A 44,052-nucleotide genomic window follows, 5' to 3' on the forward strand; every position below is an offset into this window, starting at 1 on the left:
GATGCATTCTTTATCGGCGCTTTGGTGGAAGGGGTGGGGCGATGTCTCCCACGGTCTGTACTGCTGCTAACAGTCAGAATCGGGCATTTAGTCCCACCACCCCTTCAAGTCTAACCATACAAGCGGGTTTACCCGCGAGAGGGCCGTTACAGGCAGTACATTAATGAGGAGCGTTGAATGAAACTGCTGGTGGTCGAGGACGAAGCCCTGCTGCGGCACCACCTCCATACACGTCTGGGTGAAAGCGGCCATGTGGTCGAAGCCGTGGCCAATGCCGAAGAGGCGCTGTACCAGGCCGAACACTTTCACTTCGACCTGGCCATCGTCGACCTTGGCCTGCCGGGCATCAGCGGGCTTGAGCTGATCGGCCGCCTGCGCAGCCAGGGCAAGGCCTTCCCCATCCTTATTCTCACCGCCCGTGGCAACTGGCAGGACAAGGTCGAAGGCCTGGCTGCCGGTGCCGACGACTATCTGGTCAAGCCGTTCCAGTTCGAGGAACTCGAGGCACGCCTGAACGCCTTGCTGCGCCGTTCCAGCGGGTTCACCCAATCGACCATCGCCGACGGCCCCCTGGTGCTTGACCTCAACCGCAAGCAGGCGACCCTGGATGAACAGCCGCTGGCACTGACGGCCTATGAGTACCGCATCCTCGAGTACCTCATGCGTCATCACCAGCAGGTGGTGGCCAAGGAGCGCCTGATGGAGCAGCTCTATCCCGGCGACGAGGAGCGCGACCCCAACGTCATCGAGGTGCTGGTCGGCCGCCTGCGCCGCAAGCTCGAGGGCGAGAACGGTTTCAAGCCAATCGACACGGTGCGCGGCCTGGGTTACCTGTTCACCGAGCGCTGCCGATGATCCGCTCGCTGCGGGTACGCCTGATGCTGGCGGCCGCGGTGCTGGCGCTGCTGTTCATGCTGGCCTTGTTGCCCGCCTTGCAGAAGGCTTTCAGCCTGGCCCTGCAGGAGTCGATCGAGCAGCGCCTGGCTTCGGACGTGACCACGCTGATTTCCGCAGCGCGCATCGAGCATGGCCAGTTACAGATGCCCGACTTGCTCCCGGATGAGCGCTACAACCTGCCCTATACCGGCCTGCTCGGCTACATCTTCGACCGTGACGGCAACCTGGTCTGGCGCTCGCGTGCCACCAGCGACCGGCATATCAACTACCGCCCGCGCTACGACGGGCGCGGCAACGAGTTTGCCCGCATCCACCAGGACGATGGCGAAGAGTTCTTCGTCTATGACGTCGAGATCAAGCTGCTCGGCGGCCAGAGCGCGGCATACAGCATCGTGGCGCTGCAACCGGTGAGTGAATACAGGGCCACGCTCGATGGCCTGCGCAAAAAGCTCTACCTGGGCTTTGGCGCGGCCTTGCTGGTCTTGCTGGCGCTGCTCTGGGCCGGCCTGACCTGGGGGTTGCGTTCGTTGCGCCGGTTGAGTATCGAGCTTGATGAGGTGGAGTCTGGCGCACGTGATGGCCTCAGTGGCGAGCACCCACGTGAACTGCTGCGCCTGACCCGCTCGCTGAACCGCTTGCTGAGCAGCGAACGCGAGCAGCGCACCCGTTACCGCGATTCATTGGGCGATCTGGCCCACAGCCTGAAGACCCCGCTGGCAGTGTTGCAGGGTGTGGGCGAGAGCATGCAGCAGCGTGCCGGCGAGCGCGAGCAGGCGCGGGTGCTGCAGAGCCAGATCGAGCGCATGAGCCAGCAGATCGATTACCAGCTGCAGCGCGCCAGCCTGCGCAAGAGCGGCCTGGTGCGCCACAACGTGCTGTTGCGGCCGGTGCTGGAGAGCTTGTGCAGCACCTTGGCCAAGGTCTATCGCGACAAGCGCGTCGAGGTCGAGCTGGATGTACCGGCACAGTCGCACGTGCCGATGGAGCAGGGGGCCTTGCTGGAACTGCTGGGCAATCTGCTGGAGAACGCCTACCGGCTCAGCCTGGGGCACGTGCGGGTGAGCCTGCAGGAAGCACCTGGCACGCTGAGGTTGTGCATCGAGGACGATGGCCCCGGGGTGCCGGCCGACCAGCGTGAGAGGATTCTCGAGCGCGGTGAACGGCTGGACCGGCAGCACCCGGGGCAGGGTATTGGTCTGGCGGTGGTCAAGGACATCGTCGACAGCTATGGCGCCGGGCTGACCCTGGATGAATCCGCGCTGGGCGGGGCCGCCTTCTGCATCACCTTGCACCTTGATTGATGGGTTGCTGTGCCGGCCCTTTCGCGGCTGAAGCCGCTCGCACAGGGACCGCGCCGCATTTGAGGCTGGTGCTGTTGCTGTGGGAGCGGCTTTAGCCGCGAAAGGGCCAGCACAGGCATTACCCGTTCGGGCGGATTCCCGCCATATACCCTGTACATTTCCCGCCATCGGGCGGAAATCCGCCACCATTGCTCAGAAAAATCGCCCCGTCGTTGGGCGTTTACAGCCCGTAAACAGTAGCGCTGCACCCAAGATGGGCATTTTGGCATCGCCCTTGCTATCTCACTTGGCAGAGGCCTGCCCAGGCAGCTCGAACACAACGACAAATCCCTCCAGGTGCAGGAGGGTTAGCGATTCAGGTGCCCGAACACCCTGGGAAGGGTGAAGCCGGCACACTTGAGGAAAAATGAGCCATGACGACACGTCAGCCGCTGTACAAATCCCTGTATGTCCAGGTGTTGGTCGCCATCACCATCGGCATCCTGCTCGGCCACTTCTACCCCGAAACCGGCGTCGCCCTGAAGCCTTTGGGCGATGGTTTCGTCAAACTGATCAAGATGGTCATCGCGCCCATCATCTTCTGTACCGTGGTCAGCGGCATCGCCGGCATGCAGAGCATGAAGTCGGTCGGCAAGACCGGCGGCTACGCGCTGCTGTACTTTGAGATCGTCTCCACCATCGCCCTGATCATCGGCCTCGTGGTCGTCAACGTGGTCCAGCCGGGCGCTGGCATGCACATCGACGTCAGCACCCTGAACGCCAGCAGCGTGGCCGCCTACGCCGCCGCCGGCGCGCAGCAGACCACTGTCGGCTTCCTGCTCAACATCATCCCCAGCACCGTAGTGGGCGCCTTCGCCAACGGCGACATCCTGCAGGTGCTGATGTTCTCGGTGATCTTCGGCTTCGCCCTGCACCGCCTGGGCAGCTACGGCAAGCCGGTGCTGGACCTGATCGACCGCTTCGCCCACGTGATGTTCAACATCATCAACATGATCATGAAGCTGGCCCCGGTCGGTGCCTTCGGCGCCATGGCCTTCACCATCGGCCAGTACGGCGTGGGCTCGCTGGTGCAGCTGGGCTACCTGATGGCGTGCTTCTACATCACCTGCCTGCTGTTCGTGCTGGTGGTGCTGGGTGGTATCTGCCGCGCCCACGGCTTCAGTGTCCTCAAGCTGATCCGCTACATCCGTGAAGAGCTGATGATCGTGCTGGGCACATCCTCCTCGGAATCGGCCCTGCCACGCATGCTGGCCAAGATGGAGCGCCTGGGTGCCAAGAAATCGGTCGTCGGCCTGGTGATCCCGACTGGCTACTCGTTCAACCTCGACGGTACCTCGATCTACCTGACCATGGCTGCGGTGTTCATCGCCCAGGCCACCGACACCCACATGGACATCACCCACCAGATCACCCTGCTGCTGGTGCTGCTGGTCGCGTCCAAAGGTGCTGCCGGCGTGACCGGTTCGGGCTTCATCGTGCTGGCTGCCACCCTGTCGGCCGTCGGCCACCTGCCGGTTGCCGGCCTGGCGCTGATCCTCGGTATCGACCGCTTCATGTCCGAAGCCCGGGCGCTGACCAACCTGGTCGGCAACGCCGTGGCCACCGTGGTCGTGGCCAAGTGGGTGAAGGAGATGGACGACGACAAGCTGGCCTCCGAGCTGGCTTCCGGTGGCGCACCGCTGGAGTTGTCGGTACCTACCGATGACCTGGGCGTGGCAGAAACCCCGGTACGCTGATCCTCAGGCGGTAAAAAAGAAGGCGACCCTCGGGTCGCCTTTCTTGTGCCTGGCTATTCGAGGCGGGTTTCACCGCTGAACACCAGAGTCGCGCGGCAGCGCCGGCACAAGTAGCGGCGCCCTTGGCGCACCAGCTTGTGCCGCTGCGCGGTAAACGGGAAATCACTCTCCGGGCATGGGCAGCGGTAGATGTAGCGGGTTACCACGCGCCGCTGCACTGCATAATTGTGGCAACGGTTCGGCGGCAGTTCATACACCCCACGCATGATCAGCTGCCACTCTTCACCATGGGCCTGGATGCGGTCACCGAACAGCTGATGGGCCACCAGGTGCGCCACTTCATGAGCCACGGTCTGGCGCAGGAAGTCGTCCTGGTTCTCGCGATACAGTTGCAGGTTGAAGCGCAGCAGGTTCTCGTGCAGGTGAGCGACGCCGGCTTTCTGGCCGCGCAGCTTGAAGCTGACTTCCGGGCGCGGGAAGGGGCGTTTGAAGAAGGCTTCGGCTTGCTGGTAACAGGTTTCGACGCGTTGTTTGAGCAGCTCGGGCATGGCGGGGTGGTTCTCCTGACCGGGCATTATGCCGCATGCCAGTCGCGCTTGCCGAGCCACCGGTCAGCAAGCAGCCATAGGTACAAAGGCAAAGGCCGCCTTTGCGGCGGCCTCTGCTTGATGCCCTATGTTGGCTGGATCTGATCTAGTTGGTGTATACCGGCCCCACGCCCAAGCCCCAGATGATCACGGTTGCGGCCATGATCGCCACCAGCACCACAAGGCCCACGGCCAGCACTGAGCTTGAGAACAGGAAGCCTTCATCCGACGGTATGTTCATGAACGTCGGCAAGCCGACATACAGCAGGTACACGGTGTAGCAAATGGCAGCGGTCCCCACCAGCATGCCCAACCACAGGTGCGGATAGAGCGCCGCCAGGCCGCCGAGGAACAGCGGAGTGGCGGTGTAGGTGGCAAAGGCGATGCATTGCGCCATGGACGGGTTGGCGTCGTAGGTGCGGGCCATCCAGTGAATGAACGCCCCCATCACCGCAACCCCGGCGAGCATCGCCACGTATGACATGATGCTCATCCAGATCGCGCTATCCATGGTCAGCATCACCGCTGGCCGGCCACCGATCACCCAGCCCACCTGGGTTGTGCCGATAAAGGCGGAAATGGCGGGAATCGCCGCCAGGATGAGGGTATGGGTCAGGTACATGTGGCTGATGCTTTCTTCTTCGCCACGAATCTCCCGCCATTCCTGGTCGGGATGGGTAAACAGCCCCACAACGTGATGAATCATGCCGGTCACTCCTCTCAATGTTGCCAATCGCCCCCCACGTGGAGCGCAAGCGGCCCGAGGCCAAGGCACCGAAGCAGAACGGTAATGTGGCCTTATGTCGCAGTATAGGAAGTCAATCCCTGCTCAAACCCTGCTTTTTAGAGCAAATTGCGCTGTCGAGGCCGCTGTTGATTACATTGAAGTCTTTATCGGAATCCCTACAGGTGCGCGTGGTTTGTGCGTAAAATAGCCGGCTTTTGTCACACCTCGCGGATCCAAGCGCTATGGGCACCCTCTCGGTCAACCAGAACAAACTGCAAAAACGCCTGCGTCGCCTCGCCGGCGAAGCCATCACCGACTACAACATGATCGAAGATGGCGACAAGGTCATGGTCTGCCTGTCTGGCGGCAAGGACAGCTACACCATGCTCGACGTTCTGTTGCACCTGCAGAAGGTGGCACCGATCAAGTTCGAGATCGTCGCGGTGAACATGGACCAGAAGCAGCCAGGCTTCCCCGAGCATGTGCTGCCGGCGTACCTCAAGGAGTTGGGCGTCGAGTACCACATCGTCGAGAAGGACACCTACTCGGTGGTCAAGGAACTGGTCCCCGAGGGCAAGACCACCTGCTCGCTGTGCTCGCGCCTGCGCCGTGGCACGCTGTATACCTTCGCCGATGAGATCGGGGCGACCAAGATGGCCTTGGGGCACCACCGCGACGACATCGTCGAAACCTTCTTCCTCAATATGTTCTTCAACGGCGCGCTCAAGGGCATGCCGCCGAAGCTGCGTGCCGACGACGGCCGCAACGTGGTGATCCGCCCGCTGGCCTACTGCAGCGAGAAGGACATCCAGGCCTACTCCGACATGAAGCAATTCCCGATCATCCCGTGCAACCTCTGCGGCTCGCAAGAGAACCTGCAGCGTCAGGTGGTCAAGGACATGCTGGTGGAGTGGGAGCGCAAGCACCCGGGCCGGACCGAGAGCATCTTCCGCGCCCTGCAGAACGTGGCGCCGTCGCAGCTGGCCGACCGTAACCTGTTCGACTTCACCAGCCTGAAGATCGACGAGAACGCCACCCCGCGTTTCCTCGACGTGGTGAACATCTGAAGCCATGCGCGATTACCAGTGGCTGCACGAGTACTGCCTGAACCGCTTCGGCTCGGCCCAGGCGCTGGAGGCCTACCTGCCGCAGCCGCGCACGCCTGCGCAGTTGCGCGACATCGCTGACGACCGCTACCTGTCGACTCTGGCCCTGCGTGTGTTTCGCGCGGGGCTCAAGCACAGCCTGGTAGATGCCAAGTGGCCCGCGTTCGAACAGGTGTTCTTCGGCTTCGACCCGGAGAAGGTCGTGCTGATGGGGGCCGAACACCTGGAGCGCTTGATGCACGACGAACGCATCATCCGCCACCTGGGCAAGCTCAAGAGCGTGCCGCGCAATGCGCAGATGATCCTCGATGTGGCAAAGGAGAAGGGCAGCTTCGGCGCGTTCATCGCCGAATGGCCAGAGACCGACATCATCGGGCTGTGGAAGTACCTGGCCAGGCACGGTAACCAGTTGGGCGGGTTGTCGGCGCCGCGCTTCCTGCGCATGGTCGGCAAGGACACCTTCATTCCCACTGAAGACATGGCGGCGGCGTTGATTGCACAGAAGGTGATCGACAAGCAGCCGACCAGCCAGCGCGACCTGGCCGTGGTGCAGCAAGCGTTCAATCAATGGCACGCAGAGAGCGGGCGACCGCTGTGCCAGCTGTCGGTGATGCTGGCGCATACCGTCAACCATTGAGTTTTGTGTAGCCTTCTTCGCGGGCACGCCCGCTCCCACAAGGTCAGCGCGGTCCCTGTGGGAGCGGGCGTGCCCGCGAAGAAGCTAACGCCCTTCGCCCGCCAGGCGCCGTTCGAACTGAAACTTCCAGCGCACATACAAAAGCCCGGCCACGAACAGACTCAGACTTACCAGTACCTCGACCCAGCCAAACACCGCCCGCGCCGGGTCGAACGCTGCCAGCACGCCCTTGATGAAGTAGATATTCACCACGAAGCAGGTCCAGGCATGCGCCCGGGCACTGCCCATCAGCATGCCCGGCAGCAGCAGTAACAGCGGCACCAGTTCGATTGCCAGGATCACTTCGACCCGCGCCCCATGCAGGTTGGCGAACCACAAGTTGTTCACCACCAGCAGCGCCATCAGGCCGAAGAACGACGCGAGGCTCAACGCCCGCGTCAGGCGCAGGCGCGGCGCCAGCCACTCGAGCGGCGGCAACACCTTGGGCTTTCTAGCCACGCGCGGCCTCCAGGACCTTGGCCGTGGTCGCCAGGCGTTGGCCAAGGGCACGGCACAAGGCGATCTCGTGTGGGTCCAGTTCACGTTTGCCATCGGCGCCGGCGTGGTGGCTGGCCCCATAAGGCGTGCCGCCACCGCGGGTCTCCAGCAGCGCCGACTCGCTGTACGGCAGGCCCATCACCAGCATGCCGTGGTGCATCAGTGGCAGCATCATCGACAGCAAGGTGGTTTCCTGGCCGCCGTGCAAACTGGCGGTGGAGGTGAACACGCCGGCCGGCTTGCCGACCAGCTCGCCACCCAGCCACAGGCTGCTGGTGCCATCGAGGAAGTACTTCAGCGGTGCGGCCATGTTGCCGAAGCGGGTCGGGCTGCCCAGCACCAGGCCAGCGCAGCGGCGCAGGTCGTCGAGGGTGGCGTACAGCGCGCCGCTGGCAGGGATGTCCGGGGCTACCGCTTCGCATTCGGTGGAAATCGCCGGCACCGTGCGCAGGCGTGCTTCCATGCCGGCCAGCTCGATGCCGCGGGCGATGTGCCGGGCCATCTCACTGGTCGAGCCGTGGCGGCTGTAATACAGCACCAGGATGTACGGCGCACTCACGGCAGGATCTCCAGGACTTTCTCCGGCGGTCGGCCGATCACGGCCTTGTCACCGGCGACCAGGATCGGGCGTTCGATCAGCTTGGGGTGGTTGACCATGGCGTCGATCAGCTGCGCGTCGCTCATTGCCGGGTTTGCCAGGTCGAGGGATTTGTATTCGTCTTCACCGCTGCGCAGCAACTGACGTGGGGCGATGCCCAGCTTGCCGAGCAGGGCCTTGAGGGTGGCGGCATCGGGCGGGGTTTCCAGGTAGCGCACGATGGTCGGTGCCAGGCCGCGTTGTTCAAGCAGTTCCAGCGCGCCGCGGGATTTCGAGCAGCGCGGGTTATGATAGAGCGTCAAGTCAGTCATGTCGGGTCGCATCCAGCTGGGTGTGGCAGCTATTCTAACCGCAGCGACTGACCTATTTGCTTGAAACTTCGAGAAGGATTGACCCATGGCAAGGCGTCTGGCAGCAGTACTGGCCATCACCGCGAGCCTTTTGCTCGGTGGTTGCGGTGCCGATTATGGCGTGGACCAAGATGGCAAGACGGTAAAGGCGGAACAGATCGACGGGCACTGGGTAGTGCTCAATTACTGGGCCGAATGGTGTGGCCCGTGCCGAACCGAGGTACCTGAACTGAACCAGGCGGCCAAGCAGTGGGCTGCCGATGGCATCAAGGTGGTCGGGGTGAATTTCGATGGCCTGCAAGGGCCTGAGCTGAAGCAGGCAGCCGAGGCCTTGGGCATCGGCTTCACCGTGCTGGCCCAGGACCCGGCCGAGCGTTATGACCTGCCACGCAGCGAGGCGCTGCCGGTGACCTACATCATCGATGACAAGGGCAAGGTGCGTGAACAACTGATGGGCGAGCAGACCCTGGAAGGGCTGCAGGCCAAGATCAAGGCCCTGAAAGGCGCCTGATGCCCTGGGGCCGCTTTGCGGCCCTATCGCGACACAAGGCCGCTGCCACAGGCGGTCGCGTTACTTGTAGGAGCGGCCTTGTGTCGCGAAAGGGCTGCAAAGCAGCCCCGGCAATCTTCAGCCTTCCTCGGGCCAGAAGCGCAGGGGTTTGCCTTCTTCAGGCCAGAAGCGCAACTGCTCGATAGGCGACACATCCCAGCGCTGTACCGTCTCCAGCGCCTGCAGGAAGCGCTTTTCCTGCTCCATCAACGCCGGGGCACACAGTTTGCGGGTCTTGCCGACCTTGCCGAAGCTCAGGTGCTCACCGTCCAGCGTATACGGCGCAAACCAGTGGTTGCAGCCGGCATTGCCGTAGGCGCGGCCATCGCTGGCCAGGGTCAGGGTCAGGTGGCTGTAGTCGATCAGCGGACGTTCGCCGATCCACTCCAGCACGTAGCTGCGCTCCTGCTGCAGCTTCGAAGGTTCGGCAGCACAGCCGAGCAGGCCGGTGGCAATCAGCACGCCGGTCAGCAGATTCTTCACTCGGCGCTCTCCTGGCAACGCGGGCACAGGTGCTTGTCGCCACGGCTGGCCCAGCCCAGCTCGGCAACACGGGCGCTGGCAGCCGGCTGACGGGCCGCCTTGCCGAGTTTGGCGTCGACGGCGAACTCGAAGTCCAGCACCGCGTCGCAGCTGTCGCACTCGACCTTCCAGGTGAGGATTTCCAGCTCGTTGAACACCGGGCCGCTGGCCACGGCTACCCATTGGCCACGTGGGTTGATCAGGTGGCGCACGCTCTCGACGGTCAGGCGCATGGCCAGGTCCTTGCTGCCCTTGAGGGTCACGATCAGGACGTCGCCTTTGTGCATCGAGCCACCGTTGCCGGTCACCTGATAGCGGCCCGGAACCAGGGCGCGGCACTCGATCAGGGTGTGTTGCGGGTTGAAAAGGGTATAGCGGAAATCGTGCTCGACCATGGGTCCTCCAGAAATGCCGCGTATCCTAGCATCAACCGCTGACCAGATTCTGCGGATTACCCGCCGCCCAGCGGATGATGTTGTCCAGGGTGGTGGCGGCGATCGCGTCCAGGGCCTCGCGGGTCAGGAATGCCTGGTGCGCGGTGATGATCACGTTGGGGAAGGTCAGCAGCCGTGCCAGCACATCATCCTGCAGCGGCAGGTCGGAGCGGTCCTCGAAGAACAGCTGGGCTTCCTCTTCGTAGACGTCCAGGCCCAGGTAGCCGAGCTGGCCGCTTTTCAGGGCGTCGATCAGTGCCGGTGTGTCGACCAGCGCGCCACGCCCGGTGTTGATCAGCATGGCGCCCGGCTGCAACTGGCCCAGGCTTTGCGCATTGATCAGGTGCCGGGTGTGCTCGGTCAGCGGGCAGTGCAGGCTGATGACCTGCGCCTCGCGCAGCAGGTCGGGCAATGCCATGTAGCGCGCGCCAAGGGCCAGCAGTTCCGGGTTGGGGTAGGGGTCATACGCCAGTAACTGGCAGCCGAAACCGGCCATGATGCGGGCAAAGGCGCTGCCGATCTGGCCAGTGCCGACAACACCGACGGTCTTGCCATGCAGGTCGAAGCCGGTCAGCCCGTGCAGGGTGAAGTCACCTTCGCGGGTGCGGTTGTAGGCCCGGTGCAGGCGGCGGTTGAGCGCCAGGATCAAGGCCACGGCATGCTCGGCCACGGCATGTGGCGAATAGGCCGGCACGCGCACCACGGCCAGGCCAAGGCGCTGCGCCGCGGCCAGGTCGACGTGGTTGTAGCCGGCCGAGCGCAGGGCGATCAGCCGCGTACCACCCGCGGCCAGGCGCTGCAGCACCTGGGCGTCGAGCTCGTCGTTGATGAAGGCGCAGACGACCTCGTAGCCCTGGGCCAGCGGGGCGGTGTCGAGGGTCAGGCGGGTGGGCTGGAAGTGCAGGTCCAGGGCGCTGTCACGGGCGGCCTGGGTGAAGCTTTCCTGGTCGTAGTGCTGGCTGCTGAACAACAGAACGCGCATGGTATGGGTCCTTTGCAGTGTATGTCTTGGGTTTTGTGGCGCCTGGGAGACCGAGCGCCGACTCTATCCAGTCAGGCACTAAGGCGCGCCTGCGCCACCAACCGATTGATCGCCGCGTCCAGCTCATCCAGCGCCTGCTGGGCCTGCGGGCTGTCCTGCTTGAGCAGTGTCTCGCTGCGCTGACACGCCGCCCGCAACTGCGGCACACCGCAGTAACGCGAGGCACCATTGAGCCGGTGCACCTGCTCGATCAGCGTCGTGCTGTCAGCTGCCTCGCGAGCGGAGCGAATCGCCTGGCGGTCGGTTTCCAGCGACGCCAGCAGCATGGCCAGCATGTCGGCTGCCAGGTCTGGCTTGCCGGCAGCCAGGCGCAAGCCTTCGTCCGGGTCCAGCACAGGTAGCTCATGGCCGTCACCCAGTGGCTCGCTGGCATGCTCCAGTGGCGACGCACCGAGGCTCAGCCCGGTCCACTTCAGCACTACCTGGGCCAACTGCCGCTCGCTGATCGGCTTGGTCAGGTAATCGTCCATGCCGCTGTGCAACAGAGCGCGTTTCTCGTTGGCCATGGCATGCGCGGTCAGGGCGACGATCGGCAGCGGGTTGCCGCTCTGGGTCTTTTCCCACAGACGGATCTGCTCGGTGCAGGCGCGGCCGTCCATGCCGGGCATCTGCACGTCCATCAGCACCAGGTCGAAAGGCTCAGCCTGGACCGCCTGCACGGCGGCAAGGCCGTTGTCTACCGCCAGCACTTCGGCGCCCAGGTCCTCGAGCAGCGTCTGTACCAGCAACAGATTGGCGGCATTGTCGTCGACGCACAGAATCTTCGCCCGGCGCTGGCCGCTGCCGGGCAACCCCGGTTCGGCCTGCAGCCGTCGCGGTTGTACCAATTCCAGCAACAGGCGGCGTAACTTGCGCGTGCAGGTCGGCTTGGACAGCAGTTGGCCATGGCCGTTGGGCAGGAAGGGGTGATACAGCGCTTGCTCGGTGGTCGGGCACAGCACCACGCACTGGCAGCGCAGGCGCTCCAGTTGCTGGTTGTACTGGCCGAGCTGTTCCGGTGAAAGCGTACCGAGGTTGGCACCGAGCACCGCGAACTCGAAGGGCATGCCGGCCTGGAAGCCGGCCTTCACGCCTTGCAGCAGCTGGTCGTAGGACGCGAACAGGCTGACGCTCAGGCCGCAATCCTCGAGCTGGTGCTCCAGGGCCTGGCGCGCCAGCTCATGGCCGTCGACGATGGCCACTCTGCGTCCCAGCAGCGGTTGCAGCGGCTGCTCCTCGATGTCGTCGTGTGCCTTGGGCAGGCTCAGGCTGATCCAGAACTGCGAACCCTCGCCCGGCGTGCTGTCGACACCGATTTCGCCGCCCATCTGCTCGATCAGGCGCTTGGAAATCACCAGCCCCAGGCCGGTACCGCCGGGTTGACGAGCCAGTGAATTGTCGGCCTGGCTGAAGGCCTGGAACAGCGTGCGCACGTCCTGTGGTGACAGGCCGATGCCGGTGTCCTGCACGCTGATGCGCAGCTGGGCGCTGTCTTCGTGTTCGTCGTCGAGCATCGCCCGGACGACGATGGTGCCTTCGCGGGTGAACTTGATCGCGTTGCTCACCAGGTTGGTAAGGATCTGTTTCAGCCGCAAGGGGTCGCCGATCAGCGAAATCGGCGTATCGCGGTAGATCAGGCTGAGCAGTTCGAGCTGCTTGGCGTGGGCGGCAGGGGCGAGGATCGTCAAGGTGTCCTGGACCAGGTCGCGCAGGTTGAACGGGATGCTGTCGAGCACCAGCTTGCCCGCTTCGATCTTGGAGAAGTCGAGGATCTCGTTGATGATCCCCAGCAGGTTGTCGGCGGACTTTTCGATGGTGTTCAGGTAGTCCAGCTGCCGCGGGGTCATCTCACTCTTCTGCAGCAGGTGGGTGAAGCCCAGGATGCCATTGAGCGGGGTGCGGATTTCATGGCTCATGTTGGCCAGGAATTCCGATTTGATGCGGCTGGCCTCCAGGGCCTCCTTGCGCGCCATGTCCAGCTCGATGTTCTGGATCTCGATGGTTTCCAGGTTCTGGCGTACGTCCTCGGTCGCTTGGTCGATGCTGTGCTGCAGCTCTTCGTGGGCGCCGTGCAAGGTCTCGGCCATGCGGTTGATGCCGCGGGCCAGTTCGTCCAGCTCATGGCTGCCCATGGCCGGCAGGCGTTCGTCGAGGTGGCCGTCCTTGAGCAGGTTGACCGTCTGCTTGATGCGTGCGATCGGGTCATTGATGGTACGGCTCATGCGCATCGCCAGCAGGCCACTGAGGGCCAGGCAGGCGAGGATCAGCAGCACACTGGTGAACAGGTTGCGGTAGCCACGCAGCAGCGTGCCGTCGTGGGACAGCTCGATCTCGACCCAGCCGAGCAGGCGCTCGGCTTCGGCCGGTACGGCATCGGTGGCCAGATCGCGGTGGTGGCCGAACACCGGCATCAGGTAACGGGTGGCGTCGTTGCCGGTACGCTGCAGCAACTGCGTGCCGGTACCGCCGCTGGGCGCCTGGTTGATCATGCTCGGGCCGGCATGGGCCAGGCGGCTGCGGTCGGGGGCGAGGAAGGCCACGGCACGTACGTCGGCCTGCTCCAGGGTCTGCGCGGCAATGCGCTCCAGCTGGGCAGGCGCCTGGCGTGCCAGGGCCGGTGCGGCCAGCGGGGCCAGTTGCTCGGCGAGCATCTTGCCGCGCTGCAGCAACTGGGTGCGCAACTGGTCTTGCTGCAGCCAGGTGAAATAGCTGCCCAGCACCAGTGCCATCAGGCTGGCAGGCAGCAATGCCAGCAGCAGCACCCGGCTTCTGATTCCCAAACGATCGAGCACACTCGCCTCCTGTGATGTGCCTGGATGCCGTCGTCGCTGCGACGGCACAAAGCGGAAAGTTACTCCGCTGGCTGCGCTATTGCACTCTTTGAATGTCATTTCGTGGCGGGCCAAGGCACTGGTCGCAGGCAGTTGCCTGAAAGGAGAGCATGCACAATAATCGCGCAATTGAGAATGTATGGCAGTTGCCAATGAATCCTGTAACTAGTTGCGCCTCGCGCATCCTGGCGATCGAGGACGATCCTGTGCTGGGGGCGTACCTGCACGAAGAACTGCAGCGTGGCGGCTTCCAGGTCACCTGGTGCCGCAATGGCCTGGATGGCCTGGAAGCAGCCGACCGCCAAGCGTTCGACGTGGTCCTGCTGGACATCCTGCTGCCCGGCCTCAATGGCCTGGATGCCCTTGCCCGGCTGCGCCAGCGCAGCGCCACGCCGGTGATCCTGATGTCGGCACTGGGCGCCGAGGCCGACCGCATCAGCGGTTTCCAGCGCGGCGCCGACGACTACTTGCCCAAGCCCTTCAGCATCGCCGAACTGCAGGTGCGGATCGAGGCGATCCTGCGCCGGGTCGCTCTTGAGCGGCGTCATCAGCCGCAGCAGGCGGTGGCCGCAAGCGAGTTGTACTTCGACGAAAGCCGGTGTGATGTCAGCCTGAATGGCCAGCACGCCGGCATGACGCCGAGCGAATACCGCCTGCTCGATATCCTTCATCGCAATGTCGATGAAGTACTGAGCAAGCCCTTCCTTTACCAGCAGGTGCTCCAGCGCGGCTACTCGCGGCACGACCGTAGCCTCGACATGCATATCAGCCAGATCCGCCGCAAACTCAAGGGTATCGATTACCACGCCTGGCAGATCCGCACGGTGTGGGGCAAGGGCTACGTGCTCAGTGCCGGCGAAGCGGACTAAGTCATGCTTGATCGCCATTCACTGTTCTGGAAGCTGGCCACCCTGCTGGTGGGTTTCTGCCTGTTGATGATCGGCCTCAGCTACACCTGGGGCCGTCATATGGAAACCCGCAACGCCTTTCTCGACCCGCCGGCCCGCCAGGTGCTGCGCGACTATGCCAGCGACGCCGAAAGGGCCTGGCGCACCGGGGGACGCGAAGGGCTGGACCGCTGGGTGGCGGCGATGCACCAGCGTGAGCATGGCTGGATCGGTGTGCTCGACCTGAACCTGCGTCCCCTGGACAGCGCCATTCCTGGCCCTGAGATCATGCAGCGGCTGACCCGCCTGCGTGGGGTCGACTGGCCCATGAGCCGGCGCAGCGTCGACCAACCCTGGTTGCGCATTCCGTTCCCCGGTGCGCCGCAGCAGGGCATGCTGGTGATCGAGCTGCCGCAACGTTTCAACCCCGGCCAGTACCGCGTGTTCTGGCAGGTCGTCACCAACGGCATCATCCCTGGCCTGTTCACCTTGCTGCTGTGTGTCGGCTTGTACCGCATGCTGATCGTCCCGCTCAACCAGTTGCGCGAGCAGGCCAATGCCTGGCGTGCCGACCAGCTTTCGGCACGGCTGGATTCACGCACCACGGCCCGCCACGACGAACTGGGTGAACTGGCCCGAGCCTTTGATCAGATGGCCGAGCGCCTGCAAGGTACCGTGGCGATGCAGCAGCAACTGCTGCGCGACCTTTCCCACGAAATGCGCACCCCGCTGAGCCGCCTGCGCGTCGCCTGCGATGGCGAGACTGACTTCGCGCGCCTGCGTGAGCGCCTGGGCCGTGAAGTCGACTGCATGCAGCAGTTGGTCGAGAACACGCTGCAACTGGCCTGGCAGGATGCCGAACGTGCGCCGATGAACCTTGAGCCGATCCAGGTCCAGGCGCTCTGGGAGCTGCTGGCCGAGGACGCCAGCTACGAAAGCGGCTGGTCGCCCGGGCGCTTGCGCTGTGAACTGCCGGGCAATTGCTGGGTGCAGGGTAACCTCAACCACTTGGCCCAGGCCTTGGAGAACATGCTGCGCAATGCCATCCGCCATTCGCCGGAAAACGGCTTGGTACGGTTGGGCGGGCAGCGCGAAGGTGGCTACTGGCGTCTGTGGCTGGAAGATGAAGGCGGCGGTGTCGCCGATGAGGATCTGGAGCGCATCTTTGCGCCGTTTTCCCGGCTCGATGGTTCGCGGCCTGGGGACGGCGGTTTCGGCCTGGGGTTGAGCATTGCCCGCAGTGCCATTCAGCGCCAGGGTGGGACCTTGTGGGCCGAAAATGGCACGTCAGGGCTCCGGCTGTGCATGCGGCTGCCGTTTCATGTGCCGGCCTCTTCGGTGGCGCCGTTATAGCTGGTAGCTATAGCGTCCACAGATTGCGTGATATGGCCGGGAAAGGTTTGCCGGTATGATAGGCACCCCTGCCGTCCGGATTGTGAAATACACCATGACCTTGCAGTACCCAACCATCGCCGATTGCGTCGGCAATACGCCCCTGGTTCGCCTGCAGCGTATCGCTGGCGAAACCAGCAATACCCTCCTGCTCAAGCTCGAAGGTAACAATCCCGCCGGCTCGGTGAAGGACCGCCCGGCACTGTCGATGATCACCCGCGCCGAACTGCGCGGCCAGATCAAGCCAGGCGACACCCTGATCGAAGCCACCTCCGGCAATACCGGCATCGCCCTGGCGATGGCGGCGGCGATCAAGGGTTACAAGATGATCCTGATCATGCCCGACAATTCCACCGCCGAACGCAAGGCCGCCATGACCGCTTACGGCGCCGAGCTGATCCTGGTGACCAAGGAAGAGGGCATGGAAGGCGCCCGCGACCTCGCCGAGAAGTTGCAGGCCGAAGGCCGCGGCCTGGTCCTCGACCAGTTTGCCAACGGCGACAACCCGATCGCCCATTACACCAGCACCGGCCCGGAGATCTGGCAGCAGACCCAGGGCAGCATCACCCATTTCGTCAGCTCCATGGGTACCACCGGTACCATCATGGGATGCTCTCAGTACCTCAAGGAACAGAACCCCAGCGTGCAGATCGTCGGCTTGCAGCCGATGGAAGGCTCGGCCATTCCGGGTATCCGCCGCTGGCCCGAGGAGTACCTGCCGAAGATTTTCGATGCCACCCGCGTCGACCGCGTGATGGATATGTCCCAGCAGGAGGCCGAGGACACCACTCGCCGCCTCGCGCGCGAAGAGGGCATTTTCTGCGGCGTGTCTTCCGGTGGTGCGGTGGCAGCCATGCTGCGCCTGTCCCGCGAAGTGGAAAACGCCGTGATGGTCGCGATCATCTGTGACCGCGGCGACCGTTACCTGTCCACCGGCCTGTTCGACCCGAGCTAAATGTCCAAGAAAAAAAGCAACAGCGGCCTGCGCTTCCAGCCAGCCGGCGGCAACCGCACGCCCCAGGTCCCCGTGGGCAAGAAGCAGCGCCTGGCTATCGAGCGCCTGGCCGGTGACGGCCGCGGCATCGCCTTCCTGGAAGGGCGTACCTGGTTCGTCAGCGGCGCACTGGCCGGTGAAGCGGTCGAAGCGCGGGTGCTCAACGCCCGCGGCAAGGTCGTCGAGGCGCGCCTGGAGCGTGTGCTGCAAGCCAGCCCTGGACGCCGCCAGGCGCCCTGCCGCCACTACCAGCGTTGCGGCGGTTGCAACCTGCAACATCTGCCCCACGATGCACAGCTGGTGCTCAAGCAGCGCACCTTGGCCGAACAACTGCAACGGGTGGCCGGCGTGCAGCCCGAAGAATGGGCCGCGCCCCTGAGCGGGCCGGAACTCGGCTACCGCCGCCGCGCGCGAGTAGCCGTGCGCTGGGACGTGAAGGCCAAGCACCTGGATGTCGGTTTCCGCGCCGAGGCCAGCCAGGAAATTGTCTCCATCGATGACTGCGCCGTGCTGGTACAGCCTTTGCAATCTATTCTTCGCCACTTGCCGACCGTATTGCGCTCGCTGGGCAAGCCGCAGGCGATCGGCCATGTGGAACTGTTCAGCGGTACCGCCGAGGCCGTGCTGGTGCGTCACGTGGCGCCGTTGCCTGCGGACGACCTGGCGCGCCTGCAGGCATTCTGTGATGAGGCCAAGGCGCAGCTGTGGCTGCAGGGTGAAGGCGAGCCGGCAGCGGTGGATGCCGAGGCGAAACTGGGCTTTGCCCTGGAGCCCTGGCAGCTGGAACTGGCCTGGCGCCCGGGCGATTTTGTCCAGGTCAACGCCCAGGTCAACACGGCGATGATCGAGCAGGCCATGGCCTGGCTCGCTCCGCAGGCTGACGAGCGTGTGCTGGACCTGTTCTGCGGCCTCGGCAACTTTGCCCTGCCGCTGGCGCGCCAGGCACGTGAAGTGGTGGCAGTTGAAGGTGTACAGGCCATGGTCGATCGGGCCGCGGCCAATGCCCGGAACAACGATGTGCATAACGCCGCGTTTTTTCAGGCCGATTTATCGCAGCCTTTGGCAGGCGCCGAATGGGCCGCCGAGGGCTTTTCTGCGGTACTCTTGGATCCACCGCGCGACGGTGCATACGAGGTGGTGCAAGACATCGCCCGCCTCAAGGCCAAGCGCTTGGTGTATGTATCGTGCAACCCGGCCACGCTGGCGAGAGACGCCCAGGTGCTGGTCGGCCAGGGGTACCGGTTAAAAAGGGCCGGGATTATCGACATGTTTCCTCAGACGGCGCATGTCGAAGCCATGGCGTTATTCGAAGCGGGCTAGCGAGCTGGCCCCTTGGTGCGGCTTCCACGGAAGCGAAGCTGCACGGTGATAGCCAGTGCACCCGTGTGGTGCGCTGTATGGAAAGGTAAAACAAAGATGGTACAGGTGAGAGTGCACCAGCCGGTCAACACAGACGGCAGTATCAATCTCGAAGCATGGCTGGATCATGTGGTTAGCGTCGATTCGGCTCTGGATCGCGTGGCGCTTAAAGAAGCCTGCGAGTTCGCCCAGGAAATCGAAAAGAAGGGCAACCCGGCCAAGCATTCGTGGGCCGATGGTACGTCCAGTTATCAGGCTGGCCTGGAAATCGCTGAAATCCTTGCCGACCTCAAACTCGATCAGGATTCGTTGGTCGCGGCGGTGATCTATCGCTCGGTTCGTGAAGGCAAGGTGACCTTGGCCGAAGTCGGCCAGCGCTTTGGCCCGGTGGTGTCCAAGCTGATCGACGGCGTGCTGCGCATGGCCGCCATCAGTGCCAGCCTCAGCCCGCGCCAGTCGCTGGTGCTGGGGTCGCAGGCGCAGGTCGAGAACCTGCGCAAGATGCTCGTGGCCATGGTCGACGACGTGCGCGTGGCGCTGATCAAGCTGGCCGAGCGTACCTGCGCGATCCGTGCGGTGAAGTCCGCCGATGACGAAAAACGCCTGCGCGTGGCGCGCGAGGTGTTCGACATCTATGCGCCACTGGCCCACCGCCTGGGCATCGGCCACATCAAATGGGAGCTGGAAGACCTGTCCTTCCGCTACCTGGAGCCCGACCAGTACAAGCAGATCGCCAAGCTGTTGCACGAGCGCCGGCTGGACCGGGAGCGCTTCATCAGCGATGTGATGAACCAGCTGCAGAACGAGCTGTTGGCGACAGGTGTCAAGGCTGACATCAGCGGCCGGGCAAAACACATCTATTCGATCTGGCGCAAGATGCAGCGCAAGGGCCTCGAGTTCAGCCAGATCTACGACGTGCGTGCGGTCCGCGTGCTGGTGCCGGAGGTGCGCGATTGCTACACCGCGTTGGGCATCGTGCACACCCTGTGGCGGCATATTCCCAAGGAATTCGACGACTACATCGCCAACCCCAAGGAAAACGGCTATCGCTCGCTGCACACTGCGGTGATCGGCCCCGAGGGCAAGGTGCTGGAAGTGCAGATCCGTACCCACGGCATGCACGAAGAAGCCGAACTCGGCGTCTGCGCCCACTGGCGCTACAAGGGCACCGACGTCAAGCCGAGCTCCAACCACTACGAAGAGAAGATTTCCTGGCTGCGCCAGGTGCTCGAATGGCATGAAGAGCTGGGCGATATCGGTGGCCTGGCCGAGCAGCTGCGGGTCGATATCGAGCCTGACCGGGTCTACGTGTTCACCCCGGATGGCCACGCCATCGACCTGCCGAAGGGGGCCACCCCGCTGGACTTCGCCTACCGGGTGCACACCGAGATCGGCCACAACTGCCGTGGCGCCAAGATCAACGGGCGCATCGTGCCGCTCAACTACAGCCTGCAGACCGGCGAGCAGGTGGAGATCATCACCAGCAAGCACGGCAACCCGAGCCGCGACTGGCTGAACTCCAACCTGGGCTACGTCACCACCTCGCGGGCGCGGGCCAAGATCGTCCACTGGTTCAAGCTGCAGGCGCGTGACCAGAACGTCGCTGCCGGCAAGACCTTGCTCGAACGCGAGCTCAGCCGCCTGGGCCTGCCGCAGGTGGACTTCGAGCGCCTGGCCGAGAAGACCAACGTCAAGACCGCCGAAGACATGTTCGCCTCGCTGGGGGCCGGCGACCTGCGCCTGGCGCACCTGGTCAACGCCGCCCAGCAATTGCTCGAGCCCGAGCGCATCGAGCAGATCGAGCTGGTGCCGCGCAAGCCCACCGGGCCGCGTACCGGCAAGCGTGGCGATATCCAGATCCAGGGCGTCGGCAACTTGCTCACGCAGATGGCCGGCTGCTGCCAGCCGCTGCCGGGCGACGCCATCGTCGGTTATATCACCCAGGGCCGCGGCGTCAGCATCCACCGCCAGGACTGCGCCTCGGCGCTGCAACTGGCCGGGCGCGAGCCGGAGCGGATGATCCAGGTAAGCTGGGGGCCGATCCCGGTGCAGACCTATCCGGTCGACATCGTCATCCGCGCCTATGACCGCCCAGGCTTGTTGCGCGACGTGTCGCAGGTACTGCTGAACGAGAAGATCAACGTGCTGGCGGTAAACACCCGCTCGAACAAGGAAGACAACACCGCGCTGATGTCGCTGACCATCGAGATTCCGGGCCTGGATGCGCTTGGGCGCCTCCTGGGCAGGATTTCGCAGTTGCCGAACATCATCGAGACGCGGCGTAATCGTACCCCTTGAGACCGCGGCGCCTGCTTCGCGGGCACGCCCGCTCCCACAGGTAGGGTGCACATCTTGGAAATTGCACAATACCCTGTGGGAGCGGGCTTGCCCGCGAAGAAGTTGCCACTGAAGGACCTGCTTGAATGACCTACACCCTCGAAGACCTGCTGCACCTCATGGCCCGCCTGCGCGACCCGCAGTACGGCTGCCCATGGGACCTGAAGCAGAACTATGCGAGCATCGTGCAGCACACCATCGAAGAGGCCTACGAAGTCGCCGACACCATCGAGCGCGGCGATTTCGAACACCTGCAGGGCGAGCTCGGCGACCTGTTGTTCCAAGTGGTGTACTACAGCCAGCTGGCCCGGGAGGAGGGGCGTTTCGAGTTCGATGGCGTGGTCGATAGCATCACCCGCAAGCTGATCCGTCGTCACCCGCACGTCTTCCCGACCGGCGAACTGTACGCACCGCTCGACACCCCCAGCCTTGACGAGGCCCAGGTCAAGTCACGCTGGGAAGAGATCAAGGCCGAGGAACGCGCCGAGAAAAGCACCCCTGAACAACTGTCGCTGCTCGATGACGTACCAACGGCATTGCCGGCGCTGTCGCGGGCGGCCAAACTGCAGAAACGCGCTGCCACTGTCGGTTTCGACTGGCCAGCGGCATTGCCGGTGCTGGACAAGGTGCGCGAGGAGCTCGATGAAGTGTTGCAGGCCATGGCCGACAGCGACGCCGATGCCCTCGAGGATGAGGTCGGCGACCTGCTGTTTGCCGCCGTGAACCTGGCCCGGCACCTCAAGCAAGACCCGGAAAACGCCCTGCGCCGCGCCAACCGCAAGTTCGAGCGGCGTTTCCGCTTTATCGAACAGGCATTGCGCGACAGCGGTCGGCCGATTGAACATTGTAACCTTGACGAGCTGGATGCCCTCTGGGGTGAAGCCAAACGTCAGGAAAAGAACCTGCCCAGCTGCGGCTGAGCTGTTGCATAAGTGAGTGAACATTCATGAGCCTTTCCCTTCGCGACCAATTGCTCAAAGCCGGTCTGGTCAACCAGAAACAGGTCTCACAGACCAACAAAGCCGAAAAGAAACAGAAGCGCATGGAGCACAAGGGCCAGGTCGAAGTCGACGACAGCCAGCAGCGTATGGCCAGGGAAGCCATGGCCGAGAAGGCCAGGCGTGACCAGGAACTCAATCGCCAGCAACAGGAAAAAGCCGAGCAGAAGGCCCGTGTGGCGCAGATCAAGCAATTGATCGAAGCCACCCGCCTGCCCAAGCTGACCACCGAGGACTACTACAACTTCGTCGACGACAAGAAGGTCAAGCGCATTGCCGTCAATGCCCTGATGCGCACCCGCCTGAGTAACGGTGCCCTGGCCATCGTGTCGCATGCCGGTGGCTATGAAGTGATCCCGCGCGAGGCGGCGGTGAAGATTCAGGAGCGCGACGCGAGCCGCATCCTGCTGCTCAATACCCATGTCGAGGAGGCGGACGAAGACGATCCGTACGCGGCCTACAAGATCCCGGATGATCTGATGTGGTGATGCGAAAAACCCCGCCGCGGCGGGGTTTTTTATTGGAAGACCGGGTCATTGCGTGGTGCGCTGGTTTTCCAGGGCTTCGAGCTCGGCCCGATACTGGTGAGCTTCATGTTCCTGGTGGAACATGCCTACCAGCTGGCCTTGCTGGTGCACATCCCAGATCCGCACGCCAGCGGCCAGGCCTTCGTGGGACATTTTCGATTCGTCGCGTTCGGTTACTTGGACTGTCATCGGTAAACTCCACTGCTTGAGTTGGCTGCGACACTGTGTCGCACAACCCCTTTATAGAGTTTGTTAGCAGGCTAAGTAAATAAAACGGGCATGAAACAAGTTTCATGAAAGCCAGGCAAAAAGAAGCCCCGCACAAGGCGGGGCTCCGGATGCTGCGGGCTGTGGCGGATCAGTTACCCTTCACCGTCTTGCCATCGACCGTGCCATCCTGCAGCACGATCACGTACTCCTTGCCATCGGTCTCGACCTGGCGCAGTTGTACCAGCAGGTAATCCCAATCCTTGGCGAACCACAGCTCGGTGATGCGCTTGCTCTGGCTGGGGTCGCGCACGCGCTCGACTTTTACCGCCTCGACCTGGCCAGTCTTGGTGGTGACCTTCTCGGTGCCGAGTACGCGGAAGTCATAAGCGTCGATCTCGTCGCCATCGACCACCTGGTAGGTCATGCTCTTCTTGCCGGCAGCCACATCGTGCTGCAGGGCCAGTTGATAGGACGACTTGTCCAGCACGCCGCGGTTGAGCGGCAGGTTGATGGCGTCCTTGCGGTCGGTACCGGTGATTTTCTTGGCGTTCCAGTCGAAGGTCAGGTCGACGGTCTTGGCCTTGCCCAGGCCGCCGCGCTCGAAGTGGTACTTTTGCGGCAGCAGGGTGTCGTTGTCCAGGCGCAGGGTACTTTGCTCGGTCAGGCTGGCGATCATCATGGAGGCCTTGAAATCAAGGTCCCAGCTGCCGTCCTTGTTCTTGACCAGGCTGCGCTCGGCGGTGCCGCTCATGGGCAGTTGCTTCCAGTCGGCGGTGTAGCTTGCCGAGAACGGCTTCAGGTCAGCTGCCTGGAGGGGCAGGGCGAGCACGGCGAGAGCCAATAGCAGGGCGCGACGCATAAATTCTCCTAGGGTCGGATCAAGTGACCACTGGCCGGCAGCGGTTGGTCATCCAGTAAGGCACCCTGTTCACCCAGGCGCAAGCGCCCTTGGGCAAACCAGTGCACCGCCAGCGGGTAGATCTGGTGTTCCTGATGGTGAACCCTTTGGGCCAGGCTTTCCACCGTGTCATCAGGCAGCACCGGTACTACAGCCTGTACGACCAGAGGCCCGCCATCGAGTTCCTCGGTGACGAAGTGTACGCTGCAGCCATGTTCGGCGTCGCCTGCTTCCAGTGCCCGACGGTGAGTATGCAGGCCCTTGTAGCGAGGCAGCAGCGACGGGTGGATGTTGAGCAGGCGACCGTGGTAGTGGCGCACGAAGCCGCCACTGAGGATGCGCATGAAGCCAGCCAGCACCACCAGGTCCGGGGTGAAACCGTCGATGTGCGCCATCAGCGCGGCATCGAAGGCTTCACGGCCGTCGAACTGGGTGTGGTCGAGCACCACGGTGTCGATACCGACTGCCTGGGCCCGCTGCAAACCATAGGCATCGGCACGGTTGGAGACCACCGCGGCGATGCGTACCTGGCTGTCCTGCGCGCGGCAACTGTCGATCAAGGCTTGCAGGTTGCTGCCGGAACCCGACAGCAGTACCACTACATTGCAGGGCTTGCTCGGCATCAGTGTGCCTTGAGGTTCTGCAGTTCGACCTGAGCGGCGCCTTCGGTGGCCTCGGCGATATGGCCGATGACCCAAGGCTGTTCACCGGCGGCGCGCAGTTCGTTCAGGGCTGCGTCGACCTGATCCTGGGCCACGCAGATGACCATGCCGACGCCGCAGTTCAGGACGCGGTGCATTTCGTGCTCGTCGACGTTGCCTTTTTCCTGCAGGAAGTCGAACACTGCCGGGCGCTGCCAGCTGGCCACGTCAACCACGGCCTGGGCGTTCTTCGGCAGTACACGCGGGATGTTGTCGAGCAGGCCGCCACCGGTGATGTGGGCCATGGCCTTGACTGCGCCGGTGTTCTTGATCAGCTGCAGCAGTGGTTTGACGTAGATGCGGGTCGGCGCCATCAGCAGGTCGGTCAGCGGCTTGCCGTCGAGCTGGGTGTTTTCGATGTCGGTGCCGGACACTTCGAGGATCTTGCGGATCAACGAATAGCCGTTGGAGTGTGGGCCGGAGGACGGCAGGGCGATCAGCGCGTCGCCGGTGGCAACCTTGGAACCGTCGATGATCTCGGCCTTTTCCACCACGCCGACACAGAAGCCTGCCAGGTCGTAGTCTTCGCCTTCGTACATGCCCGGCATTTCGGCGGTTTCGCCGCCGACCAGCGAGCAGCCAGCCAGTTCACAGCCGGCGCCGATGCCGGTGACCACGGTGGCGGCCACGTCGACGTTCAGCTTGCCGGTGGCATAGTAGTCGAGGAAGAACAGCGGCTCGGCGCCGCAGACCACCAGGTCGTTGACGCACATGGCGACCAGGTCCTGGCCGATGCTGTCGTGCTTGTTCAGGTTCAGTGCCAGGCGCAGCTTGGTGCCGACGCCGTCGGTGCCGGAGACCAGCACCGGCTGCTTGTAGCCGGCCGGGATCTCGCAGAGGGCGCCGAAGCCGCCCAGGCCACCCATGACTTCAGGGCGTGCGGTGCGTTTTGCCACGCCCTTGATGCGTTCGACCAGTGCTTCGCCGGCGTCGATGTCTACACCGGCGTCCTTGTAGCTCAGGGAGGGTTGCTTGCTCATTGATCCAGGCCTTTAAGAGGGAGGGATTCGTAGAAACGACCATGACGGCCAAGGCCGGCTGGGAAGCGGCGGCTGCCTGAAACGTCTGTGGTCTGTGAAGGCGCGCGATTTTATCAGGGTTGCCGGGCAGCGGCCATCCTCAGGCCGACGGGCAGGGCGGTAAATTGCTGAAAAAGGTCTGCGGGTGGTTGATGAGCCACCTTCTGTATAAGCTGCAAGCCACAAGCTTCAAGCGCAATCGGACAGGAATCCCCCATGCGACTATTCAATTATCTGGCAGCAGGGTGCCTTGCACTGGCCTGCATCACTGCGCAGGCTGAAACTGTCTCCGGGCTCTATCAGGTGCGCGAGCCGCTCGAAGGGCAGGGCGCCGAAGCGCGCAGCGCCGCCACTGGCAAGGCCTTCGATACCTTGGTGCTGCGCCTGACCGGCGACGCCAAGGCGGTGCAGAGCCCGGCGCTGGCCGCGTTGCGCAAGGATCCGCAACAGATCATCAACCAGGTCGGTACCGAGGCCGGGCCGCCAGAATCGGTGTTGGTCGAGTTCGACCCCGGCAGCACCGAACGGGCCTTGCGCAAGGCCGGGCTGGCGCTGTGGGGCAGTAACCGGCCCTCCATCCTCGGCTGGTGGCTCAACGACAGTGCCGAAGGCAGCAACCTGGTCGGCGACGGCCAGGCCAGTGCCCAGCCGCTGCGCCGGGCAGCCCAGCACCGCGGCCTGCCGCTGCGGCTGCCGCTGGCCGATCTGCAAGAGCAGCTGGTGGCCAATGCCCAGCAGCTCGAAGGCACTGATCCGGCCCCGCTGCGACAAGCCTCCGAGCGCTACGGCGCCGATGCCATGTTGGCGGTGCATGCCCACGAGGCCGATGGCAAATGGCAAGGTAAATGGCAGCTGTGGCTGGGCGACCAGCGTGAGCAGGGCAATGTCGAGGGCGCTGACCAGGCGGCCCTGGCGGACGCTGTCATGCTGGCGGTGAGCAGCCACCTGGCGCCGCGCTATGTGGTCAAGCCCGGCGCCAGCAGCCAGTTGCAGCTGCAGGTGCAAGGTATGAACCTGCAACGCTATGCCGAGCTGAGCCGTGTCCTCGAGCCATATGGCCCGCGCCTTGAGCTGGCCGAAGGCGGTACCTTGACCTATGCGGTCAGCGGTAACCGTGAGCAGCTGCGTGCCCAGCTGGGCCTGGCCAGGTTGCAGGAGGTGCCACCCGAGCAGGCGCTGCCGACCCCGGTCACACCGGCGCCGACTCCGGGCGCGGCACCTGGCCAGCCAGGCACGCCCGCAGCCGTCCCTGCCAAGCCGTTCGACGGCCTGCGATTCCGTTGGTAAGGGGCGCTATCGATGACTGACGTGCGTCGCTGGATCGGTTGGGGTGCTGCGCTACTGATCGCCGTGCTTCTATATAGCCTGCACAACATTCTCACACCGTTCCTGGTTGGCATCTTGCTGGCCTACCTGGCCGATCCTCTGGTCGACCGCCTGGAGCGCGTGGGCCTGTCGCGTACCTGGGGGGTGGTGGTGGTGTTCGGCCTCTTCACCTTGCTGCTGATGGCCTTGCTGCTGGTGCTGGTGCCGCTGCTGGCCAAACAGCTGCTGCGCCTGTACGAGCTGGCGCCGCAGATGCTCGATTGGCTCGAACATGTGGCGCTGCCCTGGGTGCAGGGTCGCCTGGGCCTGGCCGACGGTTTCTGGAAGTTCGACAAGATCAAGGCCGCCATCGGCGCGCACATGGGCCAGACCACCGATATCGTCGGTATGCTGCTGTCCCATGCCACCGCGTCGAGCCTGGCGCTGATCGCCTGGTTGGCCAACATGGTGCTGATCCCGGTGGTGGGCTTCTACCTTTTGCGCGACTGGGACCTGATGATGGCCAAGCTGCGCGGCCTGCTGCCGCGTCAACGCGAGCCGCAGGTGGTCAGCCTGGCCGGTGAATGCCATGAGGTACTGGGTGCCTTCGTTCGTGGGCAGTTGATGGTGATGCTCGCGCTTGGCGTCATCTACTCGGCCGGCCTGATGCTGGTCGGGCTGGAACTGGGCCTGCTGATCGGCATGCTCGCGGGGCTGGCGGCCATCGTGCCTTACATGGGCTTCATCATTGGCATCGGCGCAGCGTTGGTGGCCGGTGTGTTCCAGTTTGGCGGTGACCTGTATCCGATGCTTGGCATCGTCGCCGTGTTCATGGTCGGGCAAGCCCTCGAAGGCATGGTACTCACGCCACTGCTGGTCGGTGACCGTATCGGCCTGCACCCGGTGGCGGTGATCTTCGCCATCCTTGCCGGTGGCGAACTGTTCGGTTTCACCGGCGTGTTGCTGGCGTTGCCAGTGGCGGCGGTGATCATGGTCCTGCTCCGCCATGTGCACGACTTGTACAAGGAATCTGACATGTACGCCGGCGATGTCGACCCGGATCTATGACCGCCAGCCTTGGTTGCGTCGCCCCGAAGTGGCGCAACTCGTTGATTTTGCTTGTGCAATCCGCCTGCACGATTGTGCGCTCTGCAATGCGGGTATAGACTTTGCAGATTGTTCACCAAAGGCCCCCCCGCGGTCCTGCCGACCGCCCGCGAGCATGAAACCACCGATCCAGTTGCCCCTGGGTGTGCGCCTGCGCGATGACGCCACCTTCATCAACTACTATCCGGGCGCCAATGCTGCGGCGTTAGGCTATGTCGAGCGGCTGTGCGAAGCCGACGCCGGCTGGACCGAAAGCCTCATCTACCTGTGGGGCAAGCAGGGCGTCGGGCGCAGCCACCTGTTGCAGGCAGCCACCCATCGCTTCCAGCAACGCGGCGAACCGGCGGTATACCTCCCACTGGCGCAATTGCTCGATCGCGGCGTTGAACTGCTCGATTACCTGGCCCAGTACGAACTGGTGTGCATCGACGACCTGCATGTGATCGCCGGCAAGGCGGACTGGGAAGAAGCGATGTTCCACCTGTTCAACCGCCTGCGTGACAGCGGCCGCCGCCTGCTGCTGGCGGCCTCGGCTTCGCCCCGTGAACTGCCGATCAAGCTGCCAGACCTCAAGTCTCGCCTGACCCTCGCGCTGGTCTTCCAGATGCGTGGCCTGTCCGATGAAGACAAACTGCGTGCCCTGCAATTGCGCGCCTCGCGCCGTGGTTTGCACCTGACCGACGAGGTCGGCCATTTCATTCTCACGCGCGGTACGCGCAGCATGAGCGCGCTGTTCGACCTGCTCGAACGTCTCGACCAGGCCTCCCTGCAGGCCCAGCGCAAGCTGACGATCCCTTTCCTGAAGGAAACCCTCGGCTGGTAACGCCCGTAAACACTGGGCTCCGAGGCGCAAAACGAAAAAGTCACATCTTTTTCGATAAAATTTGCAAATGGCCATGATAGAGGGCATAGTTTCACCCTTCTAAAGGATTACAGACACGGTCGTGCCCATGCTCAAGCGCTTCGCACCCCTCGTGCCACTCGCACTCGTGACCCTGTTGTTTGGCTGCGCGGCCCACGGCCCGGCTTCCCAGCCCCAGGATCACACCCCGATTGCCTCGCAATCGGTCAACAATGCCAAAGCTTCGCCTTCGTCCGTTTTCGGCGAAGAAGAGCAGGCCACTGAAGATGACCTGGAGGCCTTCTCCAGCAGCAAGCCCTATCAGCTCCCGGTGCTGGCCGACAGCATCCTCGAGCGCGGCATGTCGCTGATCGGCACCCGCTACCGTTTCGGCGGTACCTCGGAAGCCTCCGGTTTCGACTGCAGCGGCTTCATCGGCTACCTGTTCCGCGAAGAGGCCGGCATGAACCTGCCGCGCTCGACCCGCGAAATGATCAACGTCGATGCGCCAAAGGTGGCTCGCAACAAGCTCAAGCCAGGCGACCTGCTGTTCTTCAGCACCAATGGCCGTGGCCGTGTCAGCCATGCCGGCATCTACCTGGGTGACAACCAGTTCATCCACTCCAGCAGCCGCCGCAGCGGTGGTGTGCGCATCGATAGCCTCGGTGATCGCTACTGGAGCAAGACCTTCATCGAAGCCAAGCGTGCCTTGGCCATGGCGCCGACCACCAATATCGCGCGCAATTGATATCAAAATGATATATCCTGCCACGGCGGCGTAGCTTAAAAAGCTCGCCGCCGTGCGCATTTACAGAAAGCGTCTAATCTAATTTCTCAACTCTTTTCGGCTGCGGCCGTTCGGTTTCAGACAGGAAGTTCTGGCCATGGCGATGATGGCGCGCTTCGCACTCCTTTCCCTGGTGGCACTGCTGGCCGCCTGCTCCAGCCGTGCCCCGGCACCGGCCCCTGTGGTGCAGCCACAGATCACCTACAACCAGCCCGAAGCCTCGCCGCTCGCCGACGACGTGTTGATGCGTGCGATCGGCCTGGTGGGTACACCGTATCGGTGGGGCGGCAACACACCGGATTCCGGGTTCGACTGCAGCGGCCTGATCGGTTATGTGTACCGCGATGCGGCGGGCATCAGCCTGCCACGTTCGACGCGCGAAATGCTCGTCATGCGCGCGCCCACCGTGGATATCAACTCGCTGCAGTCTGGTGACCTGGTGTTCTTCGCCACCGGTGGTGGTTCGCAGGTCAGCCATGCGGGTATCTACGTGGGCGAGGGGCGCTTCGTGCACGCGCCTCGCACGGGCGGTACGGTACGCCTGGATTACCTGTCCAACAGCTACTGGTCGAAGGCTTATTTGCAGGCCAAGCGGGTCATTGCGCAAGGTAACCTGGCGCAAAACCGTTGAGGCGAGCCGGGCATCCCTGCACCGGCTGCACCATCAGGCTCAGGCTTGCTTGAGCAGCAAGGCCACCCCTGGGTAGTACTGGCCCAGTTCGTTGTGCAACTTGCGATAGGCATACGGGAAGTACCAGGCGATGGCGCAGGCCGTATGCTTTTGCAGGTCATCGACCAGGTCCTGCAGTTGCTCCGGGCTGGCGTGTTGGCCTGCCTTCCAGGGCGTGACGAACAGCGCCCCGGCTTTCAGTTGGCTGGGGTAGGCCACGTGGCGGGCGAGGCTGGCGGCTTGCTGCAGGGCCGCTGCCATGTCCAGCTGGGCGATGCTTGGCCAGCGCTGGCTCACGCTCAGGTAGAGCACCTCGTCGGCGCTGCAGATCGACAGGTCGCAGCGCCCTTCCTGTTCACCTTCGTCACGCTGTTTCTTGCTGGCAAACTGTGGCAGCGCTGCCAGTTCCGCCTGCCAGGCGGCTGCGGCAAGCATGCCGATATTGGCCTGCATACCATGCCAGTACGGCGCTTCGGCATCGCCGTTGAACTGGTTGAAGCGGTCGATGCAGTCGACCCAGCGTTCCAGAACCGGGCGGAGGAATTCCAGGCGCGGATTGTTGATGATCTGGCCTTGCATGCTGCGCACTCCTGTTGTCGTTGTAATGGCGTTCGGCGCGAAGTAGTGGCTATGTGATATCACCGCCTTCAGTGTGGCACAACCTGGCGGATCGGCCATTGACCCAGGCCAGTTAGCCAACGCCAATCGACGGCGTTCGATTGACGCTCCCAGTGCAACCCTCTAACCTTCGCGGCGTGTTTCAGGTGCCCTGCCAGCCTCGACTGGGCAGGGTGAAACTGGGAAGCCGGTGGTCGCCAGCATGGCGCGATTCCGGCGCTGCCCCCGCAACGGTAGGTGAGTAGCGGCCGCGCAGGGCCACTGGGTACGAACCCGGGAAGGCGCGCAGGCCAGGGCCGATTGCCCGCTCACGAGCCCGGAGACCGGCCTGAAACTGCCAACGGCATCACGGAGGGTGATGCGCGGTGCACCGTGGCTGCGGCCATGGCCCCTGCGCGTTCTCCGTTTGCCCGCCTATTACCTGTCGTCGCTTTCCTGCGGCGACAGCCTGCGGAGAACCCTTCATGAGCGAATCCACCGAACGCGACGAACGCCACCTGGCGCGCATGCAGCGCAAGAAGGCGGTCATCGACGAGCGTATTGCCAACTCCCCTAATGAATGCGGCCTGCTGCTGGTGCTCACCGGCAACGGCAAGGGCAAGAGCAGCTCGGCGTTCGGCATGCTCGCGCGCGCGCTGGGCCATGGCATGCAGTGCGGCGTGGTGCAGTTCATCAAGGGCCGCAACAGCACCGGTGAGGAACTGTTCTTCCGCCGCTTCCCCGAGCATGTGCGTTACCACGTGATGGGCGAGGGCTTCACCTGGGAGACCCAGGACCGCCAGCGCGACATCGCTGCTGCCGAAGCCGCGTGGGCGGTTTCGCGTCAACTGCTGCAAGACCCGGGTGTGCAGTTCGTGGTGCTCGATGAGCTGAACATCGCCCTCAAGCACGGCTACCTCGACCTCGACCAGGTGCTGAGTGACATTCAGGCTCGGCCGCCGATGCAGCATGTGATTGTCACCGGCCGTGCGGCCAAGCCCGAAATGATCGAACTGGCCGATACGGTTACCGAGATGGGCATGCTCAAGCATGCGTTCCAGGCCGGTATTCGCGCGCAGAAGGGCGTCGAACTGTGAGTGCAACGCGCAGCTGCCCGGCGGTGCTGATCGCAGCACCTGCCTCCGGTCAGGGCAAGACCACCGTGACGGCAGCCCTGGCCCGCCTGCACCGCAACCTTGGGCGAAAGGTCAGGGTGTTCAAGTGCGGCCCGGATTTCCTCGACCCGATGATCCTGGAGCGGGCCAGTGGCGCGCCGGTGTACCAGCTCGACCTGTGGATGATCGGTGCCGAAGAAAGCCGTCGCCTGTTGTGGCAAGCCGCAGAAGCGGCCGACCTGATTCTGATCGAAGGGGTGATGGGCCTGTTCGACGGCACGCCGTCAAGTGCCGATCTGGCTCGCCACTTTGGCGTGCCGGTACTGGCGGTGATCGACGGCACGGCCATGGCCCAGACGTTTGGCGCCCTGGCGCTGGGCCTGGCACGTTATCAGGCCGACCTGCCGTTCGCCGGTGTGCTGGCCAACCGGGTCGGTAGCTTGCGCCATGCGCAACTGCTCGAAGGCAGCCTGACCGAGGGCCTGCGCTGGTATGGCGGCCTGTCGCGGGAGCGCGGCATCGAGCTGCCCAGCCGCCACTTGGGACTGGTCCAGGCCAGCGAACTGAACGATTTGGATGCCCGCCTGGATGCGGCTGCCGAAGCGCTCGGCGCCAGCTGCGATGCTGCTTTGCCGCCGCCCGTGGTGTTTGCCGCGCCTGCATCGCAGCCGTGCGCCGGCTCGCTGAGTGGCGTGCGCATCGGCGTGGCGCGTGACGAAGCGTTCGCCTTCACCTATGGCGCCAACCTCGATCTGTTGCGCGACCTGGGCGCGCAGCTGTCGTTTTTCTCGCCCTTGCACGATCGTGAACTGCCGGCAGTGGACAGCCTGTACCTGCCCGGGGGGTATCCGGAGCTGCATCACCACGCGCTGGCCGCCAATGCGCCGATATGCGAGGCGATCCGTGCCCATCACGCCCAAGGCAAACCCTTGCTGGCCGAGTGTGGCGGCATGCTGTATCTGCTCGAGGCGCTGACCGATGTCGCTGGCGAGCGTGCCGAGCTGCTCGGCCTGCTGCCCGGCGAGGCGACCATGCAGAAGCGCTTGGCGGCCCTGGCCTTGCAGGCCGTGGAACTGCCGGAAGGCACCCTGCGCGGGCACACCTATCACCACTCGCTGACCAACACCGGGCTGGAGCCAATTGCCCGCGGCCTGAGCCCCAACGGCGGGCGCGGCAACGAAGCGGTGTATCGGCTGGGCCGGCTGACCGCCTCCTACGTGCACTTCTACTTCCCGTCCAACCCTGACGCGGCGGCGGCGCTGTTGCGACCATGACTGATCACGCCTACAGCGCCGCCGAGCGCGCCGCGATCTACCGGGCGATCGGTGAACGCCGCGACATGCGCCACTTTGCCGGTGGCTCGGTCGCGCCTGAGCTGCTCGGCCGTCTGCTGGCCGCTGCGCACCGGGCGCCCAGTGTCGGCCTGATGCAGCCTTGGCGGTTCATCCGCATCAGCCAACGCGAGCTGCGCGGGCGCATTCAGGGCCTGGTCGAAGAGGAGCGGGTGCGTACTGCCCAAGCCTTGGGCCAACGCTCCGATGATTTCATGAAGCTCAAGGTCGAGGGCATCAGCGACTGTGCCGAAGTGCTGGTGGCGGCCTTGATGGATAACCGTGAGCCGCACATTTTCGGCCGCCGTACCCTGCCGGAAATGGACCTGGCCTCACTGGCCTGCGCGATCCAGAACCTGTGGCTGGCCGCCCGCGCCGAGGGCCTGGGGTTGGGTTGGGTGTCCCTGTTCGACCCGCAAGCCCTGGCCGCACTGCTGGGCATGCCCGCAGGCGCCAAGCCGGTGGCCGTGTTGTGCCTGGGGCCGGTCAGCGAATTCTACGCACAGCCCATGTTGGTCCAGGAAAACTGGGCCGAGGAACGCCCTTTGAGTGAAATGCTGTTCGAGAACCAATGGGGAGAACGCCCATGAGCGTGGCCTTGCTGACGGTGGCCGCCGTGGCCCTCGATGCACTGCTGGGCGAGCCCAAGCGCCGGCACCCACTGGTGGGCTTCGGTAACCTGGCGTCGAGCCTGGAGCGCCGCCTGAATGCCGGCGGACGCGGCTGGCGCAGCCACGGCGTGAGTGCCTGGTTCTTGGCCGTGGTGCCCTTGACCCTGGTGGCGCTGATCCTGTCCTGGCTGCCCTGTATCGGTTGGCTGGTGGATGTGCTGGCGCTGTATTGCGCCCTCGGCTTGCGCAGCCTCGGCGAGCATGTATTGCCGGTGGCCAATGCCTTGCGCCAAGGTGATCTGGAAGAGGCGCGGCGTCGTGTCGGCTATCTGGTCAGTCGGGAAACCCGCGAGCTTGATGAGCCCGCCGTGGCGCGCGCGGCCACCGAGTCGGTGCTGGAAAACGGCAGCGATGCGGTGTTCGCCGCGCTGTTCTGGTTTGTCGTCGCCGGTGCGCCGGGGGTAGTGCTGTACCGCTTGAGCAATACCCTGGATGCGATGTGGGGGTACCGCAATGAGCGCTTCGAGCGTTTCGGCTGGTGCGCCGCGCGCATCGACGATGTGCTGAACTACATTCCCGCCAGGTTGGTGGCGCTGACCTACGCACTGCTGGGCAGGACGCGCCTGGCCCTGGCCTGCTGGCGCAAGCAGGCGCCGCTGTGGGACAGCCCCAATGCCGGGCCGGTGATGGCCTCGGGTGCCGGTGCGCTGGGTGTGGAACTGGGTGGCCCGGCGGTGTACCACGGCGAACTGCACGAGCGCCCGCGCCTGGGTGAAGGGCCCATGGCCGATGCCGATGCCATCGAGCGCGGCTGGAGCCTGGTGCAGCGTGGCGTCTGGTTGTGGGTACTGCTGATTTGCCTGGGAGCCTATCTGAATGCTTGAACACGGTGGCCGCCTGCTGCGGGCAGTGCGGCAATACGGGATTGCCCGCGAGGACTGGCTCGACCTGTCCAGCGGCATTGCCCCTTGGCCTTACCCGATTCCCGCCATTGCGCCAGAAGCCTGGGCACGCCTGCCGGAGACCGACGACGGTCTGGAGGATGCTGCGCGGCACTACTACGGTGTGCGGCAACTGCTGCCCGTGGCAGGCTCCCAGGCAGCAATCCAGGCCTTGCCCCTGCTGCGCCCGCTGGGGCGCGTTGGTGTGCTGACGCCGTGCTACGCCGAGCACCCGCATGCCTGGCAGCGAGCCGGGCATCAGCTGATCGAGCTGGAGGAAAGCCAGGTCGAGGCGCAACTCGATCAGCTCGACGTGCTGGTGCTGGTCAACCCGAACAACCCGACCGGGCGGCTCGTGCCGCGCGAACGGCTGCTGGCCTGGCATGCGCGTCTTGCTGAGCGCGGTGGCTGGCTGCTGGTGGACGAAGCGTTCATGGACAACTCACCGCCACACAGCGTGGCGGATTGCGCCGAGCGCCCGGGCCTGATCGTGCTGCGTTCGTTCGGCAAGTTCTTCGGCCTGGCCGGTGTGCGGCTGGGCTGTGTAGTGGCTGAACCCTCCTTGTTGCGGCGCCTTGACGAATGGCTCGGGCCGTGGACCGTCAGCGGCCCGACCCGGGTGCTGGCGCAAGCCTGCTTTGCCGACCACGCGGCGCATCGGGCCCAGCTCGAACGCTGTGCCCTGGCCAGCCAGCGCCTGGCTGCACTGCTGCAGGGCTGCGGCCTGGCGCCCAGCGGCGGCTGCGACCTGTTTCAGTACGTACGCAGCACGCGAGCAGCCCAGTTGCATGACTTTCTCGCCCGCCGCGGCATCCTCGTGCGCCTGTTCGAGCAGCCCGCTGCCGTACGCCTTGGCCTGCCGGCAACTGCCGCCGACGAGCAGCGCCTGGCCCAGGCCCTGACTGATTACCAGAAGGAAACGGCATGACCACCCTCATGGTGCAAGGCACCACTTCCGATGCCGGCAAGAGCACGCTGGTCACCGCCTTGTGCCGTTGGCTGTTGCGCCAGGGCGTCGGCGTGGTGCCGTTCAAGCCGCAGAACATGGCGCTCAACAGCGCGGTGACCGCCGACGGCGGCGAAATCGGCCGCGCCCAGGCGGTGCAGGCCCAGGCCTGCCGACTGGCACCGCACACCGACATGAACCCGGTGCTGCTCAAGCCCAACAGCGACACGGGCGCCCAGGTGATCATCCACGGGCGTGCAGTCACCAGCATGAATGCGGTGGCCTATCACGACTACAAAGCCATTGCCATGCAGGCGGTGATGGCCTCGCATCAGCGCCTCAGTGCCGCCTATCCGGTGGTGATGGTCGAGGGGGCTGGCTCGCCGGCCGAGATCAACCTGCGTGCTGGCGACATCGCCAACATGGGCTTTGCCGAAGCGGTCGACTGCCCGGTGATCCTGGTGGCCGACATCAACCGTGGCGGGGTGTTCGCCCACCTCGTCGGCACCCTCGAACTGCTGTCACCGAGTGAGCAGGCGCGGGTCAAGGGCTTTGTCATCAACCGCTTCCGTGGCGACATCGCGCTGCTGCAGCCGGGCCTGGACTGGCTGGAGCAACGCACCGGCAAACCGGTGCTGGGTGTGCTGCCCTACGTCACCGACCTGCACCTGGAAGCCGAGGATGGCATCGACATCCGTCAGGGCGCCAAGCAGGCGCGCGTGCTCAAGGTAATCGTCCCGGTGTTGCCGCGCATCAGCAACCACACCGACTTCGACCCGCTGCGCCTGCACCCGCAGGTCGACCTGCAGTTCATCGGCCCGGGCCAGCCGAACCCGGCCGCTGACCTGATCATCCTGCCCGGCTCGAAGAGCGTACGTGGCGACTTGGCGCAACTGCGCGAACGTGGGTGGGACAAGGCCATCGAGCGCCACCTGCGCTATGGCGGCAAGCTGATCGGGATCTGTGGTGGCCTGCAGATGCTTGGCCGCGAGGTACAGGACCCGCTCGGCCTTGAGGGCGCTGCCGGTTCGAGTCCCGGGCTCGGCCTGTTCGACTACGTGACGGTGCTTGAGGCCGACAAGCAACTGCGTAACGTTGCCGGGACCCTGAGCCTTGAAGATGCGCCGGTCGCCGGCTATGAAATTCATGCCGGGGTCACTGCCGGGCCTGCCTTGGAGCAGCCGGCGGTGCAGCTCGCCGATGGCCGTTGTGACGGTGCCGTGAGTGCCGATGGCCAGATCCTCGCCACCTACCTGCATGGCCTGTTCGAGGGCAGCCAGTCGTGTGCCGCGCTGCTGCGCTGGGCGGGGCTGGAGCATGTGCAGACCATCGACTACGAGGCCCTGCGCGAACGTGACATCGAGCGCCTGGCCGATCTGGTTGAACAGCACCTGGATACCGCTCACCTGCGAACGCTTTGTGGAGTCGCCTGACATGCGCAACCTGATTCTCGGCGGCGCCCGCTCGGGCAAGAGCCGCCTGGCCGAGCAACTGGCCAGCAACTGCGGCCTGCCGGTTACCTACATCGCCACCAGCGAGCCGCTCGATGGCGAAATGAACGAGCGCGTGCGCCTGCACCGCCAGCGCCGGCCTGATGACTGGGGGCTGATCGAAGAACCCTTGGCCCTGGCTGCCGTGCTGCGCGCAGAAGCCGCCGCAGGCCGATGCCTGCTGGTGGACTGCCTGACCTTGTGGCTGACCAACCTGCTGATGCTCGAAGATCCGCAGCGGCTGGCCGCGGAGCGCGATGCGCTGCTCGACTGCCTGGAGCAGTTGCCTGGCACAATCATTCTGGTCAGCAACGAAACCGGCCTGGGCGTGGTGCCCATGGGCGAGCTGACCCGCCGTTACGTCGACCTGGCCGGCTGGCTGCACCAGGCCGTTGCCGAACGCTGCCAACGCGTGGTGCTGACCGTGGCCGGCCTACCTCTCATGCTCAAAGGACCCGCTCTATGAACCAAGCCTGGTGGCGTGATGCCTGCCAACCTCTCGACAATGCCGCCATGGACCAGGCCCGCGCCCGCCAGCAGCAGCTGACCAAACCTGCCGGCTCGCTCGGCCAGCTGGAGGGCTTGGCCGTGCAATTGGCTGGCCTGCAAGGCTGCGAGCGGCCTGTCCTGGATCAGGTCGCCATCAGCCTCTTTGCGGGCGACCACGGCGTGGTCGAAGAGGGCATTTCGGCCTACCCACAGGCAGTCACCGGGCAGATGCTGCGCAACTTCGTGGAGGGGGGCGCGGCGATCAGCGTGCTGGCCCGCCAACTGCAGGCCAGCCTTGACGTGGTCGACCTGGGCACGATCGATCCTGAGCTGGAACTGCCAGGGGTGCTGCACCTGCGCCTGGGCGCCGGCACCGCCAACTTCGCCCGCCAGCCGGCGATGACCGATGCCCAGCTGCAGGCTGCTTTGCAGGCAGGTCGTGACAGCGCCTTGCGTGCAGCGGCCAAGGGCGCTCAGTTGTTCATCGGCGGCGAGATGGGCATTGGCAACACCTCTGCCGCAGCCGCCTTGGCCAGCACGTTGCTGGCCTGCCCGGCACATGAGTTGAGCGGGCCGGGTACCGGCCTGGACAGCGCTGGTGTTCGCCATAAGGCCGACGTAATCGAGCGCGCCTTGGCGCTGCACGGCCTGCGCGCCGACGAGCCGCTGCGGGCGCTGGCCTGTGTCGGTGGCTTCGAGATCGCTGCGCTGACCGGTGCCTACCTGGCCTGCGCCCAGCAAGGTATCGCCGTGCTGGTGGATGGCTTCATCTGCAGCGTCGCGGCATTGCTGGCGGTGCGCCTCAATCCGCAGAGCCGTGACTGGTTGCTGTTTGCGCACCAAGGTGCCGAACCTGGGCACCAGGCCTTGCTCGCGGCGCTGCAGGCCCAGCCATTGCTGGCGCTGGGCCTGCGCCTGGGCGAGGGCAGTGGCGCCGCCCTGGCAGTGCCACTGATGCGCCTGGCCTGCGCCCTGCACGGGCAGATGGCGACCTTCGCCGAAGCGGCGGTGGCGGACCGCCCGGCATGATCCTCGACCTGCTGCGCCACGGTGAAACCGAACAGGGCGGCGGCCTGCGTGGCAGTCTGGACGATGCCTTGACCGATAAAGGCTGGGGCCAGATGCGCGCAGCGCTGGCAGGCGCTGGCCCCTGGGATGTGCTGGTCAGTTCGCCATTGCAGCGCTGTGCGCGGTTTGCCGAGCAACTGGGCATGCCGGTTCAGCTCGAAGCCGATTTGCAAGAGCTGCATTTCGGCGAGTGGGAAGGGCGCAGTGCTTTGCAGATCATGCAAACGCAGGCCGACGAGCTTGGCCGTTTCTGGGCCGACCCGTACAGCTACACGCCGCCTGCAGGGGAGCCTGTTGCGGCCTTTGCCGAGCGTGTGCTGGCTGCGGTCGGGCGCCTGCATCAACAGCATGCCGGCAAGCGCGTGCTGCTGGTCACCCATGGCGGCGTCATGCGCCTGCTGCTGGCGCGTGCCCGTGGGCTGCCGAGGGCGCAATTACTGCAGGTCGAGGTGGGCCATGGCGCTCTGATGCGTCTGGCGGTGGATGAACATGGCGCGATGCTCGAGGTGCTTTGACATGTTGCCGTTCTGGATTGCCCTGCAGTTTCTCAGCAGCTTGCCAGTGCGTTTGCCGGGGATGCCCGAACCGCGAGAAATGGGCCGTTCGTTGTTGTATTACCCGCTCGTAGGGTTGCTGTTCGGCCTGTTGCTGTGGCTGGCCAGCCATCTGCTGCAAGGTGCTGCGGCGCCGTTGCACGCGGCGCTGTTGCTGACGCTGTGGGTGGCGCTCAGTGGCGCGCTGCACCTGGATGGCCTGGCTGACAGCGCCGATGCCTGGCTGGGTGGCTTTGGTGACCGGGAGCGCACGCTGCAGATCATGAAAGATCCGCGCAGCGGGCCGATGGCCGTGGTCACGCTGGTGCTGGTATTGCTGCTGAAATTCTGTGCCCTCTGGGTACTGGTGGAGCAGGGCGCGGGCATGGCATTGCTGCTGGCGCCGATTGTGGGGCGGGCGGCGATGCTCGGATTGTTCCTCGGCACACCTTACGTGCGTCGCGGGGGCCTGGGGCAGGCACTCGCCGAGCACTTGCCGCGGCGTACGGCCGTGTGGGTTCTGCTGGCCAGTCTGCTGTCGTGTTTGCTGGTGGGGGGCACGCGTGTGATCTTGCCGATGCTGGTGGCGATCGCAGCATTCATCGCATTGCGCCGGCTGATGTGCAAGCGGCTGGGTGGGACCACGGGTGATACCGCAGGCGCCCTGTTGGAGGTTCTTGAATTGACTGTATTGCTGGGCTTGGCAATTTGAGAACAGTCCTGCAGATATCAGGGATATTTCTTACGGATAAAACGTGCCGTCATTTTTCGGAAAACTGCTGAAAAAATTCAGGAAATGACGCTTTTTATGCGGCTATCTATCCTCGCGGTTTCTCTTCCGCTGCGAAGGCATGGACAATGCGACGACTCCTGCTGGCCTTGTTACTGGTCACCGCTAGCGCGCCCGTTACGGCGGCCGACCTGATCGACTTCTGGAATACCCCGCGCCACGGCGGCAACAGCTTCAATCGCTTGCCGCCGGATCAGGCCTATTTCGATGCACTGCGTGCGTACGGCGCGAGCTGGGTACGGCTGTCCTACGACAAGTGGAAGCCGGCGCAGCGTGACTTCCTCCTGGGCAATGCGGACCGGTACGAGCAACTGCCTGCCGCCGATCTCAAGCAACTGCGCGATACCCTGGATCGCGCGCACCGGGCGGGGCTCAAGGTGGTCATTGCACCGCTGTCGCTGCCTGGAATGCGCTGGTCACAGAATAACCAGGGGCAGTTCGATGACCGTCTTTGGCAAGGCAACGGTTACGCCCGGCAAGCGGTCAGTTTCTGGCGGGACCTGGCCCGGGCCCTTGAAGACCATCCTGCCATCGCCGCCTACAACCTGGTCAACGAGCCTGCCCCGGAGAAATTTGGCGGCCTGGCGGAGCACGCTTCGGCTGAGCGCATGCAGCAATGGTATGCCCAGGCACGGAGTGGGGCGCGTGACCTGCCTGCGCTCTACACGCAGTTGATAGCGGCTATACGCGAAGTGGATGCCAAGACCCCGATAATGGTCGACGCGGGCTGGTACGCCAGCGCCGACGCTTTTGGTTACTGGCAAGTGCCCCTGCAAGATGATCGCGTGCTCTACAGCGTGCACATGTATGAGCCCTATTCGGCCACCAGTGCGCCGAACCTGTCGCGCAAGGTCCCAATCGATTACCCCGGCTTGGCGCCGTTCGCGGGTGAAATCCAGCAATGGGATGCCGAACGGGTTCGTCAGTATCTGGAGCTGCCGTTGGCCTGGATGGAGCGCATGAAGCTGCCACGTTCCCGGCTGGTCGTGGGGGAGTTCGGCTGCATGCGCCGGCTGCCCGGTTGCAGTGAGTATCTGGAAGATGTCCTCTCGGTCATGGACCGGCATCGGTTGCACTGGGCGTTCTACAGCTTCCGCGAAGACAACTGGGATGGCATGGACTACGAACTGGGATCGGCAAAGGTGCCGTGGCGGTATTGGCAAGCGATCGAGCAAGGTGCTCCCGACCCGTTGCCACGCAAGGCCACAGTGGAGTTCGAGCCGATTCGGCGGCGTTTGGCAAACTGAAACTTCTTGCAACAACCCTGGTGCGGGTATATACACCTATTCATGTTGACCAGTGAATGCATCTGCACCCATCTGCGTCGCGCCGCCCGCGGGGTGAGCCGGCATTACGACGAAGCCCTTGCTGGCTTCGGCATCAATGTCGCCCAGTTTTCCCTGTTGCGTCACTTACAGCGCCTTGATCGCCCCAGTATCACCACGCTGGCCGAGGCCATGGGCCTGGAGCGCAGTACCTTAGGCCGTAACCTGCGCGTGCTGGAGGCCGAAGGCCTGGTAGCCCTCGCCGATGGCGATGACCAGCGCAACCGCATGGTGTTGCTGACCGAGGCGGGGGCTGCACGTTTACAAGCGGCCCATCCTGCCTGGGAGCGGGCGCAATCGATGCTGGTCGGGCAGTTGGGTGAGGGGCAGCGTGACGAGCTGATACGTTTGCTGGAGCTGCTTGCCTGATTCATCACGATTAGAAGCGGGTATATACCCGTACAACCTTGCGATGTGCTGGAGATAACGACAATGACTTCGGTGTGGCGAACCAGCGGGTGGGTACTTGCGGGGGCGGCCTTTATCCTGGCGCTGTCCTTGGGTGTGCGGCACGGTTTCGGCCTGTTCCTGGCGCCGATGAGCGGCGAATTTGGCTGGGGCCGCGGGGTATTCGCCTTTGCCATTGCCTTGCAGAACCTGGTCTGGGGCCTGGCGCAGCCGTTTGCCGGTGCGTTGGCCGACCGCCTGGGTGCGGCGCGGGTCGTCATCATAGGGGGCATCCTCTATGCCGCTGGCCTGTTGTTGATGAGTACTGCCGATTCGGCCTGGTCGCTGTCGCTCAGCGCGGGCCTGCTGATCGGTATCGGCCTGTCTGGCACCTCTTTCTCGGTGATCCTCGGTGTGGTCGGCCGCGCCGTTCCAGCGGAAAAACGCAGCATGGCCATGGGCATTGCCAGTGCTGCCGGTTCCTTTGGCCAGTTCGCCATGCTCCCCGGTACCCTTGGCCTGATCGAATGGCTGGGTTGGTCGTCGGCGCTGCTGGTGCTTGGCTTGCTGGTGGCACTGATCGTGCCCTTTGTCGGCCTGCTGCGTGATCGCCCGCTGGCCAGTCAGGGTGCGGAGCAGACATTGAGCGAGGCCCTGCGCGAGGCGTGTTCGCACTCCGGCTTCTGGCTGCTTGCGCTGGGCTTCTTCGTCTGTGGCTTCCAGGTGGTCTTCATTGGCGTACACCTGCCGGCCTACCTGGTAGACCAGCACCTGCCGGCAACCACCGGCACCACGGTGCTGGCACTGGTCGGGTTGTTCAATATCGTGGGTACCTACACCGCTGGCTGGCTGGGTGGGCGCATGTCCAAGCCACGCTTGCTGACGGCTTTGTATTTGCTGCGTGCCGTGGTGATTGCGCTGTTCCTTTGGGTGCCGGTGACTCAGTTCAGTGCCTACCTGTTCGGTATCGCCATGGGCCTGCTTTGGCTGTCCACGGTGCCGTTGACCAATGGCACCGTGGCCACTGTATTTGGCGTGCGCAACCTGTCGATGCTTGGCGGCATCGTCTTCCTGTTCCACCAGATGGGCGCGTTCCTTGGTGGCTGGCTGGGGGGCGTCGTCTACGACCAGACCGGCAACTATGACGTGGTGTGGCAGATTTCGATTCTGCTCAGTGTGCTAGCTGCGGGGCTCAACTGGCCGGTGCGAGAGCGGCCGGTCGCCCGCCTGCAGGTGCAGGCGGTATGAGCCGTTATCTGGCCCGCGGGCTGTTGCTGGCGGCGGCTGCGCTGCTGCTGGCGCTGGTGTGGTGGGGCTGGCAGCGGGGCGGGATGGCGTTGATGCAGTTGGGCATGAGCGTTTGTTAAGCGCTACCCTGCAAGTTCAAGGATTGTCTTGCAGGAGGAATGAATCATGCGTGCCCAATGGTTGACGATGCCGCTGCTAGCTTTGCTGGCAGCCAGTTCCAGCTGGGCTGCCGATTGCCCGGCGCTGTTGCAGGGGAGTTTGCCTGAGTTGCGTGGCAAGGGGCAGGTCGACCTGTGCCAGCGCTTCGGCGGCAAGCCGCTGGTGGTGGTCAATACGGCCAGTTACTGCGGGTTTGCGCCGCAGTTCGAAGGGCTGGAGGCGACCTACAAGGAGTACCACGAGCAGGGCCTGGAAATGCTTGGTGTGCCGTCCAATGACTTCAAGCAGGAAGACGCCGATAGCGAGAAGACGGCCAAGGTCTGTTACGCCAACTACGGTGTGACCTTTACCATGACCAAGACCCAGGCGGTTCGCGGTCAGGATGCGATACCGCTGTTTGCCGAGCTGGCGAGCCAGAGTAGCGCGCCGAAGTGGAATTTCTACAAGTACGTGGTGGATCGTCAGGGCAAGGTGATCGGCAACTTCTCGAGCTTGACCAAGCCCGATGATCCCGCCTTCAGGGCCGCGATCGAGAAGGCGATAGCCTCGCATCCCTAAGTGATGCTTTGTAAGGGGGGGAGGTGTTCGCGTGGAGGCTGGCAGGGGGTCGCCGATAATCATGCAGCGCCTGTGAGATCGAGCGCCGCCCGCGCGGCGCATCGCGGGCAAGCCCGCTCCCACATTTGTTTCGGGCCAGTCCCTCCTGTGCCGCCAACAGGGTCCGCCTTGTTGGCATGGCGATGCAGCTCGGTGGAAGCTGACAGGGTCTGGCGATCCATCTCGGTGGAAGCTGACAGGGTTGGCGATGCATCTCGGTGGAAGCTGACAGGGTCTGGCGATCCATCTCGGTGGAAGCTGACAGAGTCTGGCGATCCATCTCGGTGGAAGCTGACAGGGTCTGGCGATCCATCTCGGTGGAAGCTGACAGGGTCTGGCGATGCATCTCGGTGGGCGCTGATGCGACACAACCTGTCTCATGCACCAAGGCGGTCCCTGTTGGCTTCACAGGAGTGACTGGCCCGAAACAGATGTGGGAGATTCTATGGTTTTCAGCAAGCCAGTTTCCCGCCTTTGGTGACGTATTCGTCCTGATTTTTCATCAGGGCGAATGCCACCCGCGCGAGCTTTCTTGCCAGGATTACCAGAGCTTGGGTTG

General features: G+C 64.2%; 47 protein-coding genes, 1 pseudogene and 1 riboswitch. Of the genes and pseudogenes, 33 read left to right on the forward strand and 15 right to left on the reverse strand.

Features of this window, described 5'->3' with window-relative positions; all coding sequences use genetic code 11:
* Positions 1-177 precede the first annotated feature (177 nt).
* The 3 genes from CQW31_RS26660 to CQW31_RS26670 all read left to right on the forward strand — a co-directional run bounded on the left by CQW31_RS26660 (position 178) and on the right by CQW31_RS26670 (position 3,934).
* The gene (locus CQW31_RS26660) at positions 178-855 is read left to right on the forward strand and encodes a response regulator (RefSeq protein WP_099815805.1); all 678 of its coding nucleotides are present in this window, start codon (positions 178-180) and stop codon (positions 853-855) included.
* Positions 852-2,198, forward strand: coding sequence for an ATP-binding protein (locus tag CQW31_RS26665; RefSeq protein WP_099815806.1), 1,347 nt, complete (start codon positions 852-854; stop codon positions 2,196-2,198). Before CQW31_RS26660 ends, CQW31_RS26665 begins: the two co-directional genes overlap by 4 nt.
* 413 nt (positions 2,199-2,611) lie before the next feature.
* Complete coding sequence (locus CQW31_RS26670) at positions 2,612-3,934, forward strand: dicarboxylate/amino acid:cation symporter (protein WP_054885575.1); 1,323 nt, start codon at positions 2,612-2,614, stop codon at positions 3,932-3,934.
* 53 nt (positions 3,935-3,987) lie between these two features.
* On the opposite strand, the gene CQW31_RS26675 is transcribed toward CQW31_RS26670, so the two are convergent.
* Positions 3,988-4,482: a SprT family zinc-dependent metalloprotease gene (locus tag CQW31_RS26675; RefSeq protein ID WP_054885574.1), complete on the reverse strand. Its 495-nt coding sequence runs from the start codon at positions 4,480-4,482 to the stop codon at positions 3,988-3,990.
* A gap of 145 nt (positions 4,483-4,627) precedes the next feature.
* Complete coding sequence (locus tag CQW31_RS26680) at positions 4,628-5,227, reverse strand: Yip1 family protein (protein WP_054885573.1); 600 nt, start codon at positions 5,225-5,227, stop codon at positions 4,628-4,630.
* A 263-nt stretch (positions 5,228-5,490) separates the two neighbouring features.
* Here CQW31_RS26680 and ttcA point away from each other — a divergent pair, with 263 nt between their 5' ends.
* Both ttcA and CQW31_RS26690 read left to right on the forward strand, forming a co-directional pair.
* Complete coding sequence (ttcA, locus tag CQW31_RS26685; RefSeq protein WP_054885572.1) at positions 5,491-6,315, forward strand: tRNA 2-thiocytidine(32) synthetase TtcA; 825 nt, start codon at positions 5,491-5,493, stop codon at positions 6,313-6,315.
* A gap of 4 nt (positions 6,316-6,319) precedes the next feature.
* On the forward strand, positions 6,320-6,991 hold the full coding sequence (locus CQW31_RS26690) for a DNA-3-methyladenine glycosylase I (protein ID WP_099815807.1): 672 nt from the start codon (positions 6,320-6,322) through the stop codon (positions 6,989-6,991).
* A gap of 84 nt (positions 6,992-7,075) precedes the next feature.
* Here CQW31_RS26690 and CQW31_RS26695 read toward each other — a convergent pair whose 3' ends face one another.
* From CQW31_RS26695 to arsC, 3 genes are read right to left on the reverse strand one after another with little or no spacing between them, the layout of a single operon-like run.
* On the reverse strand, positions 7,076-7,489 hold the full coding sequence (locus CQW31_RS26695; RefSeq protein ID WP_054885570.1) for a DUF2069 domain-containing protein: 414 nt from the start codon (positions 7,487-7,489) through the stop codon (positions 7,076-7,078).
* On the reverse strand, positions 7,482-8,087 hold the full coding sequence (gene wrbA, locus CQW31_RS26700) for an NAD(P)H:quinone oxidoreductase (protein WP_099815808.1): 606 nt from the start codon (positions 8,085-8,087) through the stop codon (positions 7,482-7,484). The genes CQW31_RS26695 and wrbA overlap by 8 nt, the downstream gene beginning before the upstream one ends.
* Complete coding sequence (gene arsC / locus CQW31_RS26705) at positions 8,084-8,437, reverse strand: arsenate reductase (glutaredoxin) (protein WP_099815809.1); 354 nt, start codon at positions 8,435-8,437, stop codon at positions 8,084-8,086. Before arsC ends, wrbA begins: the two co-directional genes overlap by 4 nt.
* Before the next feature lie 85 nt (positions 8,438-8,522).
* Between arsC and CQW31_RS26710 the strand changes: the two genes are divergently transcribed.
* Entirely contained in the window at positions 8,523-8,987 is a 465-nt protein-coding gene (locus CQW31_RS26710; protein ID WP_054885567.1) for a TlpA disulfide reductase family protein, read from the forward strand.
* Between the two features lie 117 nt (positions 8,988-9,104).
* Here CQW31_RS26710 and CQW31_RS26715 read toward each other — a convergent pair whose 3' ends face one another.
* The 4 genes from CQW31_RS26715 to CQW31_RS26730 all read right to left on the reverse strand — a co-directional run bounded on the left by CQW31_RS26715 (position 9,105) and on the right by CQW31_RS26730 (position 13,795).
* Positions 9,105-9,509, reverse strand: coding sequence for an META domain-containing protein (locus tag CQW31_RS26715; RefSeq protein WP_054885566.1), 405 nt, complete (start codon positions 9,507-9,509; stop codon positions 9,105-9,107).
* Positions 9,506-9,943, reverse strand: a complete 438-nt coding sequence (locus tag CQW31_RS26720; protein WP_054885565.1) for a hypothetical protein — start codon at positions 9,941-9,943, stop codon at positions 9,506-9,508. Before CQW31_RS26720 ends, CQW31_RS26715 begins: the two co-directional genes overlap by 4 nt.
* A gap of 31 nt (positions 9,944-9,974) precedes the next feature.
* On the reverse strand, positions 9,975-10,964 hold the full coding sequence (locus tag CQW31_RS26725; protein WP_099815810.1) for a 2-hydroxyacid dehydrogenase: 990 nt from the start codon (positions 10,962-10,964) through the stop codon (positions 9,975-9,977).
* Positions 10,965-11,035: 71 nt separating this feature from the next.
* Complete coding sequence (locus tag CQW31_RS26730) at positions 11,036-13,795, reverse strand: response regulator (RefSeq protein ID WP_054885563.1); 2,760 nt, start codon at positions 13,793-13,795, stop codon at positions 11,036-11,038.
* Between the two features lie 191 nt (positions 13,796-13,986).
* On the opposite strand from CQW31_RS26730, the gene CQW31_RS26735 reads away from it, so the two are divergent.
* The 7 genes from CQW31_RS26735 to CQW31_RS26765 all read left to right on the forward strand — a co-directional run bounded on the left by CQW31_RS26735 (position 13,987) and on the right by CQW31_RS26765 (position 22,289).
* Entirely contained in the window at positions 13,987-14,703 is a 717-nt protein-coding gene (locus CQW31_RS26735; protein WP_099815811.1) for a response regulator transcription factor, read from the forward strand.
* Between the two features lie 3 nt (positions 14,704-14,706).
* Positions 14,707-16,074 (forward strand): sensor histidine kinase, encoded by a 1,368-nt coding sequence (locus CQW31_RS26740; protein ID WP_099815812.1) that lies wholly within the window; start codon positions 14,707-14,709, stop codon positions 16,072-16,074.
* Between the two features lie 94 nt (positions 16,075-16,168).
* The gene (gene cysM / locus CQW31_RS26745) at positions 16,169-17,068 is read left to right on the forward strand and encodes a cysteine synthase CysM (RefSeq protein ID WP_099815823.1); all 900 of its coding nucleotides are present in this window, start codon (positions 16,169-16,171) and stop codon (positions 17,066-17,068) included.
* Positions 17,069-18,427 carry a 23S rRNA (uracil(1939)-C(5))-methyltransferase RlmD gene (gene rlmD, locus CQW31_RS26750; RefSeq protein WP_099815813.1) on the forward strand — a complete coding sequence of 453 codons (1,359 nt, stop codon included), beginning with the start codon at positions 17,069-17,071 and terminating at the stop codon, positions 18,425-18,427.
* A gap of 96 nt (positions 18,428-18,523) precedes the next feature.
* Entirely contained in the window at positions 18,524-20,764 is a 2,241-nt protein-coding gene (gene relA, locus CQW31_RS26755) for a GTP diphosphokinase (RefSeq protein WP_054885558.1), read from the forward strand.
* Between the two features lie 125 nt (positions 20,765-20,889).
* Entirely contained in the window at positions 20,890-21,723 is an 834-nt protein-coding gene (gene mazG / locus CQW31_RS26760; protein WP_099815814.1) for a nucleoside triphosphate pyrophosphohydrolase, read from the forward strand.
* A 26-nt stretch (positions 21,724-21,749) separates the two neighbouring features.
* Positions 21,750-22,289, forward strand: coding sequence for a DUF2058 domain-containing protein (locus tag CQW31_RS26765; protein WP_099815815.1), 540 nt, complete (start codon positions 21,750-21,752; stop codon positions 22,287-22,289).
* A gap of 45 nt (positions 22,290-22,334) precedes the next feature.
* On the opposite strand, the gene CQW31_RS26770 is transcribed toward CQW31_RS26765, so the two are convergent.
* The 4 genes from CQW31_RS26770 to purM form a co-directional block, all read right to left on the reverse strand.
* On the reverse strand, positions 22,335-22,517 hold the full coding sequence (locus CQW31_RS26770; RefSeq protein WP_054885555.1) for a hypothetical protein: 183 nt from the start codon (positions 22,515-22,517) through the stop codon (positions 22,335-22,337).
* A gap of 169 nt (positions 22,518-22,686) precedes the next feature.
* Entirely contained in the window at positions 22,687-23,397 is a 711-nt protein-coding gene (locus CQW31_RS26775) for a DUF3108 domain-containing protein (RefSeq protein ID WP_054885554.1), read from the reverse strand.
* Positions 23,398-23,405: 8 nt separating this feature from the next.
* Positions 23,406-24,059 carry a phosphoribosylglycinamide formyltransferase gene (purN, locus tag CQW31_RS26780; RefSeq protein ID WP_054885553.1) on the reverse strand — a complete coding sequence of 218 codons (654 nt, stop codon included), beginning with the start codon at positions 24,057-24,059 and terminating at the stop codon, positions 23,406-23,408.
* Positions 24,059-25,117 carry a phosphoribosylformylglycinamidine cyclo-ligase gene (gene purM, locus CQW31_RS26785; RefSeq protein WP_054885552.1) on the reverse strand — a complete coding sequence of 353 codons (1,059 nt, stop codon included), beginning with the start codon at positions 25,115-25,117 and terminating at the stop codon, positions 24,059-24,061. Before purM ends, purN begins: the two co-directional genes overlap by 1 nt.
* Before the next feature lie 255 nt (positions 25,118-25,372).
* On the opposite strand from purM, the gene CQW31_RS26790 reads away from it, so the two are divergent.
* The 5 genes from CQW31_RS26790 to CQW31_RS26810 all read left to right on the forward strand — a co-directional run bounded on the left by CQW31_RS26790 (position 25,373) and on the right by CQW31_RS26810 (position 29,827).
* On the forward strand, positions 25,373-26,443 hold the full coding sequence (locus tag CQW31_RS26790; RefSeq protein WP_099815816.1) for a DUF2066 domain-containing protein: 1,071 nt from the start codon (positions 25,373-25,375) through the stop codon (positions 26,441-26,443).
* 12 nt (positions 26,444-26,455) lie between these two features.
* Positions 26,456-27,529: an AI-2E family transporter gene (locus CQW31_RS26795; RefSeq protein WP_054885550.1), complete on the forward strand. Its 1,074-nt coding sequence runs from the start codon at positions 26,456-26,458 to the stop codon at positions 27,527-27,529.
* Between the two features lie 154 nt (positions 27,530-27,683).
* A complete protein-coding gene (gene hda, locus CQW31_RS26800; RefSeq protein WP_008092169.1) occupies positions 27,684-28,391 on the forward strand; it encodes a DnaA regulatory inactivator Hda in 708 nt (235 codons plus the stop codon).
* Between the two features lie 127 nt (positions 28,392-28,518).
* The gene (locus tag CQW31_RS26805) at positions 28,519-29,157 is read left to right on the forward strand and encodes a C40 family peptidase (RefSeq protein ID WP_054885549.1); all 639 of its coding nucleotides are present in this window, start codon (positions 28,519-28,521) and stop codon (positions 29,155-29,157) included.
* A gap of 136 nt (positions 29,158-29,293) precedes the next feature.
* Positions 29,294-29,827, forward strand: coding sequence for a C40 family peptidase (locus CQW31_RS26810; RefSeq protein ID WP_054885548.1), 534 nt, complete (start codon positions 29,294-29,296; stop codon positions 29,825-29,827).
* 39 nt (positions 29,828-29,866) lie between these two features.
* On the opposite strand, the gene CQW31_RS26815 is transcribed toward CQW31_RS26810, so the two are convergent.
* Positions 29,867-30,445: a hypothetical protein gene (locus CQW31_RS26815; RefSeq protein WP_099815817.1), complete on the reverse strand. Its 579-nt coding sequence runs from the start codon at positions 30,443-30,445 to the stop codon at positions 29,867-29,869.
* A 166-nt stretch (positions 30,446-30,611) separates the two neighbouring features.
* Positions 30,612-30,831: riboswitch (cobalamin riboswitch) on the forward strand.
* Positions 30,832-30,948: 117 nt separating this feature from the next.
* Between CQW31_RS26815 and cobO the strand changes: the two genes are divergently transcribed.
* From cobO to CQW31_RS26885, 15 genes are all read left to right on the forward strand, one after another.
* Entirely contained in the window at positions 30,949-31,560 is a 612-nt protein-coding gene (cobO, locus tag CQW31_RS26820; RefSeq protein WP_099815818.1) for a cob(I)yrinic acid a,c-diamide adenosyltransferase, read from the forward strand.
* Positions 31,557-32,852, forward strand: coding sequence for a cobyrinate a,c-diamide synthase (locus tag CQW31_RS26825; protein WP_099815819.1), 1,296 nt, complete (start codon positions 31,557-31,559; stop codon positions 32,850-32,852). Before cobO ends, CQW31_RS26825 begins: the two co-directional genes overlap by 4 nt.
* Positions 32,849-33,499, forward strand: coding sequence for a 5,6-dimethylbenzimidazole synthase (bluB, locus tag CQW31_RS26830; RefSeq protein WP_054885544.1), 651 nt, complete (start codon positions 32,849-32,851; stop codon positions 33,497-33,499). The genes CQW31_RS26825 and bluB overlap by 4 nt, the downstream gene beginning before the upstream one ends.
* Positions 33,496-34,404 (forward strand): adenosylcobinamide-phosphate synthase CbiB, encoded by a 909-nt coding sequence (cbiB, locus tag CQW31_RS26835; protein ID WP_054885543.1) that lies wholly within the window; start codon positions 33,496-33,498, stop codon positions 34,402-34,404. The genes bluB and cbiB overlap by 4 nt, the downstream gene beginning before the upstream one ends.
* Positions 34,397-35,389, forward strand: coding sequence for a threonine-phosphate decarboxylase CobD (gene cobD / locus CQW31_RS26840; protein WP_099815820.1), 993 nt, complete (start codon positions 34,397-34,399; stop codon positions 35,387-35,389). The genes cbiB and cobD overlap by 8 nt, the downstream gene beginning before the upstream one ends.
* Complete coding sequence (locus tag CQW31_RS26845) at positions 35,386-36,840, forward strand: cobyric acid synthase (protein WP_099815821.1); 1,455 nt, start codon at positions 35,386-35,388, stop codon at positions 36,838-36,840. Before cobD ends, CQW31_RS26845 begins: the two co-directional genes overlap by 4 nt.
* A gap of 1 nt (position 36,841) precedes the next feature.
* Positions 36,842-37,363 carry a bifunctional adenosylcobinamide kinase/adenosylcobinamide-phosphate guanylyltransferase gene (gene cobU, locus CQW31_RS26850; RefSeq protein WP_054885540.1) on the forward strand — a complete coding sequence of 174 codons (522 nt, stop codon included), beginning with the start codon at positions 36,842-36,844 and terminating at the stop codon, positions 37,361-37,363.
* Complete coding sequence (cobT, locus tag CQW31_RS26855) at positions 37,360-38,415, forward strand: nicotinate-nucleotide--dimethylbenzimidazole phosphoribosyltransferase (protein WP_054885539.1); 1,056 nt, start codon at positions 37,360-37,362, stop codon at positions 38,413-38,415. The genes cobU and cobT overlap by 4 nt, the downstream gene beginning before the upstream one ends.
* Positions 38,412-38,969 carry a histidine phosphatase family protein gene (locus tag CQW31_RS26860; RefSeq protein ID WP_054885538.1) on the forward strand — a complete coding sequence of 186 codons (558 nt, stop codon included), beginning with the start codon at positions 38,412-38,414 and terminating at the stop codon, positions 38,967-38,969. The genes cobT and CQW31_RS26860 overlap by 4 nt, the downstream gene beginning before the upstream one ends.
* Before the next feature lies 1 nt (position 38,970).
* Positions 38,971-39,699, forward strand: a complete 729-nt coding sequence (locus CQW31_RS26865; protein WP_054885537.1) for an adenosylcobinamide-GDP ribazoletransferase — start codon at positions 38,971-38,973, stop codon at positions 39,697-39,699.
* A gap of 212 nt (positions 39,700-39,911) precedes the next feature.
* Positions 39,912-41,024, forward strand: coding sequence for a glycoside hydrolase family 5 protein (locus CQW31_RS26870; RefSeq protein ID WP_256218652.1), 1,113 nt, complete (start codon positions 39,912-39,914; stop codon positions 41,022-41,024).
* A gap of 42 nt (positions 41,025-41,066) precedes the next feature.
* Positions 41,067-41,471, forward strand: a complete 405-nt coding sequence (locus tag CQW31_RS26875; protein ID WP_054885535.1) for a MarR family winged helix-turn-helix transcriptional regulator — start codon at positions 41,067-41,069, stop codon at positions 41,469-41,471.
* Between the two features lie 63 nt (positions 41,472-41,534).
* Positions 41,535-42,737 carry an MFS transporter gene (locus tag CQW31_RS26880; RefSeq protein ID WP_054885534.1) on the forward strand — a complete coding sequence of 401 codons (1,203 nt, stop codon included), beginning with the start codon at positions 41,535-41,537 and terminating at the stop codon, positions 42,735-42,737.
* Entirely contained in the window at positions 42,734-42,856 is a 123-nt protein-coding gene (locus tag CQW31_RS31825) for a hypothetical protein (RefSeq protein WP_256218651.1), read from the forward strand. Before CQW31_RS26880 ends, CQW31_RS31825 begins: the two co-directional genes overlap by 4 nt.
* A gap of 46 nt (positions 42,857-42,902) precedes the next feature.
* Positions 42,903-43,454 carry a glutathione peroxidase gene (locus CQW31_RS26885; RefSeq protein WP_054885533.1) on the forward strand — a complete coding sequence of 184 codons (552 nt, stop codon included), beginning with the start codon at positions 42,903-42,905 and terminating at the stop codon, positions 43,452-43,454.
* A 491-nt stretch (positions 43,455-43,945) separates the two neighbouring features.
* On the opposite strand, the pseudogene CQW31_RS31830 reads toward CQW31_RS26885, so the two are convergent.
* Positions 43,946-44,052: pseudogene (locus CQW31_RS31830) on the reverse strand (IS110 family transposase); the annotation flags it as partial.

Origin of the sequence: Pseudomonas sp. 382, assembly GCF_002759075.1 — a bacterium.
Taxonomy (GTDB): Bacteria; Pseudomonadota; Gammaproteobacteria; order Pseudomonadales; family Pseudomonadaceae; genus Aquipseudomonas; species Aquipseudomonas vlassakiae.

Excerpts from the sequence above, each read along its gene's own strand:
- CQW31_RS26660 (WP_099815805.1), top strand. The coding sequence starts at position 178 with ATGAAACTGCTGGTGGTCGAGGACGAAGCCCTGCTGCGGCACCACCTC.
- CQW31_RS26665 (WP_099815806.1), top strand. The coding sequence starts at position 852 with ATGATCCGCTCGCTGCGGGTACGCCTGATGCTGGCGGCCGCGGTGCTG.
- CQW31_RS26670 (WP_054885575.1), top strand. The coding sequence starts at position 2,612 with ATGACGACACGTCAGCCGCTGTACAAATCCCTGTATGTCCAGGTGTTG.
- CQW31_RS26675 (WP_054885574.1), bottom strand. The coding sequence starts at position 4,482 with ATGCCCGAGCTGCTCAAACAACGCGTCGAAACCTGTTACCAGCAAGCC.
- CQW31_RS26680 (WP_054885573.1), bottom strand. The coding sequence starts at position 5,227 with ATGATTCATCACGTTGTGGGGCTGTTTACCCATCCCGACCAGGAATGG.
- ttcA (WP_054885572.1), top strand. The coding sequence starts at position 5,491 with ATGGGCACCCTCTCGGTCAACCAGAACAAACTGCAAAAACGCCTGCGT.
- CQW31_RS26690 (WP_099815807.1), top strand. The coding sequence starts at position 6,320 with ATGCGCGATTACCAGTGGCTGCACGAGTACTGCCTGAACCGCTTCGGC.
- arsC (WP_099815809.1), bottom strand. The coding sequence starts at position 8,437 with ATGACTGACTTGACGCTCTATCATAACCCGCGCTGCTCGAAATCCCGC.
- CQW31_RS26710 (WP_054885567.1), top strand. The coding sequence starts at position 8,523 with ATGGCAAGGCGTCTGGCAGCAGTACTGGCCATCACCGCGAGCCTTTTG.
- CQW31_RS26720 (WP_054885565.1), bottom strand. The coding sequence starts at position 9,943 with ATGGTCGAGCACGATTTCCGCTATACCCTTTTCAACCCGCAACACACC.
- CQW31_RS26725 (WP_099815810.1), bottom strand. The coding sequence starts at position 10,964 with ATGCGCGTTCTGTTGTTCAGCAGCCAGCACTACGACCAGGAAAGCTTC.
- CQW31_RS26735 (WP_099815811.1), top strand. The coding sequence starts at position 13,987 with ATGAATCCTGTAACTAGTTGCGCCTCGCGCATCCTGGCGATCGAGGAC.
- CQW31_RS26740 (WP_099815812.1), top strand. The coding sequence starts at position 14,707 with ATGCTTGATCGCCATTCACTGTTCTGGAAGCTGGCCACCCTGCTGGTG.
- cysM (WP_099815823.1), top strand. The coding sequence starts at position 16,169 with ATGACCTTGCAGTACCCAACCATCGCCGATTGCGTCGGCAATACGCCC.
- rlmD (WP_099815813.1), top strand. The coding sequence starts at position 17,069 with ATGTCCAAGAAAAAAAGCAACAGCGGCCTGCGCTTCCAGCCAGCCGGC.
- relA (WP_054885558.1), top strand. The coding sequence starts at position 18,524 with ATGGTACAGGTGAGAGTGCACCAGCCGGTCAACACAGACGGCAGTATC.
- mazG (WP_099815814.1), top strand. The coding sequence starts at position 20,890 with ATGACCTACACCCTCGAAGACCTGCTGCACCTCATGGCCCGCCTGCGC.
- CQW31_RS26765 (WP_099815815.1), top strand. The coding sequence starts at position 21,750 with ATGAGCCTTTCCCTTCGCGACCAATTGCTCAAAGCCGGTCTGGTCAAC.
- CQW31_RS26770 (WP_054885555.1), bottom strand. The coding sequence starts at position 22,517 with ATGACAGTCCAAGTAACCGAACGCGACGAATCGAAAATGTCCCACGAA.
- CQW31_RS26775 (WP_054885554.1), bottom strand. The coding sequence starts at position 23,397 with ATGCGTCGCGCCCTGCTATTGGCTCTCGCCGTGCTCGCCCTGCCCCTC.
- purN (WP_054885553.1), bottom strand. The coding sequence starts at position 24,059 with ATGCCGAGCAAGCCCTGCAATGTAGTGGTACTGCTGTCGGGTTCCGGC.
- purM (WP_054885552.1), bottom strand. The coding sequence starts at position 25,117 with ATGAGCAAGCAACCCTCCCTGAGCTACAAGGACGCCGGTGTAGACATC.
- CQW31_RS26790 (WP_099815816.1), top strand. The coding sequence starts at position 25,373 with ATGCGACTATTCAATTATCTGGCAGCAGGGTGCCTTGCACTGGCCTGC.
- CQW31_RS26795 (WP_054885550.1), top strand. The coding sequence starts at position 26,456 with ATGACTGACGTGCGTCGCTGGATCGGTTGGGGTGCTGCGCTACTGATC.
- hda (WP_008092169.1), top strand. The coding sequence starts at position 27,684 with ATGAAACCACCGATCCAGTTGCCCCTGGGTGTGCGCCTGCGCGATGAC.
- CQW31_RS26805 (WP_054885549.1), top strand. The coding sequence starts at position 28,519 with ATGCTCAAGCGCTTCGCACCCCTCGTGCCACTCGCACTCGTGACCCTG.
- CQW31_RS26810 (WP_054885548.1), top strand. The coding sequence starts at position 29,294 with ATGGCGATGATGGCGCGCTTCGCACTCCTTTCCCTGGTGGCACTGCTG.
- CQW31_RS26815 (WP_099815817.1), bottom strand. The coding sequence starts at position 30,445 with ATGCAAGGCCAGATCATCAACAATCCGCGCCTGGAATTCCTCCGCCCG.
- cobO (WP_099815818.1), top strand. The coding sequence starts at position 30,949 with ATGAGCGAATCCACCGAACGCGACGAACGCCACCTGGCGCGCATGCAG.
- bluB (WP_054885544.1), top strand. The coding sequence starts at position 32,849 with ATGACTGATCACGCCTACAGCGCCGCCGAGCGCGCCGCGATCTACCGG.
- cbiB (WP_054885543.1), top strand. The coding sequence starts at position 33,496 with ATGAGCGTGGCCTTGCTGACGGTGGCCGCCGTGGCCCTCGATGCACTG.
- cobD (WP_099815820.1), top strand. The coding sequence starts at position 34,397 with ATGCTTGAACACGGTGGCCGCCTGCTGCGGGCAGTGCGGCAATACGGG.
- CQW31_RS26845 (WP_099815821.1), top strand. The coding sequence starts at position 35,386 with ATGACCACCCTCATGGTGCAAGGCACCACTTCCGATGCCGGCAAGAGC.
- cobU (WP_054885540.1), top strand. The coding sequence starts at position 36,842 with ATGCGCAACCTGATTCTCGGCGGCGCCCGCTCGGGCAAGAGCCGCCTG.
- cobT (WP_054885539.1), top strand. The coding sequence starts at position 37,360 with ATGAACCAAGCCTGGTGGCGTGATGCCTGCCAACCTCTCGACAATGCC.
- CQW31_RS26860 (WP_054885538.1), top strand. The coding sequence starts at position 38,412 with ATGATCCTCGACCTGCTGCGCCACGGTGAAACCGAACAGGGCGGCGGC.
- CQW31_RS26865 (WP_054885537.1), top strand. The coding sequence starts at position 38,971 with ATGTTGCCGTTCTGGATTGCCCTGCAGTTTCTCAGCAGCTTGCCAGTG.
- CQW31_RS26875 (WP_054885535.1), top strand. The coding sequence starts at position 41,067 with ATGTTGACCAGTGAATGCATCTGCACCCATCTGCGTCGCGCCGCCCGC.
- CQW31_RS26880 (WP_054885534.1), top strand. The coding sequence starts at position 41,535 with ATGACTTCGGTGTGGCGAACCAGCGGGTGGGTACTTGCGGGGGCGGCC.
- CQW31_RS31825 (WP_256218651.1), top strand. The coding sequence starts at position 42,734 with ATGAGCCGTTATCTGGCCCGCGGGCTGTTGCTGGCGGCGGCTGCGCTG.
- CQW31_RS26885 (WP_054885533.1), top strand. The coding sequence starts at position 42,903 with ATGCGTGCCCAATGGTTGACGATGCCGCTGCTAGCTTTGCTGGCAGCC.